Origin of the sequence: Rhodanobacter spathiphylli B39, assembly GCF_000264295.1 — a bacterium.
Classification (GTDB): domain Bacteria; phylum Pseudomonadota; class Gammaproteobacteria; order Xanthomonadales; family Rhodanobacteraceae; genus Rhodanobacter; species Rhodanobacter spathiphylli.
Genome location: NZ_AJXT01000005.1, coordinates 1 through 57,671 on the forward strand (window position 1 = coordinate 1; position 57,671 = coordinate 57,671).

Annotated in this window: 42 protein-coding genes (1 of these 42 running past the window's edge); 27 read left to right on the forward strand and 15 right to left on the reverse strand. The window is 67.5% G+C overall.

Features of this window, described 5'->3' with window-relative positions; all coding sequences use genetic code 11:
• Positions 1 to 213, reverse strand: a 213-nt coding sequence (locus UU7_RS18905; RefSeq protein ID WP_238530881.1) for a hypothetical protein, incomplete at its 3' end; no start/stop codon positions are given.
• Positions 214 to 392: 179 nt separating this feature from the next.
• Between UU7_RS18905 and UU7_RS03980 the strand changes: the two genes are divergently transcribed.
• The 3 genes from UU7_RS03980 (at position 393) to UU7_RS03990 (ending at position 1,605) form a co-directional block, all read left to right on the forward strand.
• The gene (locus tag UU7_RS03980) at positions 393 to 836 is read left to right on the forward strand and encodes a DUF2628 domain-containing protein (protein WP_007805585.1); all 444 of its coding nucleotides are present in this window, start codon (positions 393 to 395) and stop codon (positions 834 to 836) included.
• 71 nt (positions 837 to 907) lie between these two features.
• Positions 908 to 1,216, forward strand: coding sequence for a hypothetical protein (locus UU7_RS03985; RefSeq protein WP_007805588.1), 309 nt, complete (start codon positions 908 to 910; stop codon positions 1,214 to 1,216).
• A 140-nt stretch (positions 1,217 to 1,356) separates the two neighbouring features.
• Positions 1,357 to 1,605 (forward strand): DUF1272 domain-containing protein, encoded by a 249-nt coding sequence (locus UU7_RS03990; RefSeq protein ID WP_007805590.1) that lies wholly within the window; start codon positions 1,357 to 1,359, stop codon positions 1,603 to 1,605.
• Positions 1,606 to 1,620: 15 nt separating this feature from the next.
• Here the strand turns inward: UU7_RS03990 and UU7_RS03995 are convergent, their stop codons facing one another.
• The 3 genes from UU7_RS03995 to UU7_RS04005 are packed head-to-tail and all read right to left on the reverse strand — an operon-like array spanning position 1,621 to position 5,786.
• Complete coding sequence (locus UU7_RS03995) at positions 1,621 to 3,873, reverse strand: xanthine dehydrogenase family protein molybdopterin-binding subunit (RefSeq protein WP_007805592.1); 2,253 nt, start codon at positions 3,871 to 3,873, stop codon at positions 1,621 to 1,623.
• Positions 3,870 to 4,406 carry a (2Fe-2S)-binding protein gene (locus UU7_RS04000; protein WP_007805594.1) on the reverse strand — a complete coding sequence of 179 codons (537 nt, stop codon included), beginning with the start codon at positions 4,404 to 4,406 and terminating at the stop codon, positions 3,870 to 3,872. The genes UU7_RS03995 and UU7_RS04000 overlap by 4 nt, the downstream gene beginning before the upstream one ends.
• 51 nt (positions 4,407 to 4,457) lie before the next feature.
• The gene (locus tag UU7_RS04005) at positions 4,458 to 5,786 is read right to left on the reverse strand and encodes an APC family permease (RefSeq protein WP_007805596.1); all 1,329 of its coding nucleotides are present in this window, start codon (positions 5,784 to 5,786) and stop codon (positions 4,458 to 4,460) included.
• A gap of 268 nt (positions 5,787 to 6,054) precedes the next feature.
• Here UU7_RS04005 and UU7_RS04010 point away from each other — a divergent pair, with 268 nt between their 5' ends.
• Positions 6,055 to 6,639 (forward strand): outer membrane beta-barrel protein, encoded by a 585-nt coding sequence (locus UU7_RS04010; protein ID WP_007805598.1) that lies wholly within the window; start codon positions 6,055 to 6,057, stop codon positions 6,637 to 6,639.
• 50 nt (positions 6,640 to 6,689) lie between these two features.
• Here the strand turns inward: UU7_RS04010 and UU7_RS04015 are convergent, their stop codons facing one another.
• Positions 6,690 to 7,589, reverse strand: coding sequence for a PhzF family phenazine biosynthesis protein (locus tag UU7_RS04015; protein ID WP_007805600.1), 900 nt, complete (start codon positions 7,587 to 7,589; stop codon positions 6,690 to 6,692).
• Positions 7,590 to 7,762: 173 nt separating this feature from the next.
• Between UU7_RS04015 and UU7_RS04020 the strand changes: the two genes are divergently transcribed.
• The 5 genes from UU7_RS04020 (at position 7,763) to UU7_RS04040 (ending at position 16,220) form a co-directional block, all read left to right on the forward strand.
• Positions 7,763 to 9,280: a fumarate hydratase gene (locus tag UU7_RS04020; RefSeq protein WP_007805602.1), complete on the forward strand. Its 1,518-nt coding sequence runs from the start codon at positions 7,763 to 7,765 to the stop codon at positions 9,278 to 9,280.
• Between the two features lie 419 nt (positions 9,281 to 9,699).
• Complete coding sequence (locus tag UU7_RS04025) at positions 9,700 to 12,309, forward strand: bifunctional aspartate kinase/diaminopimelate decarboxylase (protein WP_274378291.1); 2,610 nt, start codon at positions 9,700 to 9,702, stop codon at positions 12,307 to 12,309.
• A 70-nt stretch (positions 12,310 to 12,379) separates the two neighbouring features.
• Positions 12,380 to 13,753 (forward strand): UDP-N-acetyl-alpha-D-muramoyl-L-alanyl-L-glutamate epimerase, encoded by a 1,374-nt coding sequence (gene murL, locus UU7_RS04030; RefSeq protein ID WP_040672834.1) that lies wholly within the window; start codon positions 12,380 to 12,382, stop codon positions 13,751 to 13,753.
• Entirely contained in the window at positions 13,753 to 15,126 is a 1,374-nt protein-coding gene (gene murD / locus UU7_RS04035; RefSeq protein ID WP_007805608.1) for a UDP-N-acetylmuramoyl-L-alanine--D-glutamate ligase, read from the forward strand. The genes murL and murD overlap by 1 nt, the downstream gene beginning before the upstream one ends.
• A gap of 155 nt (positions 15,127 to 15,281) precedes the next feature.
• Entirely contained in the window at positions 15,282 to 16,220 is a 939-nt protein-coding gene (locus UU7_RS04040; protein ID WP_007805609.1) for an alpha/beta hydrolase, read from the forward strand.
• 46 nt (positions 16,221 to 16,266) lie between these two features.
• Here the strand turns inward: UU7_RS04040 and UU7_RS04045 are convergent, their stop codons facing one another.
• A complete protein-coding gene (locus UU7_RS04045; RefSeq protein ID WP_040672816.1) occupies positions 16,267 to 16,695 on the reverse strand; it encodes a type II toxin-antitoxin system death-on-curing family toxin in 429 nt (142 codons plus the stop codon).
• Positions 16,696 to 16,705: 10 nt separating this feature from the next.
• A complete protein-coding gene (locus UU7_RS04050) occupies positions 16,706 to 16,927 on the reverse strand; it encodes an AbrB/MazE/SpoVT family DNA-binding domain-containing protein (RefSeq protein WP_007805611.1) in 222 nt (73 codons plus the stop codon).
• Positions 16,928 to 17,053: 126 nt separating this feature from the next.
• On the opposite strand from UU7_RS04050, the gene UU7_RS04055 reads away from it, so the two are divergent.
• On the forward strand, positions 17,054 to 17,500 hold the full coding sequence (locus UU7_RS04055) for a DUF1801 domain-containing protein (protein ID WP_007805612.1): 447 nt from the start codon (positions 17,054 to 17,056) through the stop codon (positions 17,498 to 17,500).
• 33 nt (positions 17,501 to 17,533) lie between these two features.
• Here UU7_RS04055 and UU7_RS04060 read toward each other — a convergent pair whose 3' ends face one another.
• The 4 genes from UU7_RS04060 to UU7_RS04075 all read right to left on the reverse strand — a co-directional run bounded on the left by UU7_RS04060 (position 17,534) and on the right by UU7_RS04075 (position 25,151).
• On the reverse strand, positions 17,534 to 20,566 hold the full coding sequence (locus UU7_RS04060) for a ligand-binding sensor domain-containing diguanylate cyclase (protein ID WP_007805613.1): 3,033 nt from the start codon (positions 20,564 to 20,566) through the stop codon (positions 17,534 to 17,536).
• Positions 20,567 to 20,780: 214 nt separating this feature from the next.
• Positions 20,781 to 22,832 carry a M13 family metallopeptidase gene (locus UU7_RS04065; protein WP_007805619.1) on the reverse strand — a complete coding sequence of 684 codons (2,052 nt, stop codon included), beginning with the start codon at positions 22,830 to 22,832 and terminating at the stop codon, positions 20,781 to 20,783.
• Between the two features lie 116 nt (positions 22,833 to 22,948).
• On the reverse strand, positions 22,949 to 23,440 hold the full coding sequence (locus tag UU7_RS04070) for a DUF4019 domain-containing protein (RefSeq protein WP_007805620.1): 492 nt from the start codon (positions 23,438 to 23,440) through the stop codon (positions 22,949 to 22,951).
• A gap of 112 nt (positions 23,441 to 23,552) precedes the next feature.
• Entirely contained in the window at positions 23,553 to 25,151 is a 1,599-nt protein-coding gene (locus UU7_RS04075) for a DHA2 family efflux MFS transporter permease subunit (RefSeq protein ID WP_238530882.1), read from the reverse strand.
• 65 nt (positions 25,152 to 25,216) lie between these two features.
• Between UU7_RS04075 and UU7_RS04080 the strand changes: the two genes are divergently transcribed.
• The 3 genes from UU7_RS04080 to UU7_RS04090 all read left to right on the forward strand — a co-directional run bounded on the left by UU7_RS04080 (position 25,217) and on the right by UU7_RS04090 (position 27,756).
• Positions 25,217 to 25,813, forward strand: coding sequence for a TetR/AcrR family transcriptional regulator (locus tag UU7_RS04080; protein WP_007805622.1), 597 nt, complete (start codon positions 25,217 to 25,219; stop codon positions 25,811 to 25,813).
• Positions 25,810 to 26,955, forward strand: a complete 1,146-nt coding sequence (locus tag UU7_RS04085) for an HlyD family secretion protein (RefSeq protein ID WP_007805623.1) — start codon at positions 25,810 to 25,812, stop codon at positions 26,953 to 26,955. The genes UU7_RS04080 and UU7_RS04085 overlap by 4 nt, the downstream gene beginning before the upstream one ends.
• 93 nt (positions 26,956 to 27,048) lie before the next feature.
• Positions 27,049 to 27,756 carry an SDR family oxidoreductase gene (locus UU7_RS04090; RefSeq protein WP_007805625.1) on the forward strand — a complete coding sequence of 236 codons (708 nt, stop codon included), beginning with the start codon at positions 27,049 to 27,051 and terminating at the stop codon, positions 27,754 to 27,756.
• Here UU7_RS04090 and UU7_RS04095 read toward each other — a convergent pair whose 3' ends face one another.
• From UU7_RS04095 to UU7_RS04105, 3 genes are all read right to left on the reverse strand, one after another.
• A complete protein-coding gene (locus UU7_RS04095) occupies positions 27,757 to 31,506 on the reverse strand; it encodes a translocation/assembly module TamB domain-containing protein (RefSeq protein WP_007805627.1) in 3,750 nt (1,249 codons plus the stop codon). It abuts the gene before it with no gap.
• Positions 31,507 to 31,717: 211 nt separating this feature from the next.
• Positions 31,718 to 33,490 carry an autotransporter assembly complex protein TamA gene (locus UU7_RS04100; protein WP_007805629.1) on the reverse strand — a complete coding sequence of 591 codons (1,773 nt, stop codon included), beginning with the start codon at positions 33,488 to 33,490 and terminating at the stop codon, positions 31,718 to 31,720.
• A 152-nt stretch (positions 33,491 to 33,642) separates the two neighbouring features.
• Positions 33,643 to 36,243, reverse strand: a complete 2,601-nt coding sequence (locus tag UU7_RS04105) for a glycosyltransferase family 2 protein (RefSeq protein ID WP_007805630.1) — start codon at positions 36,241 to 36,243, stop codon at positions 33,643 to 33,645.
• Positions 36,244 to 36,747: 504 nt separating this feature from the next.
• Here UU7_RS04105 and UU7_RS04110 point away from each other — a divergent pair.
• The 9 genes from UU7_RS04110 to UU7_RS04140 all read left to right on the forward strand — a co-directional run bounded on the left by UU7_RS04110 (position 36,748) and on the right by UU7_RS04140 (position 45,826).
• Positions 36,748 to 38,034 carry an HlyD family secretion protein gene (locus UU7_RS04110; RefSeq protein ID WP_157581851.1) on the forward strand — a complete coding sequence of 429 codons (1,287 nt, stop codon included), beginning with the start codon at positions 36,748 to 36,750 and terminating at the stop codon, positions 38,032 to 38,034.
• A complete protein-coding gene (locus UU7_RS04115) occupies positions 38,027 to 40,177 on the forward strand; it encodes a peptidase domain-containing ABC transporter (RefSeq protein ID WP_007805632.1) in 2,151 nt (716 codons plus the stop codon). The genes UU7_RS04110 and UU7_RS04115 overlap by 8 nt, the downstream gene beginning before the upstream one ends.
• A 64-nt stretch (positions 40,178 to 40,241) precedes the next feature.
• Positions 40,242 to 40,433, forward strand: coding sequence for a hypothetical protein (locus tag UU7_RS18205; RefSeq protein ID WP_007805633.1), 192 nt, complete (start codon positions 40,242 to 40,244; stop codon positions 40,431 to 40,433).
• A 64-nt stretch (positions 40,434 to 40,497) separates the two neighbouring features.
• Complete coding sequence (locus UU7_RS18210; RefSeq protein WP_157581853.1) at positions 40,498 to 40,668, forward strand: hypothetical protein; 171 nt, start codon at positions 40,498 to 40,500, stop codon at positions 40,666 to 40,668.
• 21 nt (positions 40,669 to 40,689) lie between these two features.
• Positions 40,690 to 41,607 carry a MauE/DoxX family redox-associated membrane protein gene (locus UU7_RS04120; protein ID WP_157581855.1) on the forward strand — a complete coding sequence of 306 codons (918 nt, stop codon included), beginning with the start codon at positions 40,690 to 40,692 and terminating at the stop codon, positions 41,605 to 41,607.
• A gap of 14 nt (positions 41,608 to 41,621) precedes the next feature.
• Positions 41,622 to 41,927 carry a hypothetical protein gene (locus UU7_RS04125; RefSeq protein WP_157581857.1) on the forward strand — a complete coding sequence of 102 codons (306 nt, stop codon included), beginning with the start codon at positions 41,622 to 41,624 and terminating at the stop codon, positions 41,925 to 41,927.
• A gap of 611 nt (positions 41,928 to 42,538) precedes the next feature.
• Positions 42,539 to 43,282, forward strand: coding sequence for a hypothetical protein (locus UU7_RS17330; protein ID WP_007805642.1), 744 nt, complete (start codon positions 42,539 to 42,541; stop codon positions 43,280 to 43,282).
• 154 nt (positions 43,283 to 43,436) lie between these two features.
• Positions 43,437 to 43,697, forward strand: coding sequence for a hypothetical protein (locus tag UU7_RS04135; protein ID WP_007805643.1), 261 nt, complete (start codon positions 43,437 to 43,439; stop codon positions 43,695 to 43,697).
• A 158-nt stretch (positions 43,698 to 43,855) separates the two neighbouring features.
• A complete protein-coding gene (locus tag UU7_RS04140) occupies positions 43,856 to 45,826 on the forward strand; it encodes an LTA synthase family protein (protein ID WP_040672820.1) in 1,971 nt (656 codons plus the stop codon).
• 55 nt (positions 45,827 to 45,881) lie between these two features.
• Here UU7_RS04140 and UU7_RS04145 read toward each other — a convergent pair whose 3' ends face one another.
• Entirely contained in the window at positions 45,882 to 46,349 is a 468-nt protein-coding gene (locus UU7_RS04145; protein ID WP_007805646.1) for a Dps family protein, read from the reverse strand.
• 156 nt (positions 46,350 to 46,505) lie between these two features.
• On the opposite strand from UU7_RS04145, the gene hrpA reads away from it, so the two are divergent.
• The 5 genes from hrpA to mrcB all read left to right on the forward strand — a co-directional run.
• Positions 46,506 to 50,531, forward strand: coding sequence for an ATP-dependent RNA helicase HrpA (gene hrpA, locus UU7_RS04150; RefSeq protein ID WP_040672839.1), 4,026 nt, complete (start codon positions 46,506 to 46,508; stop codon positions 50,529 to 50,531).
• Positions 50,532 to 50,616: 85 nt separating this feature from the next.
• On the forward strand, positions 50,617 to 52,749 hold the full coding sequence (locus UU7_RS04155; RefSeq protein ID WP_007805650.1) for a RelA/SpoT family protein: 2,133 nt from the start codon (positions 50,617 to 50,619) through the stop codon (positions 52,747 to 52,749).
• A gap of 85 nt (positions 52,750 to 52,834) precedes the next feature.
• The gene (locus tag UU7_RS04160) at positions 52,835 to 54,544 is read left to right on the forward strand and encodes a tetratricopeptide repeat protein (protein WP_007805651.1); all 1,710 of its coding nucleotides are present in this window, start codon (positions 52,835 to 52,837) and stop codon (positions 54,542 to 54,544) included.
• 7 nt (positions 54,545 to 54,551) lie between these two features.
• Positions 54,552 to 55,394: an SDR family oxidoreductase gene (locus UU7_RS04165; protein WP_007805652.1), complete on the forward strand. Its 843-nt coding sequence runs from the start codon at positions 54,552 to 54,554 to the stop codon at positions 55,392 to 55,394.
• A 144-nt stretch (positions 55,395 to 55,538) separates the two neighbouring features.
• A protein-coding gene (gene mrcB, locus UU7_RS04170) for a penicillin-binding protein 1B (RefSeq protein WP_007805653.1) crosses the window boundary here: on the forward strand, positions 55,539 to 57,671 show its 5' portion. The gene runs 201 nt beyond the window's last position; the window shows 2,133 of its 2,334 coding nt (coding positions 1-2,133); the start codon lies at positions 55,539 to 55,541; its stop codon lies off the right edge, out of view.

Below are 57,671 nucleotides of genomic sequence, written 5' to 3' on the forward strand. Positions count from 1 at the left end.
GGTCTGGGGTTTGCGTAAACACTTCGTGCGCAGCGGGCAGTCTTTGCAGGCTGCTTCCTGTGCGCGGAACTTGATCGCGGCATAGCCGCCGATGGTGCAGTCCTTGCCGTTGCGATGCAGCCGCTGCCCGGCTGCATTTCCGTAACCGGTCTTGTTGAGTCGGTTTCGCTGGCTCGGACCTCGGTATAGACCGCACCCAAAGACTTCATTCATTCATCGACGGTCCGGGAGCGGTACGAGTTTCGTCCGAAATGCCGGTCAGGTTCGCATCGGGTTTTTTCCCATGGGGCGGGCGCGCCCGATCGTGTAGTCTTTCGGCCGTTGCTTGTCCTGGCGAGCCTGCTACGACGCGGTTTGCCACTCCGGTTTCGGCATCCAGGGAAGGGGGTTTCATGAGCGATCCGTACAATACCTACGTTGACCACGTGCAGCCGGCGCGTCCGGTGGCGGCGGTGGCCGCTCCGGCGGCGAAGCCGGTGGACCTTGTCTCACGGCTGGACGTGTCCGATGCGTGGAAGCGCAAGTTCAGGCTGATCGAGAAGGCGGGTGGACCGGACTTGTCCGATGCGCGGAAATTGCAGTCCGGCGAACGGCGGGCCATCGGTTTCAATTTCCTCGCGTTCTTCTTCGGGCCGTTGTATTTCCTGGCCAAGGGGTTGTGGCGGCCGGCACTGATGTATTCCATTTTGGCCATTGCACTGGGCGTGCTGCTGCAGATGCTCAGCAAGGGCAGGCTCTCGCACGGAGTCGGTTACGGTTTTGCGGCCGTCTACGCCTTGCGCGCCGATCTTCTTTACTACCGCAAGGTGGTGTTGGGCGAGATGAGCTGGTTCTGAGCACTCAAGGGACAGGGCCGATCGCATGAGTCGCCGGGTCGGGACAGGTTCGGCGTTGCCGGGAGTTGGCCATGCATGAGCGACCCGCGGATTTCCAGCACCCGCTGCTGGCGCTGGCACTGCTGGTCGGCAATTTCCCCGCGTACATCTTCCTGGGCCGCCTCTTCTTCGGGAGCTGGCAGGACCTGGTCGACTGCGTGCGCGGTGTCGTCATCGTCAATCGCAGCCTCCGCCTGTGGTATCGGCCCGCGCAGCGGCCGCCGCCGGATCGGGAAGTGGATGGCTTGTACGCGGCGTTGAGGCTGCTGCTGTTCGTGCTGTTGTCGCTGGCCTGCGTCGGCGCGGAGTATCACGTTCTGGCATGGCTGCTGTACCGTTGACGACCGTCGTCCGAGACCCGGGGCGACGCCGTGCCTCCGCTCGAGCCGGCGACGATGCAGGGCGTTGGCAGGATGGACGGGCTGGCCTCGCCAGGTGACGATGATGGCCGCGCAGGCGATGTGCGGCAGGGGAGATTCCGATGCTGCAGATGCGACCGAACTGCGAGTGCTGCGACCGCGACCTGCCGGCCGAGGCCGAGGGCGCGATGATCTGTTCGTTCGAGTGCACGTTCTGCGCGCACTGCGTGGAGCAGGTGTTGCACGGCACCTGCCCGAACTGCGGCGGCGGCTTCAGCCCGCGGCCAACGCGGGCGGCGGCGCTGCTGGCGAAGTACCCGCCATCGACGGAGCGGGTGACCAGGCCGGATGGCTGCGCCAGCGCCGGCTGATCGGGACAGGCACCACTACAGCAGCCGCAGCAGCTCCTTCATCAACGGCAATCGCCGCACGCGTACCGCGCTGGCGCGGAACACCGCATTGGCGAGCGCGGGGGCGACCGTGGGCATGGCCAGGAAACTGGCGCCGGCGGGGTCACGCTCGTCGTCGACGGTGATCACCTCCACCTCGTTGGGCAGCTGCGCCATGCTGGCCAGCGGGTAATCCCTGAGGTCGTGCTGCTGCACCTGGCCACCCTTGATGGTGATGGCGGCATTCATGGCGATGGACAGCGCATCCAGCGTGGCTCCGGCGACCTGGCCCTGCAGGCCGGTGGGGTTGATCACGCGGCCCACGTCGACGGCGCAGACCACGCGCTGGATGGTGAGCTTGTCGCCCTGCATCGCCGCCTCGATCGCGTGCGCGACGTAGGCGCCGTCGACGTGCCAGCAGGCGATGCCCAGGCCGTTGACGGTGCGCAGCCAGTTCTTCCACTCGATGCGATCGGCGACCAGGCGCAGCACGTTGGCCAGGCGGCCGACGTCCAGCGTGCGACCGTTGTCCAGCGGCAGCTGGCGCGCTTCGCCGAGGATGCGCAGGCGCGTCTTCAGCGGGTCCTCGCGCATCTGGTGGGCGATTTCGTCGATGAAGCTTTCCACCGCGAACGCATTGCTCAGGTGCGGCATGCCGCGCATCGGGCCGCGGGGAGTGGCCGATTCCAGCGCGTACCAGTCGCTGCGATAGTTCGGCACCAGCGGGGCGGGGAACTGGTCGGCCTGCAGTTCGGACGTCCACAGGTGATCCTGCGGCACGCCGCGTCCGGTCAGTGCGGAGGCGCTGGCCATGCGCTGGTTCCACGCCAGCAGCTGGCGCTTGCGATCGATGATGGCGCCCAGCTGGTGCACGCTGCCGCTGCGGTAGTAGTCGTTGCGCAGGTCCTGTTCGCGCGACCACAGCAGGCGCACCGGCTTGTTGATCGCCTTGGCCAGCATCACCGCCTCGGCCACGTAGTCGTGATCGAGCCGGCGGCCATAGCCGCCGCCCACGCGCGGCACGCGGATGTCGATCTTGTCCGCGGCCAGGCCGGTCAGGCGCTGCACCACGGCCGAGGCTGCCTGCGGCGCCTGGGTGGGCACCACCAGGCTGGCGCGATCCTTGTCCAGCCGCACCAGGCAGTTCGTCGTCTCGGCGGTGGCGTGCGCCAGCCACGGCTGGAAGTAGGTCGCCTCCAGGCGGCGCGCGGCCTTCTTGCCGGCGGCGTCGACATCACCGATGTTGCGCACGCGGGTGGTGGGCGCGCTCTTGCCGCCGAGCAGGGCGAGCGCCTGCTGTTCCAGCGCACTGCTGCTGGCGTCGCCGCTGGCACCGGGCTTCCATTCGAGCTTGAGCCGGGCCTGGCCTTGCAGCGCGGCCCAGGTGTTTTCGGCGAGCACGGCCACGGCCGGGGCGATCACGGTGCTGCCCGCCGGTTGTCCGCGCTCGGGGCGCAGCTGCACCACTTTCAGCACGCCGTCGACGGCCAGCGCGTCGGTGGTGTCGATCCGTGCCAGCTTGCCGTCGGGCCAGGGGCAATGCGAGAGCACGGCGACCACGGCGTCGCCGTAGAAGTGGTCGATCGCGTAGCGGGTCTGCCCGGTGACGATGGCGCGCGCGTCGACGTCGCCGACGCCGTGGCCGATCAGCCGGTAATCGGCGGGGTTCTTCAGCGGCGGCAAGGTGGTGGGCAGGGCGATCTTGCTGGCGTCGGCAGCCAGGCTGCCGTAGCTGAAGCGGCGACCGTCCGGCGCGATGACCATGCCGTTCTCGCTGCGCAGGCGGCTGGCGGCCAGGCCCAGCCGGCGTGCGGCGGCCTGCAGCAGCAGCCAGCGCGCCACCGCACCGGCCTGGCGCAGGTCGCGCCAAGCGGCAGGGATCGAGGTGCCGGTGCCGCCGACCTGGTGGCCGTAGCTCCACACCGGCTTGCCGTTCCGGCTGTCGACGCCGAGGCCGAGCGCGACCACCCGCACGTTGTTCCAGTCGACGTCGAGTTCGTCGGCGATGATGCGCGGCAGCGAGGTGGCCACGCCGGTGCCGGTGTCCGGATCGCGCGCGCCGATCAGCACGCTGCCGTCCTCGTCGATGCGCACGTACGGTCCGAGCCCGTGGATGTTGTCGCCCAGCAGTGCCGGCGGCAGCGGTGCGTCGGCCGCTTCGGCGAAGCGGATGCCGACCAGCAGCGAGCCCGCGGTGCCGGCGAGCACCTGCAGGAAGCGGCGGCGCGAAAGTCGGATGCCCTGGCTCATCGCGGGCCCGCCTTGCCGGCGGCGGCTCGCTTGATCGCGCGGCGCACGCGGGTCTGGCAGCCGCAGCGGCACAGGTTGGGCAACTGGTCGATGTCGTCGTCGCCCGGATGCGGCTTGCGGCGCAGCAGATCGACGCCGGCGATCAGCCAGCCCGGCGTGCAGTAGCCGCAGCCGATCGCGTCCTCGTCGATGAAGGCCTGTTGCAGCGGATGCAGGCTGCCATCATTGGCGGCCAGCCCTTCCACGGTGACCACCGCCTTGCCGGCCAGCCTGGCCAGTGGCTGGGCGATCGCGGAGACGGCCTTGCCGTCCAGCAGCACCAGGTCGGCGCCGCTGCCGCCGTGCCCGCCGGCGTACTTGGTGCCGGTCAGCCGCAACACGTCGCGCAAGTACCACAGCAGCGGCATCTGCGGATCACCGGTGTGGCGGTAGTGCTCGCCATTGATCAGCAGGTCGATGCCGTCGCGAATCTTTTCCGGAACGATGCCGCTTTCCGGAGGGGGCGGCAGGACCTGGGCTTGCACGGGCGCCATCCATCATCTCCTTGAGGTCGATTCGCACATTGTGGCATTGCCGCCGCCCGCTTAGGGCAGTGGATGGCTGAACAGGCGCCGCCAGACGAAGTAGACCGGCACGCCCGCCAGCATGACCAGCAGCACGATGGCCGAGCTGCGCGGGTTGTCGAGCAGGGTGGCGACGACCACCGCCACCACTGCGGCGACGAACAGCAGCGGCAGCCACGGATAGCCCGGCACGCGGAAGCCGCCTGCCGCATCGTCATGGCGGCGATACCAGAACAGGGTGGCCACGCCCAGCGCGCAGGCCAGCCAGTCGCCGAAGGTGGCGTAGTCGAGCAGCTGGCCGTAGCTGAACGCCAGCGCCAGCAAGACCGCCCAGCCCGACAGCAGCAGCAGCGCGGTGTTCGGCGTGCGCCAGCGAGGATGCAGGCGGGCCACGGCGCGGAAGAACAGGCCGTCCTCGCCCATCACCTGCAGCACGCGCGCGCCGGCGACCAGGGTGATGTTGCAGAAGCCGAGGGTGGAGATCGCCACGCCCAGCGCGATCAGCCTGGCGCCGATCGGCCCGGCCACCTGCTGCATCACGTCGGCGGCGGGCGCGTTGCTGGCCGCCAGGCCGGCGTGGCCGAGCACAGCGAGATAGGCCACGTTGACCAGCACGTAGGCGACGATCACCAGGCCCATGCCCAGCGCCAGCGCACGCGGCAAGGTGCGCTGCGGCTCGCGCACTTCGCCCGCGAGGTTGTTGAGATAGGTGAAGCCCGAGTACGCGAACAGCACCGGCAGCGCCGCACCGATGAAGCCCACGCCGCGACGCGCAGGGTCCGCGGCCAGCACCTGCTGGTGGCCGGCGCCGGCGAAGAACAGCCCGCAAGCCACCAGCACCGCCACCGCCAGCAGCTTGAGCAGGGCGAACAGGTTCTGGATCTGCGCGCCAAGGCGGATACCGAACAGGTTGATGCCGGTGACGAAGACCAGCGCGCCGATCGTCAACGGCAGCGACCACGCCGCCGACAGGCCGAACAGCGGGGCGGCATAGCTGGCGAAGATCGTCGCCACCGCGGCGGAGGAGCCGGAGTAGATCACCAGCAGCATGGTCCAGCCGAACAGGAAACCGGCCAGCGGCCCGAACGCCTCGCGCAGGTAGACATAGGTGCCGCCGGCATGCGGCCGGCGGGCGCCCAGTTCGGCGTAGCACAGCGCACCCAGCAGGGTGAGCAAGCCCGCGGCCACCCACATCAGCAACAGCCACAAGCCGGACTCGGTGCGCTGCGCCACCACGCCGGGGGTAAGGAAGATGCCGCCGCCGATGACGCCGCCGACCACGATCAGGGCGGCGTCCCAGGGACGCAGGCTGCGCAGGTAGGAGCCCGTGGACGGCGGAGGAGATGACATTCGATGGACTCGGCAGGGCTGACGCGACAGCATGGCGTCGCGCCGGCGATCGGGCAAGCCGGGCCCGGTTTGCAGCTCGCCGTGCACACCGCAACGGTGGTGGTGCGTCGGAATCTCGTGGCGTGTGAGGGAGCCGCGCGTCGACGCAAAAACTGCGTTGTCTCGCAATTTCATGCGGCTCTTGGTTCCGTCTCCCGCTTCACGCAGAATGCCGCGCCCGCATGCATGTGGCAGCGGGCATGGCAGCAGTATCCAAACAGGGAATCGTATGAACAAAGTCATCAGGATGGCCGCCTTCGCGTTGGCGTTGGGCACCGTGTCGACCGGCGCGTTTGCCGCCGATACGGGCGCGTTCTTCATCAACGCCAATGTCGGCCAGTCGCACTTCCACGACAGCGGCTTCGACGACCGTACCGACACCACCACCGCGGCGCGCGTCGGATATGCGTGGCATATGGGCGACGCCAGCGATCTTGGCGTCGAAGCTGGCTACGTCAACCTGGGCCAGGCGAGCGGGTCGTTGATCGTCAACTTCAACACCGTCAACCTCAAGACCAAGCTGACCGGGCCGTTGCTTGGCGCCAACTTCAAGTACACCTTCAACAACAAGATCTACCTGTCCGCACGCGCGGGCTGGTTCCGTTCGAAGTTCGACGCGAACGTGACCACTCTCGGCTCGGACAGTTTCAGTGGCGATGGGGCCTACAGTGGCGTCGGCGTCGGTTACGACGTCACGCCGCACTTCAGTCTGGGCGTGAACTTCGACGAGTACCACAGCCGTGCCACGGTGTATGGCACCAAGGCCAAGGAAGCCGTCAGCTCGCTGTCGGGATTTGCCGAATATCGTTTCTGAGTCTCGCGCAACCGGTGCAGGAGAACGGCCGCCCCGGGCGGCCGTTTTCTTCATGCGTGACCGGTCGGCTCATCAAGCCTCAGTTCACCGCGTACGCCGATCACGCAGGCGCCACCGATGGTGACCGCGCCGCTGGCTGCGTCGCGGGCCACCTCGACGATGCCGTCGCGACCCACTTCGCGGCCCTGGCTGGCGCGATAGTCCAGGCCGTAGCCGTCGCGATCGCCGCGCGCGGCCAGCCAGGCCATGATCGCCGCGTTGGCGCTGCCGGTGACCGGGTCTTCCGGAATGCCGTCGGCCGGGCAGAACGCGCGCACGGCCATCGCCGCATCGCCGGAACGCTCGCGGCCGAACACACCGACGCCGACGGCGTGCTGCCGCGTGCAGATTTCCGCCAGGGCGCCCATGTCCGGCTTCAGTGCCCGGACGGTTGCCGCCTCGCCCAGCTGGCACAGCAGCCAGTGCGGACCGTTGTCGACGAGCACCACCTCATCCCCGGCAAGTTCCACCTGCAGCGCGGACGCCAGTTGCGCCCTCCGTGCATCGTCGAGCGCGTGCATCCGCGCCGGCGGCGCCTGCACGTGGATGATTCGCGTCGGCCCCTGGCCGATCACCTGCACCGGCAGCAGGCCGGCGGCGCACTCCTGGATCAGCGCCGTCTTGCCGGCGTCGACCAGGCCGGTCTCGATCGCCGCATACGCGCTGCCCACGCTGGGGTGGCCGGCAAACGGCAGCTCCTGCCGCGGGGTGAAGATGCGCACGCGGTAATCCGCCTGCGGCGTGCTCGGCGGCAGCAGGAAGGTGGTCTCCGAAAGATTGGTCCAGCGCGCGATGCGCTGCATGGCCTGGCCATCCAGCCCTTGTGCCCCGATCACCACGGCCAGCGGGTTGCCGTCGAACAGGCGGCTGGCGAAGACGTCCAGCTTCAGGAAGCGGAAGGTGTCGGGCATGGTCGGTGGCGACGGGTGACGGGGAGGGGTTCGATGATAGCGGCAAGCCGGGATGTCACCCTTCCGCTGCGGCGGACTGCGGGCGCCGCAGCGATTTGCGGCACAATAAGAGGGTTGTGCGCCCCGGACAGCAGTCTGCGGCGCCTCGCCCCCTCGACATCAAAGCTGCCGCCATGACCTCCATCAAGCAAGAAGACCTGATCCAGTCCGTCGCCGACGCGTTGCAGTACATCAGCTACTACCACCCGGTCGACTACATCAAGAGCCTCGCCGCCGCGTACGAGCGCGAGGAATCGCCCGCTGCGAAGGATGCGATGGCGCAGATCCTGATCAACTCGCGGATGGCCGCCGAAGGCCATCGCCCGCTGTGCCAGGACACCGGCATCGTCACCGTGTTCCTGAAAGTCGGCATGAACGTGCGCTGGGACGACGCCACCATGGCTCTGGAAGACATGGCCAACGAAGGCGTGCGCCGTGCGTACATGGACCCGGACAACAAGCTGCGCGCCAGCGTGCTGGCCGATCCGGCCGGCAAGCGCATCAACACCAAGGACAACACGCCGTCGGTGGTGAACATGTCGATCGTGCCGGGCGACACGGTCGAGGTGATCGTGGCGGCCAAGGGCGGCGGCTCGGAAGCGAAGTCGAAGTTCGCGATGCTCAACCCCTCCGACTCGATCGTCGACTGGGTGCTGAATACCGTGCCCACGATGGGCGCCGGCTGGTGCCCGCCGGGCATGCTCGGCATCGGCATCGGCGGCACCGCCGAGAAGGCGATGCTGATGGCGAAGGAATCGCTGATGGAGTCGATCGACATCCAGGAACTGATCGCCCGCGGCCCGGCCAACCGTTGCGAGGAATTGCGCATCGAGCTGTACGAGAAGGTCAATGCGCTGGGCATCGGCGCCCAGGGCCTGGGCGGCCTGACCACCGTGCTCGACGTCAAGGTGAAGGATTTCCCCACCCACGCGGCAAACCTGCCGGTGGCCATGATCCCGAACTGCGCCGCGACCCGCCACGCGCACTTCGTGCTGGACGGCAGCGGTCCGGTGATGCTCGATCCGCCGTCGCTGGAAGACTGGCCCAAGCTCACCTACGACACCTCGAAGGGCCGCCGGGTGAACCTCGACACCGTCACCCGCGAGGAAGTGGCCAGCTGGAAACCGGGCGAAACCCTGCTGCTCAACGGCAAGCTGCTCACCGGCCGCGATGCCGCGCACAAGCGCATGGTCGAGATGTTGAACAAGGGCGAGCCGCTGCCGGTCGATTTCAAGGGCCGCTTCATCTACTACGTGGGCCCGGTCGATCCCGTGCGCGAAGAAGTGGTCGGCCCCGCCGGCCCCACCACCGCCACGCGGATGGACAAGTTCACCGAACAGGTGCTGGCGCAGACGGGTTTGCTCGGCATGGTCGGCAAGGCCGAGCGCGGCCCGGCCGCGATCGAGGCGATCAAGAAGCACCAGTCGGTGTATCTGATGGCCGTCGGCGGCGCCGCGTACCTGGTGTCCAAGGCGATCAAGGCTTCGCGCGTGGTCGGCTTCGCCGATCTGGGCATGGAGGCGATCTATGAATTCACCGTCGAGGACATGCCGGTGACCGTGGCCGTCGATTCCGGCGGCACCTCGGTGCACCAGACCGGCCCGCGCGAGTGGCAGGCCAGGATCGGAAAAATCCCCGTCTTCGTTCAATAAACAAGTGCGCGAAGCGCACACCATCGCCTCCTCCCCTCCCAGGGGAGGATTGAGGTGGGGTAGCTCAGGGTCATCGAAAAGCTCAAAAGCACCCACCCCAGCCCTCCCCTGCAAAGCAGGGGAGGGAGCAAGAGCACCCCACCCCAGCCCTCCCCTGCGAGCAGGGGAGGGAGCAAGTGCGCCACGTTTCCGGCAACAGCCCCCAAAAAGCCCCGACCTCGCCCCATAAAAGCTTTCCGGACCATCCAGTCTTCATCCGGCCACCCCCTCCGGGCCGCCTGCCTCGCACACGCCAACCCCGACAAGTCATCATCATTCAGACGTCCAAACGTCCAAATGACCGCATCGAAAAACCATTTGCAATTCCGATGCGGCAGCGCAACACTGGCCGGATGTCCCACCGCCCATAGCGAACACCCGTGACCTCGCCAACTTCCGCGCCCCTGCCTGCCCACGCCCCCTGGATCGTGATGAAGTTCGGCGGCACCAGCGTGGCGAGCTTGCCGCGCTGGCAGAACATCCGCGAGCTGGTGGCCAGTCGGCGCACCGAGGGCGCTCGGGTACTGGTGGTGGTTTCCGCGCTGTCCGGCATCACCGATGCGCTGAAACAGTTGTGCCGGCACGCCGATCGCGCCGAGCGCAACGAGGCGGCGAAGGCCATCGTGCAGCGTCATTACGAACTGCTCGAACACATGCAGCTGGCCCTGCCGGGCACGCTCAACGAGCGCCTGGGCGACCTGGTCCGGCTGGCCGACGACAGCGGCAGCTTGGGCGAACTGGCCTGGCAGGCCCAGGTGCAGGCACACGGCGAGCTGATGTCCAGTGCATTGGGTGCCGCCTTCCTCAGTCATAGCGGCGTGACCACGCAATGGCTGGATGCGCGCGAATGCCTGTCGGCCGTGGCGCTGCCGAACCAGAACGAGCGCACCCGGCTGCTGTCGGCCATGGTCGAGGCGAAACCCGATCCCGCGCTGAACGCGCGGCTGGCCGCGCTGGGCGAGGTGTTCATCACCCAGGGCTTCATCGCCCGTGAAAGCCAGGGGCGCACGGTGCTGCTCGGTCGCGGCGGCTCGGATACTTCGGCCGCCTATTTCGGCGCGTTGCTGAAGGCGCAGCGGGTGGAGATCTGGACTGACGTGGCCGGCATGTTCACCGCCAACCCGCGCCAGGTGCCCGGGGCCCGCCTGCTGCAGCGGCTGGATTACGAGGAGGCCCAGGAAATCGCCTCGACCGGAGCCAAGGTGCTGCATCCGCGCTGCCTGTCGCCACTGCGCGAGCCGCGCGTGCCGCTGCTGATCAAGGACACCAACCGGCCCGAGCTCGAGGGCACCGTGATCGGTCCCGAGGTGCGCGCGCACGCGCCCAGCGTCAAGGCGATCAGCGCACGCAAGGGCATCACCCTGGTGTCGATGGAATCGGTCGGGATGTGGCAACAGGTCGGTTTCCTTGCCGACGTGTTCGCCCACTTCAAGCAGCACGGTCTGTCGGTGGACCTGATCGGTTCGGCCGAAACCAATGTCACCGTGTCGCTGGACCCCACCGAGAACCTGCTCGATTCCGACGCGATCGCGGCGCTGGCCTCGGACCTGGCCAAGGTGTGCCGGGTCAAGGTGATTGCGCCGTGCGCCGCGATCACCCTGGTCGGCCGCGGCATGCGCTCGCTGCTGCATACCTTGTCCGGCGTGCTGGCGGAGTTCGGCCAGCTGCGCGTGCACATGATTTCGCAGTCGTCGAACAACCTGAATCTCACCTTCGTGGTGGACGAGGAGGTGGTGGATCTGTTGCTGCCGCACCTGCACGACCTGTTGATCGGCGCCGGGGCCTTGCGCACCGACGACAGCGCGTTGTTCGGTCCCAGCTGGCAGGCGCTGTACGGCAGCGGCGAAGTGCCGGACGTGGCCGCCGCGTGGTGGCACGAGGCCGAGCGCGATCGCCTGCTGCAGATCGCCGCCGAAGCCACGCCCCGTTACGTCTACCACCTGCCCACCGTGCGCCATCAGGCGCGCGAGCTGAAGTCGCTGGCTGCGGTCGATCGCCTGCATTACGCGGTGAAGGCGAATACCCATCCTGCCATCCTCGCTGCGCTGGCCGAGGAAGGTTTCGGTTTCGAATGCGTGTCGCCGGGCGAGCTGAAGTTCGTGCTGGCCCATGTGCCCGAATCCGCGCCGCTGCTGTTCACGCCGAACTTCGCGCCGCGCGAAGACTACGCCTGGGCGCTGACCACGCGCGCCACGGTGTCGCTCGACGCGCTGTATCCGCTGGAGCACTGGGGCGAACTGTTCCGTGGCCGCGAGATCGTGCTGCGGGTGGATCTGGGTCGCGGCCTGGGCCACCACGAAAAAGTGCGCACCGGTGGCAGCGGCAGCAAGTTCGGCCTGCCGGTCGATCAGCTGGACGACTTCCTGCATCTGGCCGACGCGCACGGCGTCACGGTGCGCGGCCTGCATGCGCACCTGGGCTCGGGCATCCTCGACGACACGCACTGGGGCGAGGTCTATGCCCAGCTGGCCAGCCTGGCCGAACGCATCGGCAGCGTCAGCTTCATCGACATCGGCGGCGGACTTGGCGTGCCGTCGCATCCGGGCGAGGCGCGGCTGGACATCGCCGCGCTCGATCGCGTGCTGCGCGAGGTCAAGGCCGCGTATCCGCATTACCAGCTGTGGATGGAGCCGGGCCGTTATCTGGTGGCCGACGCCGGCGTGCTGCTGGCGAAGGTCACCCAGCAGAAGGGCAAGGGCGCGTTGCGTTACCTGGGCCTGGACACCGGCATGAATAGCCTGATACGCCCTGCGCTGTACGACGCCTGGCACGAGATCGTCAACCTGACCCGCCTGCACGAACCGGCCACCGCGCTGTACCAAATCGTCGGCCCGATCTGCGAAAGCGGCGACGTGCTGGGCAGCGACCGTCGCCTGCCCGAAGCAGCCGAGGGCGACGTGATGCTGATCGCCCAGGCCGGCGCCTACGGCAAGGTGATGTCCAGCCCGTACAACATGCGCGACGAGGCCGAGGAAATCATCCTCGAATGATGCTTCTGCCTGCGCGGATGAAACTGCGGCGATAATGGGCGACCGCTTGGAGAACGATGTGCAACCAACCATGCAGCCCCGCCTGACCCAGGTGTTCCGGTTCACCCGTGCCAGCTACGCCGATGGCGTGGCCGAGCTGGGCTATGCGTTCGATGATGGTCAGGAACTGGTCGAGACGATCCGCTTTCCGCAGGCGCCGGCGCTGCCGGCGGAGCGGCGCGCGGCATTCGCTGCGGCGCTGAAACTGCTGCACCTGATCGCCGGGGTCAGCTATTACAAGGCCGGCGTGCCGCCGAAGATCGAGCTGGCCGATGGTCCGCTGGATGACGCCACCGCCGACCTGCTCGACGCGCTGTACCTGCACGGCCTGGCCGAGTTCGCCTATCGCAACGGGCTGGACCTGCGCGGGCGCATAAGTTTTCCGCGAAGCGCAACATCTCCCTCTCCCCCGGGGGGAGAGGGGCGGAGTGAGGGGGCGGGTCTACCCAAGGCTCCATCACTCAACCTGCCCCGGCGCACCCTGGTGCCGATCGGCGGCGGCAAGGATTCGCTGGTCGCGGTGGAGGCGATCAAGTCCATCGGCGGCGAGGCGACCGCCGTGTGGGTCGGCAATTCGGCATTGATCGCGGCCTGCGCCGAGCGCACCGGCCTGCCCACGCTGAACATCCAGCGCGAACTGGCGCCGGGGCTGTTCGAGATGAACCGGCTGGGCGCGTGGAACGGACATATCCCGGTGACCGCGGTGAACTCGGCGATCCTCGCCGTCGCCGCGATCCTGTATGGCTACGACTCCATCGCCTTCGCCAACGAACGTTCCGCCTCGGCCGCCACGCTGGAATATGACGGCCAGCAGGTGAACCACCAGTGGAGCAAGGGCTACGCCTTCGAGCAGCTGCTGGGCAGCTGGCTGCACACGCACGTGGCCAGCGATCTCGATTACTGCTCGCTGCTGCGGCCGTATTCGGAGTTGGCGATCACCCGCGCGTTCGCGAAACTGACGCCGTACTTCGACGCGTTCTCCAGCTGCAATCGCAACTTCAGGTTGCTCGGGCCCAAGCCCGTCGACCGCTGGTGCGGGCAGTGCCCGAAGTGTCACTTCGTGTTCCTGGCGCTGGCGCCGTTCCTGCCCAAGCCGCGGCTGCTTTCCATCTTCGGCCGCAACCTGCTGGACGATGAAAACCAGGCCGCCGGGTTCGACGCGCTGCTGGAATACCAGGACCACAAGCCGTTCGAATGCGTGGGCGAGGGCGCCGAGGCGCGCGCCGCGATGTTCGCGCTGAGCCAGCGGCCGGAGTGGCAGGAAGATGCGCTGGTGACGCGCTTCCGCAGCGAGATCCTGCCGCAGCTGGATGGCTCGCAGCTGGCGCTGGAGCCGTGGCTGGAACCGTCGCCGGAGCACCGCGTGCCGGCACGCCTGCGGCCGGCACTGAAGACGATCGGCTGATGCGTTTCGCCGATCTGGAAGGCCGCCGCGTGGCGGTATGGGGTTTCGGCCGCGAAGGCCGTGCCGCGATCCACGCCCTGCGCCAGCGTTGTCCGCAGCTGTCGCTGGTGCTGTTTTGCAGTGCCGGCGAGGTCGACGCGGCGCGCGCTTTCGATGGCGCGCTCGAGGTGGTTGCCGGCGAACCGGATGCCGCGACACTGGCGCAGTTCGACGTGGTGGTGAAGTCGCCCGGCGTGTCGGCGTACAAGCCCGCGTTGCTCGCGGCGCAGGCGCGGGGCACGGCGGTCGCTTCGGGCACCGCGCTGTGGTTCGGCGAGAACCCCGACGCCCGCGTGATCGCCGTCACCGGCACCAAGGGCAAGAGCACCACCAGCGCGATGATCGCGCACCTGGCGCGGAGCTTGAGCGTGCGCACCGCGCTGGCCGGCAATATCGGCCTGCCGCTGCTGGAACTGCTCGACCAGCGCGCGGAGTTGTGGGTGATCGAGTTGTCCAGCTTCCAGACCGGCGAAGCCGGGCCCGTGGAGCTGGGCGTGGTCACCAGCCTGTACGAAGAACACCTGGACTGGCACGGCTCGCGCGAGCGCTACGTGGCGGACAAGCTGAAGCTGGGGGACGTGTCCGGCCAGCTGCTGGTGAATGCCTTGCAGCCGAACCTGCTGGCGCTCACCGGCACGCATCCGCAGCGCCTGCAGTTCGGCCAGGCCGACGGCTGGCACGTTGCAGGCGAGGTCATCTGCCGCGGTACGCAGCAGGTTTTCCCGGTGGCGCAGCTGGCCGCGCCCGGCCTGCACAACGCCTTGAATGCCTGCGCCGCGCTGGCCGCGCTGGAGGCGATCGGCTTGGACGCGCTGGCTGCCGCGCCGTCACTGGCACGCTTCCGACCGCTGCCGCATCGCCTGCAGCCGCTGGGCGAACACGATGGCTGGCACTGGGTCAACGACTCGATCAGCACCACGCCGCTGGCCACGCTGGCCGCGTTGGAAAGCCTGCACGGCCGCACGGTGACCGTGCTGGTCGGCGGTCACGACCGCGGGCTGGACTGGACGCCGTTCGTCGAGGCGATGCGCAACGCACCGGCGCACGCGATCGTCTGCATGGGCAGCAACGGCGCGCGCATCGCCGAAGCCTTGCGCGCGGCAGGCGTCGCCTGCCCGCTGGCCCTGGTCGACAACCTGGCCGCGGCGGTCGCCGAGGCCCGGGCCTGCACTCCCGCCGCGGGCGTGATCCTGCTTTCACCGGGTGCGCCCAGCTTCGATCAGTTCAAGGATTATGCGGAGCGCGGGCGGCGGTTCAGCGCGTTGGCCGGTTTCGATTCGGCCGGGATCGCCAGCATCGACGGGCTGGGTATCGAGGGAATGCAGCGCGGCTGAATCCCTGCACGGGTTGTGTCGCGACGCGTCCCGGGAAAGTCATGAAACCTGCCGCCGCCGGGCCGATGACTCGCCCAGAATAGGCACGCTGCGCTCCCGCAGATTTCCCGCCCTGTAGATCCCGCCTGGCCATGCGCCAGCAAGGAAGACTCGCCATGAAAGCTTTCATCGCCGCGCTCGGGTTGCTGGCGCTTTGCGCCAGCGTGCAGGCGAAGACACCGGTGTGGCAGCCTGCTGCCGGACACACGCAGGTTCCGATATGGCCGGGCGCGGCGCCGGATCTGCAGCCGGTGCCCGGGCCGGAAACGGCGAAGGTCAGCGAGAAGCTGCTGGCGGGCAAGCCGGCGACGGCGGTCACCAATGTCACGCAGCCCACCATGACGGTGTACGCGCCCACGGGGAAGAACACCGGCGCGGCGGTGATCGTGATTCCCGGCGGCGGCTTCCAGATCCTTGCCATCGACCTTGAAGGCACCGAGACCTGCGACTGGCTGACATCGCGAGGCATCACCTGCGTGCTGCTGAAGTATCGCGTGCCGAGCCTGCCTTACGACTGGAAGTGCGACTGCCGTCCGCACAATTTCGCCTTGTCGGTGTCCTCCTTGCAGGACGTGCAGCGGACGATGCGGCTGGTGCGTTCGCAAGCCGCCGCACTGCACGTCGATCCGCACCGGATCGGCGTGCTGGGCTACTCGGCTGGCGGTTTCCTGGTGGCGGAGATCAGCACGAACTTCGATCGCCATCTGTATGCGCCGGTGGATGCGGCCGACCGGGAAAGCGCGCGACCGGATTTCGCCATGCCGATCTATCCCGGGCACCTGACCCGGGGTGACGGCAAGTTGAACCCGAACATTCCGGTTTCAGCCACGACGCCGCCGACGTTCCTGCTGCAGGCGGAGGACGACTACGTGGATGGGGTGGATCAGGCGCTGGTCTATTACACCGCACTGGCAAAGGCGAAGGTGCCGGCGGAAATGCACCTGTATGCGCATGGTGGCCATGCCTTCGGCTTGCGTCCCACCGCGAACCCGATCACCGGCTGGTCGAAGCTGGCCGAAGCATGGCTGCACACGATCGGCATGGTGCAGGACTGAGCATGGGTGAACGCAGATGCCCGGCCCTAGTGTGGTGCAGGCGGATTCAGCGCGCGTAGCGTGCCGGCGCCTCGTTGAGGCTTGAACCGGCGTCGAGCCTCATGTGCTGGCGCAACCATGCGGCGAACTCGGCTTCAGGCAGGCTGCCTTCGGCGAGGGCGACCATGTGGACGTATTTTTCCTCGTCGCTGGCGACAAGGTCGGCACCGTTGAGTGTGAGGAAGACGCGATAGCAGACGTGCGCCGTGCGTTTGTTGCCATCGACGAAGGGGTGGTTGCGCGCCAGGCCGAAGGCGAGGCTGGCGGCCAGGTCGGCAAGATCAGGCGGCGGATCGCCGTAGGCGTGCGCTTGTTGCGGGCGGGCCAGCGCCGAGTCCAGCAGGTGATCGTCGCGCACGCCGATGCCGCCGCCATGTTCGGCCAACTGCCGCTCGTGGATAGCGATGGCGAGCGGTCGTTCGATCCAGATGATCATGTTCATCCGCCTATTGCGCCAGTTTGCGCAGGACGTTTCGGTCCTTGCGCATCACTTCCTCGGCCACTTCCATCTGCCTGGCCAGGTTCGGATCGTAGGTGGTTAGGCGGATGCCGTCGGGGGTTTCCAGGGCGAACAGCTCGTCGCCCTTTTCCAGGCGCAGACGGGCCAGCAGTTCACGCGGCAGGATGACGCCGGCGGAGTTGCCGATGGTGGTGATCTTGAGCTTCATGGCGGGTTCCACTGATTGTTATAACGCATGTTATACCGCCTGCAGCGGCCTCATGCAATGCGGGGCCGAAGGCCGGTTATGCTCCGCTTTCCCTGGCCGCCAGGCCGTCAGCAGACAGGAGCCGGCATGACAACGAAAGCCGCGGCAGATGACGCTTCCGCCAGGATCACCGCGCGGATCGAGGCGCTGGACGACTGGCGCGGCGAGATGCTCGCGCAGGTGCGCCAGCTGATCCGCGAGGCCGATCCGGAGATCACCGAAGAGTGGAAGTGGGCCAAGCCCACCTCGGGCGGAACGCCGGTGTGGTCGCACGCGGGCATCGTCTGTACCGGCGAGTCGTACAAGGACAAGGTGAAGCTCACCTTCGCCCGCGGCGCATCGGTCAGTGATCCGAAGAAGCTCTTCAATGCCAGCCTCGACGGCGGCACCCGGCGGGCCATCGACCTGCACGAGAACGCCAGGATTCCCGCCTCCGCCTTCAGGCAGCTGATACGCGCCGCGGTGGCGCTCAACGTGGCCACGCAGGCGGAGCATGCGGCAAAGCGGAAGCAGGGTTCGCGCCGAGGCGGGTGATGCCTGGCGGGCTCGCTCCGGCGAGGTTTGCGGTCAGGCCCCCGGCGAGGCGTCGCGCACGCAATTGCGGCCGGCGCGCTTGGCTTCGTATTGCGCCTCATCGGCCTTGCGCAGCAGGATTTCCACGTCGGCTTCCGATTCCAGGCGCCGACAGGCCACGCCGACGCTGATGGTGATCTGGCGCGTGGTCCTGGCTGGGTCGTGCGCCGCATGCCGCGCCACCTCGGTGCGGATCTTCTCGGCCAGCTCGTGCGCCGCCGGCAATTCCGTGTCGGACAACAGACAGGCGAACTCCTCGCCGCCGTAGCGGGCCAGCACGGCGTTTGCCGGCAGGCATCGGCCGATGGTTTCGGCCACGCTGCGCAGCGCCTGGTCGCCGACCAGATGCCCGAAGCTGTCGTTGAAGTGCTTGAAGTGGTCCACGTCGATGAAGATCATCGACGCCACCGCGCCGCGCCGCTCGTCATGCATGGCCTGCAGGGATTCCATCAGCCAGCGACGGTTGAATACGCCGGTCAGCGCATCGCGGCGGGACAGCTCCAGCAGTTGCCGGTTGGCGTCGTTCAAGGCCTTGGTGCGGGCATCGATGCGGCGCTCCAGGGCGTGCTGCCGTCGGCGCAGCGCCAGCGTGCGCCAGGCCCACAAGGCGCAGATCGCGATGAGGCCCGCGGCAGCGAACAGCAGCCGCGCCCACAGCTGCTGCCACCAGTACGGCTCGACGGTGAACGGCAACAGCAAGGGCTCGCTGAGGTTGCCGGCATGATCCCGGCCTTCGACATGCAGGACATAGTCGCCGGCCGGCAGCGCGCCAATCTCGCGGAAGTTGTCGGCCGTCCACGCGCCCGGCGCCTTGCTGAAGCCCTCGATCCAGGTGCGGAAGCGTGATTCGTCCTCGTGCTGCCAGGTCAGCAGGGCGAAATCCACGCGCAGCTCATGGTGGCCGGGTGGAATGGTGTAGCGCTCGCCGTTCATGGGCTGGTCGTCCAGCTTCACCTGGACCAGCCTGAGCGGCTTGGGGTCGTGGTCCGGCTTCTGCTCGTCCGGGTCGTGCACCATCAGTCCGCCCAGCGTGCCGGTCCAGAAGCGCCCATGCGTGTCGATGAACTGCGCGTTGGGATTGCATTCGTTGTTGACCATGCCATCGCGGACGGTGAACACCTGCGAGCGGTACCGACCCGCCTCCGGGCTGAGCACCTGCACGCCCGAATCGGTGCAGACGTAGATGCGGCCGCCAGTGTCGGCCAGCGCGCCATCGGTGGTCAGGTCCGGCGAAGGCGGCAGGTCGGCGGGCAGGGTGCGCGGCTTCAGTGGATCGCTGATGTCGACGCGGATCAAGCCGTGACGGGTGCTGCCCAGCCACAGGATCGGGCGTCCACGGGCATCGGGAATCAGCTGCACGCCGAGCAGGTCGGTGCCGGGCAGGCCGATGTCGCGGCCCAGCAGCGTCCACTTCTTTCCGTCGAATCGGGCCAGCCCCTGGTTGCTGGTGGCCCATAACCAGGCGTGGCCGTAGGCGGTGGTCTGCGCCAGCAACTTCACCACCGACCAGGTGCCGACGGCGCCGTCCGGACGGAAAGACGTCCAGACGCCGCCGCGCAGCCGGTACACGCCGGAGGCGTCGGTGGCGAACCATTGCTCGACCGTGCCGTCGATGCGGCGGCTGAGCATGTCGTTCAGGCGTTGCCCGGGCTGGCGTGGCCAGGGCGTGGCCACCGGTTCGAAGGTGGCGTCGTCGCGCACGCGCAACAGGCGCCCCGAGCCCGTTCCCAGCCAGACGGCGGCACGGCCTTGCGTGTCGTCGGTCCGCGCGATCATGTTCACGTCGGCATCGGCAAGTTGCCCGCCGGACTTGCTGAAGTAGCGCCAGTGGCCCCGCTCGTACAGGCCCAGGCCGTCGCCGTCCGACCCGGCCCACAGGCGTTCGTTGCCTTGCGGATCATGGTCCACCAGCACGGCCAGCACGCCGGTCTGCGCGGCGCCCAGCAGCGAAACCGTCTTCCAGTTGCCCTGGTCCACGGCGGCGCGCGCCACGCCGTCCTCGGTGGCGACCCACAACACGGCGGTGCCGTTGGGACTGCGCCAGGCGCTCACTCCGCGTACGGCATTCGACGGCAGGCCGTGGCGACGGTCGAACACCTGCACCTTGTCCTGGTAGATCCGGATCAGGCCATTGCGCGAGGATGCCCACAGCGCGTGCGCGCCATGGGCGACCGGCGTATCGACCATGTCATAGAGCACGTCGGTCGGCAGCTCGCCGGACTCCACGCTCCAGTGGCGCACGCCATGTTCGTCCAGTCGCCACAGGCCCGAGTTGTAGACGGAGACCCACAACGCGTCCCGCCCCTCGTGGCGGGTGGCCAGCAGGTAGGCCAGGCCGTTGCCCGCATCGAAGCCGGCCGTGCTGAAGTGTTGCCAGGGGCCGTCGTCCTCGCGATACCACAGGCCGCTGCTGACCGAACCGGCCCACAGCCGTGGGTGTCCGAAAAGGTCGCGGGTCTGCGCCAGCACCAGGAAGCCGGCGTCGGGCAGCTGGGCATTGCCCGGGTCGGCCCGCCAGCGGCCGTGATCGCGATAGAACAGGCCGTCACTCGGGCTCACCGCCCATAGCCGCCTGCCGCCCCGGTGATCCGTTTCGACCAGTCGCCGCACGTGGCTGGTGGCCAAGCCGTCGGCGGCACCCTCGACGTGCCAGTGCCTGCCGTCGTAACGGGCCAGGCCGAATGCGCTGCCACAGGCCCACAGCGTGCCTTCATCGTCGACGAACAACTGACTGACGTAGCCGTGCAGGGCGGGGTCGTCCAGTGGATGCCAGCGCTTGCCGTCATGCCAGGCCAGGCCGTGCGGGGTGCCCACCCAGACCATGCCTTGCCGATCGGTCGCGAGGGTGACCGCGACGGGGTCGGGCAGGCCGTCGCGCGTGGTGAAGGTCGTGAACGACGGTGCGCCGAGATCGAACAGGTCGAGCGGCTGGGTAGGCGGGGTCGTCGCGGCGTTCGGCGCTACCGGCGCCACCGCCACCACCGCCGCCATGGCCAGGCGTACAAGCCACCCCGATCGGATCACCATCAATTTCTTTCCAGACCTGCCCGACAAGAAAGCCGCCCCGCGGCGGCTCTCTCGCACAATAACATTGATGGTTTGCCGGGCAGCGCCGATGCGCTGCGCGCAGGTTGTCCGCTGCGACCACAGGAACAGGCCGGGGCGCGTGCACGCCGATGTGCCTCCGGAAAGCGGGCTGCACCTGGGTGCAGCCCGCGGGAGGTCGGTCCGGAAGCGCCGCTTACCAGATCCTGACCCGATCCTTCGGCGCCAGGTACAGCTTCTCGCCCGGCTTCACCTCGAAGGCGGGATACCACGGGTCGAGGTTGCGCACGGTTTCGGCACGGAAGTCGCCGGGCGCGTGCACGTCGGTGGCCAGACGCTGGCGCTGGGCCGCGTCGCGGATCTTGCCGCGCCAGGCCTGGCCGAAGGCGAGGAAGAAGCGCTGGTCGCCGGTAAGTCCGTCGATCACCGGCGCAGGCTTGCCCCCCAGGGACTTCTGGTAGGCGAGGTAGGCGATGGTGAGGCCGGAAACGTCGGCGATGTTTTCCCCCAGGGTCTGCTCGCCATCGACGTGCAGGCCGGGCAGCGGCTCGTACTGGTTGAACTGCTCGACCAGCTGCTGGCCGGCCGCCTTGAAGTGGGCCAGGTCTTCCGGCGTCCACCAGTTGGCCAGCTTGCCCTGGTCGTCGAATTCGGCGCCGAGGTTGTCGAAGCTGTGGCTGATCTCATGGCCGATGATCGAGCCGATGGCGCCGTAGTTTGCGGCCGCATCGGCCTTCGGGTCGAAGAACGGCGGCTGCAGGATCGCGGCGGGGAAGTTCAGTGCGTTCTGCAGCGGCAGGTTCACCGCGTTGACCGTCTGCGGGGTCATCCACCACTCGGCCTTGTCGACGCTCTGGCCGAGCTTGGCGCGCTGGTGCTCGTACTCGAACTTCTCCGCGCGAAGCTGGTTGCCCAGTGCGTCATCGGCACGGATGTCCAGCTTGCCGTAATCGCGCCAGGTTTCCGGATAGCCCACGCCCACGCGCAAGGTGGCGAGTTTCGCCTGGGCTTTCGCCCGCGTGGCGGGTGTCATCCAGCTCAGCGTGTCGATGCGGTCGTGGAACGCGGCGATCAGGTTCTTCACCAGCTGTTCGATTTCCGCCTTCGACGAGGCCGGGAAGTAGTGCTTCACATACAACTGGCCCACGGCATCGCCCAGCGCGTTGCTGGTGGCGCCCACGGCACGCTTCCAGCGCGGTTGCTGCACCGGCGTGCCCTGCAGGGTGCGCACGTAGAAATCGAAGTTGAGGTCGGCGTACGCCTTGGGCAGCAGGCCGGCTGCGTGGTTGATGGTGTGGAAGCTGAGCAGGTCCTTCCACGCCTGCAGCGGCTCGCTGGCGGTGAGCGCGGACAGGCCGGTGATCGCGCCGGGCTGCCACGCGTCGATCTGCGACTGGTCGTCGAGGCCGGCCGCCTTGAAGTAGGCAGGCCAGTCCAGTCCGGGCGCCTTGCTGGCGAAGTCGGCCGTGCGCCACAGGTTGTTGGCCTTGTGCACGTTCTCGCTGTCGAGCAGGCTGGCCTGCGCCTTGGCGATCTTCGTTTCCAGCGCGACGATGGCCTTTGCCCTGGCCTGCGCATCGGCGAAGCCGGCCTGCTGCAGCAAGGCGCCGACATAGCTCAGGTACTTGCCGCGGGCCGCGACCATGTGCGGATCATCGGACAGGTAATAGTCGCGGCTGGGCAGTGCGATGCCGCCCTGCAGCAGGTAGGCGACGTGGTGCGACGGGTCCTCCAGCCCCTGCGTGACGAACAGGCCGAACAGGTTCTGCGTGTGGTAGTTGGTGGCGTTGAGCGGATCGACATCGGCGCGCAGGCGGCTGCCCAGCACGCGGGCCAGGTCCGCGCGCGAGGCGATCGCGTCGATCTGCGCCAGCTCGGGCCTGATCGCGGACAGGCCATGCTTCTCGATCGTCGCGGTGTCCATCCAGGCGGCATAGTAATCGGCGATCCTGCGTGCATTGCTGCCGGCGGCGGGGTGGCTGGCGCCGGCGTTGCGGATCAGTTCGGCGGTGTCCTTTTCGGACTGCTCGAACACCTTGAGGAAGCTGCCGGTGCTGGAGCGGTCGGCGGGAATCTTCGCGGTCTTCAGCCAGTCGCCGTTGGCGTAGCGGAAGAAGTCGTCACCCGGCTTCACGCCGTGGTCGATGCCCTTCAGGTCGATCCCGATCGGGCTGGTGGCCGGCGTGGCCGCCCACGCCGGCGCGCCGCACAGGATCGCGGCACCGAGTATCCATCGCATGTGTTGCATGATCACGCCTCCACCGGGGAAAGTCCCACGATAGTGCGCCGGTGCCGCGTTGTGTGCATGACCTGTGGGCTATGGCCGGCCGGCGCTGCGCCACGCCGGCCGGTTGGCGGATGGCGTCAGCGCAGGGTGTAGCCGGCCACGCGCCAGACCTTGTCGCTGTCCAGGTGGAACGAGATCAGTTCGCGCACCGGCCGCTGCGCCTTGGCGAAGTGCGTGGCATAGCTGACGTTGACGTACATGCCGGCCGGCACCTTGCCGCCCTTCGAGGCGGTGCGGGTGATCGCCTGCAGCCTGCGTTCGCCTGCTGCGCCAAGCTTGCTGCGATCGGAACTCACGCCGCTCACGAAATCGCTCTTGCTGGTGGACTGCTTCGCCACGCTGGAGGACTGGTCCCAGATCTGGCCCAGCTGGTTCTGGTCGACCATCTGCGCGATGCGCAGCGCGGCCCGTGCCATCTGCACGTTCTGCTTTTCCAGCAAGGCCTTCTGCTGTGGCGTCAGCGTGCTGGTCGCCTGGGCCTTGGCCGGGGTTGCCGGCGCCGGCGATTGCGCGAACGCGCCGGCCGAGGCGCCGAGCAGCAGGGCGGTCAGCAAGGTCTTCTTGAACATGCGATGGGTCTCCATGAGGTGGCAGGTCGGTCGGTGCCGCACAGCTTGCACTGTCCGGGCGCGCGCGTCGACGTCCCGGTGGCCGGAAGGCGGCACGGGCGGACTGCCCTCCTCAATGCGCTTCCACGACAGCACCCTGGGCGGCATGCGGCGGGGTGCGGCAGAACGGCACCAGCAGCAGCGCGGCGGCGAACATCCACGCCATCAGCCGGAACACGTCGTCGAAGGCGAGCGTCAACGCCGTGCGCGACACCAGCCGGCCCAGCTCGCCCTGCGCCATCAGCAGGGCGTGGGCGGAATCGGTGGTGAGCTGGCCGATCCGCCCGGCCAGTTGCGTGACCACGTCGCCGGCATGGCGGCCGCTTTCGCCCAGGTTCTCGCCGAAGCGCGCGACGTGGATGCGGCTCTGATCCTGCAGCCAGGTGTTGACCACCGCGATGCCGATCGCGCCGCCGAGGTTGCGCATCAGGTTGAACAGGCCCGAGGCGTAGCGCAGCTCGGCCGCGGCAAAACCATTCAAGGCCATGTTCACGCTGGGCACGATGCACAGCATGATCGCGAAGCCGCGCAGCACCTGCGGCCAGAACAGCGCGGCGAAGCCCCATTCGGGCGTCATCGCGGAAAACATCCACAGGCTGGCGGCGAACAGCAGCAGGCCGGCGCTGATCGTCCAGCGCGCGTCGATGCGCTGCGACAGTCGCGCCGCCACCACCGTGCTGAGGATCTGCGCCAGGCCGGTGACGAATACCGTGGTGCCGATCTGCAGGCTGTTGTAGCCGCGCACGCGGCCCAGGAACACCGGCACCAGGTAGGTCGCCGCGTACAGCCCGAAACCGATCACCAGGCTGAGCACGCAGGCCAGCACGAAGGTGGACTGGCGGAACGGCGACAGCCGCACGATCGGCCCGGACGAGCGCAGCGAGCGTTCCAGGAACAGCGCGAACCCCACCAGCGACAGCCATGCCGCCGTGGCGATCGCGGGGTCGCCCAGCCACTCGTGGCGCGGACCTTCCTCCAGCACGTATTCGAGTCCGCCGAGGAACACCGCCATCGCAATCAGGTGCACGTAGTCGATCTGCTTCAGCATCGCGAGGTTCGGCCGGTCCACCCTCACCAGCAGCATCGACAGCACGGCGACGGCCACGCCCGGCACGATGTTGACGTAGAAGATCGAGCGCCAGCCGACCACCTCGGTGAGCCAGCCGCCCACGGTCGGCCCCAGCGTCGGCGCCAGCACCGAGACCATGCCGAGGATCGCCGGGATCAGCGCGCGCTGCCTGCCGCTGAACAGCGCGAAGCCGGTGGCGAACACGGTCGGCACCATCGCGCCGCCGACGAAGCCCTGGATCACCCGGAACACGGTCATCGACTGGATGTCCCAGGCCATTCCGCACAGCGCGCTGGCGAGCGTGAACAGCGCGGCCGACAGCGCGAACAGCCAGCGCGTCGACAGCGCCTGCGCCAGGAAGGCGGAGAACGGGATCATCACCAGTTCGGCCATCAGGTAGCCGGTCTGCACCCAGCTGATCTCGTCCGGTCCGGCGGAGAGTCCGGCCTGGATCTCGTTGAGCGAGGCGGCGACGATCTGGATGTCGATCAGCGCCATGAACATGCCGAACGCCATCACGCCGAAGATCAGGAATTTGCGTGGCAGCGGCAGGTCGGCGGGGGAGATGGCGGCCGGGGATGGCGGGGCGGTAAGGGCATTCACGGGCGGCTCTTGCATTGTCGTGGAATCATAGTATGATTCTCATCATATTAAAAAGCGAGGCCGTCATGCGCTACGACACCGAACACAAGCAGAAGACCCGCGAGCTGGTGCTGCAGGCCGCGGCGCGCGCGATCCGCAGCGACGGCCCGGATCGCGTCGGCGTGGCCGGCGTGATGGCCGAGGCCGGGCTGACCCACGGCGGCTTTTACGCCCACTTCAAGTCCAAGGACGAGCTGGTCGCCGCCGCGATCGGGCAGATGTTCGCGCAGGCAAGTGCGCGGCTGGAACACGAAACCGCCGAACGCGACCCGGCCGAAGGGCTGGCGGCCTATGTCGATTTCTATTTGTCGAAGAAACATCGCGACGCACGGGGCTTCGGCTGCCCGATGGCCGCGCTGGCCTCGGACGTGCCGCGGCTGTCCGGGCCGGCGCGCGAACAGTTCGCGCTCGGCGTGCAGCAATCCACTGCGAGGTTGGCTGACAAGTTGTCGGCGCTGGGCCATGCCGAACCGGAAGCCGCAGCACGTTCGATGATCGCCGAGCTGATCGGCGCGCTCTCATTGGCGCGCATCGAGCCGGATGCGAAACGCTCCGACGCGATCCTCGCCGCCTCGCGTGCGCAGCTCAAGCAGCGCTTCGGCATGAAGGCGTCGCAGCAATGAGTGCCGACGGTACCTCGGGCACGCCCGCGACCGCCGCCGCGGCGCTCCCCCGCACACCATGGGCGCGCAAGCCGCTGCTGGTCGGGGCCGTGGCCCTGGCGATCGCGCTCGCCGGCGCCTGGTGGATCGCCGCGCCCAAGCGCAGCGTGTCCACCGACAACGCCTACCTGCAGGCCGACAGCTCGGTGGTCGCGCCGAAGGTGCGCGGGCTGGTCGCCGCGGTGCTGGTGCAGCATGACCAGCGCGTGCACCGGGGCGATCCGTTGCTGCGCATCGACGCGGAGGAGTTCGATGCCCGCGTGGCATCGGCCACGGCGAACCTGCAGAGCGCGCAGGCTGCGGTCGCGGCGGCGAAGGCCGCACTGGTCGCGCTCGACGCGCAGGAACGCCTCGCGGGCTCGAACATGCGTGCGGCGCAGACTTCCATCCGCTCGTCCGATGCGCAGCAGAAACAGGCCGAGGCCGACCGTCGACGCTACGACGCACTGATCGCCAGCGGTGCGGTGTCGCGCAGTGCGGCCGAACAGTTCCGCACGGCGGCGATCACCGCCCAGGCCAATGCGGAACACAGCCGCGCCCAGTTTGCCGTCAGCCGCGACGCGGCGTCGGTGACCCACGCGAGCCGGCTCGCCCTGCAGGCCGGGCTTGCCCAGGCCGAGGCCGGCGTCGCCACCGCGAAGGCCGCGCTCGAGCTGGCCCGGCAGGACCAGGCGAACACCTTGATCCGCGCGCCGATCGACGGCGTGGTCGGTGATCGCCAGGTGGAACCGGGCGACTACGTGCAGCCGGGCTCGCGCCTGCTCACCGTGGTGCCGCTGGACGCGCTGTACGTGATCGCCAACTTCAAGGAAACCCAGACCACCCGCATGGTGGTCGGCCAGGATGTCAGGGTGGAGGTCGATGCCTTGCCCGGTCAGGCCCTGCACGGCCGCGTCGAGAGTTTCGCGCCAGGTTCCGGCGCGCAGTTCTCGTTGCTGCCGTTCGAGCCAGGCACCGGCAACTTCACCAAGATCGTGCAGCGGGTGCCGGTGCGCATCCGCTTCGATCCGGGCCAGGCGGCGCTGGCGCGGCTGCGGCCGGGCCTGTCCAGCACCGTCACCGTGAAGCTGGACGGCTCGCCCTCCATGCAGGCGGCGCGCTGAGCAGGCGCAACACCGTCATCGCCCGCAAGAAACGGATGGGCCGCGCGCATCGCGGCCAGCAAAGTCTCCTTCCCACACTCCGAGGTCCGATCCATGAAAATCCAGAACAGTACCGCTTTCGTCACGGGCGCCAATCGTGGCCTCGGGCTGGCTTATGCCAAGGCCCTGCTGGCCGCCGGCGCGCGCAAGGTCTACGCCGGCGCGCGCGATCCCTCGACCGTGCCTTCGCTGGAGGGCCTGGTGCCGGTGCGACTCGACGTCAACAACCCCGCCGACATCGCCGCGGCCGCCGCGCAGTGTGGCGACGTCGACCTGCTGATCAACAACGCCGGCGTCATCGGCGGCGACAGCCTGCTCGGCGACAACGGCGTGGAGGCATTGCGCGCCGTGATGGAAACCAACCTCTATGGCGTGTTTGCGGTGAGCCGCGCGTTCGCGCCGGTGCTGGGCCGCAACGGCGGTGGCGCGCTGGTCAACATGCTGTCCGCCCTGAGCTGGGCCAGCCTGCCGGGCACCGGGGACTACTCCGTCTCCAAGGCCGCCGCGTGGGCGCTCACCAACGGCTTGCGCAACGAGCTGCGCGGGCAGGGCACCCAGGTCGTCGCGGTGCATGCCGGCTACATCGACACCGACATGGTGAAGACCGTCGAGGCGCCGAAGTCGAAGCCGGAGGACATTGCGCAGGCAGTGCTGGCCGGCATCGAGGCAGGCGCTTCGGAAGTGCTGGCGGACGACACCGCGCGCTACGTCAAGGCCGGCTTCGGTGCGACGCCGTCGGCGTATCTGGGCAGCGCCGGCTGATCATCTCTCGATGCGGTAGTTGAGGCTGGCGCGGCTGAATTCGGTGGCCTGCTGGGCCTCGAAGTTCCAGCGCCGGCTGAGCCGGTAGCGCAGGGTGATCACTTCGCCGGGTTCGAACAGCCCCACGCCGTAGCTGAGGTACAGCCGCGGCGACAGGTACTTGCCCACGGTGAACGCGGAGCTGCCGCCCAGTGCCTCGTTGCTGGACACGCCGATGTCGTCGACGCCCAGTTTCGAGCCGATGCTCTTGGCCAGCAGGTCGCCGGTGGCCGAGCCCAGCGCCTGGGCGGCGGCGCCGACCATGTCGCCTTCGCCGCCCTTGACCTGCGACAGCGGCTTGCCGGTGACCAGGTAGGACAGCGCATCGGACTGCTCCATCACCGGGTTGGAGAACACGGTGAGGATCGGCCGCTGCGCGGTGCCCGACACCAGCAGGCCGACCTCCTGGCCTTCGTCGATGGTGGCGTTCGGGTTGAGCTTGCGCACCGCGCGGATGTTCAGGCCCGGATTGTCGATCGGCGTGCTGGCGAACAGCAGCTGGCCGTGCTGGATGGCGAGATCCTGGCCATAGGCGCGATAGGTGCCGTTCACCGCGATCTGGCCCTGGCCGGTGGTGGCCCGGCCGGGGCGATCGATCACCGTGAGCACGCCGGTCACGGTGCCGTTCAGTCCCATGCCTACCACGTGGGTCCTGCGGCCGAGGTCGACCTTGACCACCGCGCTGAGCGGCAGTTTGCTGGCGGCCTCCTGCTGTTGCTTCTCGTCGACCACGAGCACGTCGGGCGAGGCCTGGGTCGCGCCGGCGCCGGGCAATTTCTCTGCATTGATGTCGGCGCTGTCGATGGCCAGCGAACCACCGAGTTCGATGCCGCCGGCGTCCTGCTTCAGGGTGAGGTCGGGCGAAATCACGGCTCTGGCTGCGGGGATGTCGACCGCGGTGAACTGGCTGCCCTTGAGGCTCAACGAGGTTTGCGCCCCTTCGCCGAGCCCGGCGCTGCCGTTGATCGCCACGCTGCCCTTGCCCGACTTCACGCTGCCCCGGATCAGGAACTGGCGGGCGTCGCTGGTGCTGACCACCAGCTGGCCTTCGCTCAGCTTGAGTCCCGCCGACGGCAACTCCGCGGCGAGGTCCGTCACGTCGGCCTGGCCGAGGACGGCCGGCTGCTTCAGCGTGCCGCCGAAGCGGAAATTCCCGCTGGCGCTGCCCTTGACCCCGGCCACTTCGCTGCTGAACAACTCGATGAAGGCGAGGTTGTCGAGGCGCAGGTCGAGCTGGCCACCCAGCGCCTGCTGCGCGCCAGTGATGGTGAGCTGGCCGTCCAGACGGCCGCCGTCATCGAGTCCCGCGTGGGCCTCGATCCGTTGTCCGCCCGGTGCGAGTGCCGCGTCCAGACGCAACTGGCTGTAATGCAGCAACGGCTCGTCGGTGCGGTCGGTGTAGCTGATGGTGCCTTGCGCGGAATGGATCGACGCGTTGCCGCTGAGCGCGCCCGCCGCGCTGCGCCGCAGCTTGCCGCTGCCTTCCAGGACGCCATCGGCGCGCATCGGCAGGTCGGCGTTGCCGGTGGCATCCAGCAGCAGGGCTAGTGGCAGCGCCTGCAGCCGGTAACCGGCGTCGAGGTTGCCGGACTTGTCCTGTTCCGCGGTCAGGCACAGCTGCGGGTCGCCCGCGCCGAGGCACAGTTCGGACAGGCTCATCGCACCGTCGTCGTAGGCCAGCTGCGACGGCCGCAGCAGCCGCCATGGCGGCATGCCCTGCGGTGCCAGGTCCAGCGTGGACAACGTGCCCTTCCATTGCGGGCCTTTCAGCGAACCGCGCAGGTCGAGCCGGCCCGACAGCTGGCTGCCGCTGGCGTCCAGTTGCAGGCGATGGTCGGACTGGCTGCCCTCGGCCAGCAGGTGCACCTGCTGGAACAGCAGGCCCTGCAGGTAGACGCTGCGGGTCTGCAGGTCGATCTTGCCGGCGGGATGGCTGATGTCCGGCACGCCCACGATCAGCTGCAAGCTGTCGGCCTTCTGCTGCTGCCATGACAGGGCCTGCCCGTGCAGCTGGCCGTTGATGCTCAAGCCTGGTGGCCTGCCGGCGATGGTGAAATGGCCGTCCAGACGTCCGCCGGCATCCGGCAGCCAGTCGCCCAGCGAGGCGACCGCCAGATCCAGCGCGACATCGTTGCTGTTGCCGGGCTTGCCGACCAGGTGAATGCTGCTGCGGCCCGAGGCCAGCTCCAGCTGGCCGTCCACCACCTCGTCCGGCGAGAGGTGCAGCTTGCCGCGGCCATTGACGGCGCGCTGGCGCAGCTGGCCGCCCAGCCGGCGAATCTCCAGCGTGGCGTCCGGGCCGCTCGGCGGCAGGCTGCCGTGGCTGGCGATGTCGAAATCCAGCGCACCGTTCCAGCCGGCGAACAATTGGCCCGGGTCGAGCTGGTCGGCACTGGCTTCGGCCTGCCAGGCCAGCGTCGGCTGCAGGGTGAGCGTGCCGTTCGCCTGCAGTCCGCCCCGGGCCTGCTTCAACGCCAGCGTGTGCAGGTTGATCCATTGTGGTGTGCCGTCGAGGTCGAGCGTGAGCGCCGCCAGCTTGCCGGGCGGGCCGATGCGCACGTCGCCGCTGGCGCGGTAGCTGTCGACGCTGCCGCTGGCCTTGAGCTCGCCCTGGCTGGCCAGTTCCTGGCCGACCAGGGCAGCGGGCAGTTGCAGCTCGTTCCAGCGGATGTCCAGCTCGGCGCCGAGCGGCTTGGCGCCCAGCTGCACGTTGCCGCTGGCTTCCAGCTTGCCCTTGATCTGCGGCGAGCCCAGCGTGAGCTGATGCAGGGTGAGCACCTGGAAATCGCGGCTGAGCGACGCCCGCAGCGGCTGCAGCAGGAGCTGATAGTCATTGAGCTCCAGCCGGCCATCGAGCGTGCCGCTGTAGCGATCGCCATGGCCTTGCAGTGCGAGCGCCACGGTCTTCAGCGAGCTTTCGCCCAGCACGGGTTGCGGATCGAACCGCGGCGCGTCGAGCTTGCCCGTCCAGGCGTAGTCGCCGCCCTGGGTCAACGCCAGCTGCAACCGCAGCGGCGTCGGTGCGGTAAGCCTGACATCCAGCGTGGCCTGTTTGCCGTCGCTGCGCACATCGAGGCTGCCGGCGTATCCGGTGGTGCCGACCTTCCAGGCGAACGCGGCCTTGCCGTTGCCGTGGTAGGGCGTTCCCAGCACCAGCAGGCCATCCAGGTCGACGTGTCCATCGGGCGCCTGCAGCGCCAGCTGACGCACCTCGATGCCCTGGTTGCTCCAGCGGCCGGCAAGGTCGAGCCGGTCGGAGGCGAACACCGGCTTGCCGGCCTGGCTTACCTTGACGCTGCCCACGTGTGCGCGATCGAAGATGATTTCCAGCGGCGGCTGCAGCGAAAAGCTGCCGCTGCTTTCGGCCTTGTCGGCGGCAGGCGCGGGCAGGCTTGCCTCGACGCCATCGGCGTCCAGCGCCAGCACGTGGACGCGCTTGGCCAGCAGCGGCCACAGGCGCAGATCCAGATGCGCCTTGGCCAGCGAAACCACGGTGCCCTTGCCGTCGTCATAGCGCACGCCGGCGAGATCGAGCGGGCCGATCAGCCGACCCGTGGCCTGGCGCACCTGCAGCGCGCCGTCGGTGGCGCCTTGTGCCCGCGCCAGCGCGAAGCGCAGGCCCGCGCCGGTGCCGAGCAGCCACCACAACGTCGCCGCCACGACCAGCAGCAGCGCGGCGAATGCGATGGCGATGCGCTTGAACCACTTCATGAATACGATGCCTTCCGTTTCCTTCGGTTATTGCGTTTTTTACTTCTTGCGATGCCACCTTCTACCCAAAGTTGCAAAAGGGCAGTCCTGCCCTTTTGCAACTCGCCGGGTCCGTTGCACGAACCCGGCTCCGCCGCATCGACCACGGCGTGGTCGATGCGCGTGCGATCCATCCCTGGATCGCCTGTGAGCGGCCGCCTGCGCCAGCCACTCACAAATCCGGTCCGATCACCAGATGCAGCTGGATGCCGTGGGCGCGGTCGTCGTGGATCGGCGTGCCCAGGTCGACGCGGATCATGCCCACCGGCGAGCGCCAGCGCAGGCCCAGGCCGGCGCCGATCTTCGGGCGGTAGTCGGTGCCGCGGAACGCGTTGCCGGCGTCGACGAAGGCGGCCATGCCCCAGTTGCGGGTGAAGTAGTGTTCGACCTCGCTGCTGGCGACCAGCAGGCTGGTGCCGCCGATCACGCGGTCGTCGCTGTTGCGCGGCCCGATCGACTGGTAGCCGTAACCGCGCACCGAACGGTCGCCGCCGGCGAAGAAACGCAGCTGCGGCGGCAGCGCGGAAAAGTCGTCGGTGTGGGTGATGCCGAAGCTGCCCCGCAGGATCAGCCGGTTGCGCGATTTCGCGCCGAACGCGCGGATCCACTTCGCGTCGGCGGTGAACTGGCTGAAGCTGGCGTCGGAGAGCAGGCTGCCGGCGGTGCTGCGCACGGCCATGCCGAGCAGCCAGCCGCGGCGCACGAAGTCGGGGTTGTCGGCCTGCTTGCGGGTCAGCGAGGCCTCGCCGAATACCAGGGTGCTGCGGCCGTGCTCGATGCCGGGTGCGCTGTCGGGCTCGTTGCCACGCTTGCCCACGGTGAAGGTGCCGGACAGGGCATGCACGCCCACGGTGCGCGTCCAGCCATGCCACTGGCGGGTCTCGTTGCCGACCAGCTCCAGCGTGCGCGACTGCGAGGTGGCGGTGTTGGCGTCGCGGAAATTGGCGCCGACGTTGTAGCTGCGCTGGTTGTCGCCCGGCATCGGGATCGAGTACAGCGTGGAGAGTGTCTTCAGCTTCTGCGCCAGCACCAGTTCGTTCTTCCACTTGTGCCCGCGGCGGTTGACCCAGCGCCGCTCGAGGCCGCCGCGCACGCCGAAGCCGGTGTCGGTGCCGATGAACGGGCCTCCGGTGTAGATCGAGCGCTTTGCCGGCGCCAGCTGCACGGTGACGTCGACCACGCCATCCTTCGCCTCGTCGATGTCCGGCAACACGTTGACCACCGCGAAGTAGTCGGCCCCGTTCAGGGCCTGCTGCAAGACCAGCAACTGGTCCTGGGCGAAGTAGTCGCCGGGCTTGAACGGCACGTAGCGGTCGAGGAAGCCGTCGTTGAACTGCGAACCCTCGAAGTGCACCCGGCCGTAGCGGAAGCGCGGGCCCGCATCCCATGCCAGCCTGATCGCCGCGCTGTGGTTGGCGCGGTTCACCTCGACGCGATGGGTGACCAGGCGCGCGTCGAGGAAGCCGTTGGCGGTGAGCTGGGCGCTCAGCGCGTCGCGCGCGTGTTCGTAGGCGCCATGGTCGAGGGTCTGGCCCTTGAGTCGTTCGATCGCGCGCCGGGCCCGGCGCAGCGGGGCGATCTTCGACGCGGAATCGTCCAGCTGCAGTTCGACGTCGGTGACCTTCACCGGTTCGCCCGGCTTCACGTGCAGGGTCACGTGCCAGTCCCTGCCGACCTGCTGCAGCTCGTCGGTGACGGTGGCGTCGTAATAGCCGTAGGGTTGCAGCGCCGCCTTGACCTGGTCGGGCGCGCGTTCGACCAGGCGCCGGATCTGGGCGTCGCTCACCTCGCGTTTCGCGTATTGCGACAGCTCGACACCGGAAATCGCCGCGGCCTTCAACGGGTCCGCCACGCCATCCACCGTCAACTGCACGCCGGCGTGGGCTGCGGTAGCCCACAGCACCAGCGGCAGCAGCAGGCTCAGGCGTCGTGGGGATCGGCGCATGCGTGGGGTTCCGTCCTCGATGGCGTGTTCGCGGGGGTGAGGGCAGCTTACCCAAGGAGTTGTTGGCTTCGTATGAAGCATGACGGATTTCCTGAGCGCCAGGGCGTCATGCTTGATTTGTTGATATCGCCGAGGCGATATCAACGGGCGCATCAACCGGCCTTGTCGCCGGCCTTGTGCGCGATCCATGCACCGATCACCGCCGACACGTACGGAATCGATTGCGCGGCGAGGATGAACATCCACAAGGTGCCCTCGATGTAGCGCGTGCCGTAGCCCAGCGCCATGCCGATCACGCACAGCGCCAGCGCGATCGCCATCAGCAGCTCTTCGCGCACCGGGGCGAAGGCGGCGAAGTTGCTGCCGCCCAGGCGCCGGCTCTTGGCGGTCACCACGAACGAGGTCTTCTCGCGGGTGAGGCCGTGCAGGATGCCCCGGGCGATCGCGTGGGACAGGCCCATGCTGGCCAGCGACGCCATCAGCGTGTCGTACCAGCTGCACGGGACGCGGGCGCGATACAGCACGATGCCGAAGATCGCCTTGGCGAAGAAGAAGCCGATCACCGGGATCAGGAACAGCTGCATCGGCAGGCTGAAGTATTGCGGATACGCAATCATGCCCGCGGTCCAGAACAGCGCCATCAGGGTGAAGATCAGGTGCAGCGCGTCGGCGAACCAGCTGAACCAGCCGGTGAGGAAGTGGAAGCGCTGGCCGGCCGAAAGCGGCCCTCGCTGCGTCATCCAGTCCCAGCGCCCCTTGAGGATCTGCATCGCGCCGAAGGCCCAGCGGTAGCGCTGGCTCTTGTACGCCTTGAAGTCGGCCGGGGTCAGGCCCTTGCCCATCAGCTCGTCGACGTAGACCAGCTCGTAGCCCGCGTGCATCAGGCGCAGGCCCAGCTCGGCATCCTCGCAGATGGTCCACTCGGACCAGCCGCCGGTGCCTTCCAGCGCGGTGCGCCGGACCATGGTCATGGTGCCGTGCTGGATGATCGCGTTGCGCTCGTTGCGGTGGTGCATGCCGATGCGGAAGAAGCCGTCGTATTCCCACGCGGTCATTCGGCGGAACGCGTTGTGCTCGAACTCGCGATGCGCCTGCGGGCACTGCACCACGGCCACCTTCGGGTCGTGGAAGTAGCCGGTGAGCGTGGCCAGCCAGTCGGCGCGCACCTCGTAATCGGCGTCGATCACCGCCACCACGTCGGCGGCCGGATCGGTTTCCTTGAGGCCGAAGTTCAGCGCGCCAGCCTTGTAGCCCGGCCACGGTTCCAGGTGGAAGAAGCGGAAGCGCTTGCCCAGCTTCTCGCAGTAGGCCTGCACCGGCTGCCACACCGCCGGGTCCTTGGTGTTGTTGTCGATCACCAGGACTTCGAAGTTCGCGTAGTCCAGCGCGGCCAGCGAGTCGAGGGTGATGATCACCATCTCCGGCGGCTCGTTGTAGCAGGCCAGGTGGATCGACACGAACGGCTGCTTCTCCGGCGGATCGGGCGTGAGCATGCCGGCATGGCGCATCCATTTCGGCCGCCACAGCACCTCGGTGAACTCGAAGCCGTTGATCAGCAGGATCGCCAGGATCGCGATCTGCGCGGGGAACAACAAGGTGAGCATGGTCCAGTCGACCCAGCTCAGGTAGAAGTTGAACGGCAGCGTGGCCGACCAGGTCAGCAGGCCGCAGGCCAGCTGGATCAGCATGCAGAAGAACAACTTGCCCATCAGCCGGAAGCGGCTGAAGCGGCGGGCGAACAGGATCATCGGCAACAGCGCCAGCAGGCTGGCAGCCAGTGCCTTCCACGGCCAGCCGGTGTCCTCGGTGACCGGGCCAGTCAGCGGGAACTTCATCTGGCGGTCGGCGTTGAACATGCCCCAGTACGCGCCGGTGCGGCCTTCGCCCAGGTTTTCCTTCCACGGCTGGTCGAACGCTTCGAGCAGGTAGTAGTCGATGTGCTGCTGCTTGGCGACGTTCATCCAGTCGCGGATGAAGATCGCCTCGTTGGACACCGACGGGTCGGCGTACTCGTGCCGGTCACCGTTCGACGGCCAGCCGATTTCGCCGACCACCACGGGCTTGTCCGGGAAGTGCTGGCGGACCTGCTGGTAGGCGCCCAGCGCGGCCGGCACCGAATCCTTGCGCGCGACGCCGTTCCAGAACGGGAACAGATGGATGGTGATGAAATCGACATGCCGCGCCAGCTCGGGATACTTCAGCCAGATGTAGTCCGGCTCGGCGATCGACACCGGCTGGTGCACGGCCGCACGCACCCGGTCCAGATAGGTCATCATCTGTTCCGGCGTGAGGTCGTTGCGGAACAGCACCTCGTTGCCCACGATGACGCGGGTGATCGTGTCCGGATAGGCGCGCGCCTTGGCGATCAGCAGCTCGATCTCGCGCTCGTTGTTGTCCAGCCGCTTGTCGATCTCGGCACCGGCCATCACCTTCAGGCCTTCGGCCTGCGCCAGCCGGTACATCTGCGGGTTCTGCTGCATGGTGTACGTGCGCACGCGGTCGCTGTACTTGTGCAGCAGCTTCAGGTCGGCCGCGATGTCGTCGCTGCTGGGATAGTCCTGCTTGAACGGGCTCTGGTAGCGCTGGAACACCGACAGCGAGAAACCGCCGATCCTGCCGTGCCAGTCATCCGGACCATGCGGCAGGTTGCCGTACCACCACAGCCCGATGTTCATCGCCGCCACGACCAGCGCGAGCAGGATCGCAGTGAGCAGCGGATATCGGCTGTTGTGGTTTGCTGCGGTGATGCTCAAGAGATCCCCAGGGAGGCTTCGCCGGACTGGCGACCGAGCCGCAGAAGCTTAGCGAATTTGAGACCAACGGCCAATGAATCCCCGGGCGGGGGACAAATCCGTCCGCAAGCGATGGCTTTCGCGAGGCCGGACGCGGCTGCCTCCGCGGGAGCTTGTCGGCCGGTGGTTGCGGCGACCGGGTCGAGATTGTGACTGGCTCGGGCCGGGCCACCGCGTCTTGCACACCGGTAAGGCTTGAGCCAGCGCACAGTTTCGCCGCGTGTGCCGGTGGCCTGCGAAGCCGCGAGGCATCCCGGCGGCGCGGTGGAATGCGTCTGCAAGTCCTTGTTGCGGGAAAAGGTTGTGGCGGCGGGCGGGCACGCGCCGCGGCGGTCGGCGGGCCGGAACCTGCTCGTCAATTAGGAAACTGTCTTATGGCGTCGTGGGGACATGATCTGAACAATGCGCGCCTTTCATGCCGGGTGCAGCCTGCTCGGCTCATCGCGGATCGCTGGTCAGGGAAGGATGGCTTTGTCACAGGGACTGTTTCGCCAGGAAGTCATCGACGCCAGACGCGGCGAGTGGCTCGGTTCGATCATCGTGGCCGCGCCGTTGTCGCGCTGGCTGTTGACCATGCTGGCGCTGGCGCTGGCCGCGGCCATTCTGCTGTTCCTCTTTCTTGGTCACTACACCCGACGTGAGACGGTGGCGGGCCAACTGGTGCCCAGCGCAGGCCTGCTCAACGTCGTGGCTCCCGACGCCGGCACGATCACCCGATTGAATGTGCGCGATGGCCAGCAGGTCAGGAAGGGCGAGGTGTTGCTGCGCCTGTCCAGCGAACAGGACAGCGTGGCGCTGGGCGACACTCATGCGCTGGTCGGCAGGCAATTGGAGATCCAGCGCTCACGCCTGCAGGCCGACCTGGTCAATCAGCAGCAGCTGGGTGAGCAGCAGGGCGAAGCGTTGCGGTCGCGGATGGCCTTGCTGCAGGGGCAGCTCACCCAGATCGCCGGACAGCTGGCGATCCAGCAGCAACAGGTGACCAGCAACCAGCAGATGCTGGCGAAGATCAGGCCGCTGGCCGCCCGGGGTTTTGTCTCGGCCGTGCAGATCCAGCAGCAGGAGGCGGCGATGCTCGACGCGCAGGCGCAGTACAAGACGCTGCTGCGTCAGCAGCTCGATGCCCGCCAGCAATACGACGAGGCGCAGCAGCAGCTGGCACGTCTGCCGCTGGACGAGGCAGGCAAGCGCAACGATACCGAGAGGCAACTCGCCGCCCTGGCCCAGTCGACGGCGCAGAACGAAATGCAGCGCGCCGTGGTGTTGCGCGCGCCGCGCGATGGCGTGGTTTCCACCGTGCTGCTGAAGGAAGGGCAGATGGTCGCCGCCGGCCAGCCGCTGCTTTCCATCCTTCCGGCGGGCTCCTCGCTGCAGGCCCAGTTGCTGGTGCCCAGCCGGGCCATCGGCTTCATCGAACCGGGCAGCCGGGTGGTAATGCGCTACCAGGCTTTCGCGTACCAAAAGTTTGGCCAGCAATATGGCCACATTACCGATATATCCCGTAGTGCACTGAGCCCCGAAGAGCTGACAGCGTTGACCGATCGGCCACAGCAACAGATCGAACCGATGTATCGCGTATGGGTGAAGCTGGACAGGCAGGATGTACTGGCTTACGGCAAGCGGCAGCCCGTGAGGCCCGGCATGGCGCTCAACGCTGACATCCTCATGGATCGCCGTAGCCTGATTGAATGGGTGTTCGAGCCGTTGTACGGCATGGCCCATCAACTGGATGGAGACGCCGCTCATGGCTGACGGCAACCGACAAGCGCAGGTGTCCGCAGCGGGCCGCGGCTACCGCGCCGCATTGCAGTTTGGCTGGCGTCGCACGCTCCCGATGATGCTACAGACCGAGGTCACCGAATGCGGCGTGGCTTGCCTGGCGATGGTGGCGAACTTTCACGGTCACGACGTGGATCTGGCCGCCCTCCGCCGGCGATTTTCCACTTCGCTCAAGGGCGCATCGTTGGCGCGGCTGATGGTCATGGCAGGGCAATTGGGGTTCACCTGCCGCCCCCTGAAACTGGACATGGGCGACTTGGCCCAACTTAAAACACCTTGCGTGCTGCACTGGGACCTCAACCATTTCGTAGTGCTCAGGAGCGCCGGCAGGCGAGGTATCGTCATCCATGACCCGGCTCGCGGGATCCGAAGGCTGACCCTCAAGGAGGCCTCGGCGCACTTCACCGGTATAGCCCTGGAGCTCAGTCCCGCGGTCGACTTTTCGCCGGTGCATGAGCGCCAGGCGGTTTCGCTCCGCGGCCTGACTGGCCGGGTGCATGGGCTGATATCGGCACTGACACAGATTCTCCTGTTGGCGCTTGCGCTCGAGGTGTTTGGTCTGGCTGCACCCTTCTATCTGCAATGGGTGATGGATCAGGTGCTGGTATCGGCGGATCACGACCTGCTCGCCATGCTCGGGCTTGGCTTCATGGGGGTTGCGATCTTCTCGGCGGCGATCACCGCCGCCCGTTCGTGGGCGGTCACCTGGCTCGGCGCAACGCTGAATGTGCAGTGGTCCAGCAATTTGTTCGGTCACCTCATGCGGCTGCCGATGGACTGGTTCGAGAAACGCCATGTGGGCGACGTCGTATCACGTTTCAGTTCGATACAGAGCATACAGCGCACCTTGACCACGCAATTTGTCGGATCGTTGCTGGATGGCGTGATGTCACTGGCGACGCTGTTTGTGATGACCCTCTACAGCGCCGGGCTCACGGCGCTGGTGGTGGGCCTGTTCGCCAGCTACGGCTTGATACGGTGGGCCTTCTTCGGTCCTTTGCGCCGTGCCAACGAAGAGCAGATCGCACGTACCGCGCGCCAGCAGAGTGAGCTGCTCGAGTCCATTCGTGGTGCCTTGCCGATCAAGCTGGGCAACAAGCAAAGCGAAAGATTGTCGCGGTATGCCAACGCCACGGTGTCTACGGCAAATCGCGAGGTCCAGATCCAACGCTTGGGCATCGCCTTCACCCTGAGCAACCAGCTGGTGTTCGGCATCGGTCGGGTCGGGATGATCTGGATTGCTGCGACGCTGGCGCTCAGGAACGAGTTCTCCGCAGGCATGTTGATAGCCTTCATTGCATACGCCGACCAGTTCATCAGCCGAGCCTCGGCGCTGATCGACAAGTGGGTCGATTTCAGCATGTTGAAACTGCATGCGGAGCGCGTGGCGGACATCGCGTTGACCGCTCCTGAAAAGGTGGCTGATACGGCGTGGGCGGGGCCAATTCCCGAAGCCAGCATCGAATTGTGCGATGTCAGTTTCCGCTATGCGGAAGACGAGCCGTGGATACTCCGGAACTGCAACTTGCGCATCGAGGTAGGCGAATCAGTGGCCATCGTCGGTCCCAGCGGATGCGGGAAGAGCACGCTCGCCAAAATAGTGCTTGGGTTGCTTGAGCCGACGAAGGGTGAGGTGCGCTTCGGCGGAATCGACATCCGCACGCTGGGGTTGGATGAGTATCGCGGCTGGAGTGGCGCGGTAATGCAAGATGACCAGCTTTTTGCGGGCTCGATTGCAGACAACATCAGCTTCTTCGATCCGGACGCCTCCTCGGCACGCATCGAGGAAGCCGCCCGGCAGGCCGCCGTGCATGAAGACATCATTTCGATGCAGATGGGTTATCAGAGCCTCGTGGGGGACATGGGCTCCAGCCTGTCCGGGGGGCAGAAGCAGAGGGTAATCCTTGCTCGGGCGCTGTACCGGCAGCCGCGCCTGCTGATTCTGGATGAGGCGACAAGCCACCTGGATCCTGCGCGCGAGCGCGCAGTGAATGCATCAGTGAAGGCGCTCGGAGTCACCCGGTTGCTGGTCGCGCACCGCGCGGAGACGGTGGCCTGTGCCGATCGGGCGGTCCTATTGACCATGGGTCAAGCGAAGTCGGTGGTGGCGGCATAAAGCCGCTTCCCGTCATGGCTGGGCAATATCGCTCCAGCCGTTAAATCAGGAGAGGGAGATAAGCATGCAGACGTTGAGTTTTGAAGATATCGAGAAGGTGTCCGGCGGCATGATCAATGTGTGTCAGGGAATTCTGGTGGGATCCTTTGCTCTGGAAGGTTTTCTCCTTTCCGGCGGTAACCCTGCCGGTGCCTGGGTCGGCGCCGCCGCAGGCCATTGGATCGGGGATGCGATCGGTGGCGGCTGCGCCAGCTGATTGCACTGCGTAATCCGGACTCGGCAGTTTTTTGCCGAGTCCATTTAACTTGAGAAGGATATTTATGCGCGAAATAACTCTGGAAGAGATTGAGAGCGTTTCTGGGGCAGTGCTCTCGTGCGCCGACAAGTGGGAGATCGGCGGCGCCATCGTTGGCGGCATCCTCGGCGGTTGGGGCGGCGCCGCTGTCGGCATCGGGGCGGGTGACATAGCCGCCAATATCATCGGTTGCTGATTGATCGGGGCGGCGTGCTCGATGAGCACGCCGCCACTGCAAGATTCGGAGGTGGGTATGTATTCATGGGCGGATGCCGTGTCCGCGGGGTGTTTGTCGACGTTATTCTTCATTTCGGCCTACAAGAAAATATCTGACCGCAGGTCGATTGTTTTGTGGATGACCGGCAAGACCCGGGTTTCGCAGAAGGGCTCCACGGGACTTCTGGCCGCCCTGATTGCCTTGGATCTTTCGCTGGGCGGGGCTGCTCTTTTGTGGGGCCCGCTGAGCCGGTGGGTGCTTTTGGCGTTGGGAGTGACCCTTTTTGCGATGCTGTTGGCTGGCCGGCTACTGTTTTCCCGCACCGGATGCCCCTGCTTCGGAGTGGCGTCCATGGTGGATGAGCGCACTAACGTATCGATGGTTGCCACATTTCTTGGCATGTCCGGGCTGGTTGCCGGGATTGGGGAAATGGGCTTCACTACCTCATGCCTGACGCTGGTTTCCGCAGTCCTGATTCTGTGCGGCTTCGGTGCAGGCATGAATCTTTCCAAGTCGGCTTACGTGGGCGTGCGGGCGAGCGACGTAACTGACATGTTGCCCAACATCGACGATCTGGATACTGAAGGCAAGGGCGTCGTACTGGTTTTCGTTTCACTCAAATGCCCGATATGCATGGTTTTCTTGAGGTACCTCGAGAAGGTTTCGGCGCTTTTGCCTGGTACGTTCAATATATTCGTATTCGCCGACGGGATGGAGCTGGATGAGCCCCGCAGGTTCGGTGGTGGTTTCATATGCAATGGGCGACCCGACCTGCGGCATGTGCTCAACATAAGGCTTTCACCTGCACTGGTGGTCGCGTCGAAAGGGCACTCGATCAGGTATTCCGGAATCGATGGATGCAACCTGGGAATCGGCAAGATGCTTGTCCAGACCTTTGCTGGGAGCGCCAAGCGGTGAGGGGCGAGCTTTTCGTGAAGGACATGGCCGAGTTGCAGGGCCTGAACCGGGTTCAAAGGGTACGGGTGGGGAAGCTGCTTTTCTGGCTGGCGCTTGGCCACTGGCTGACCTGGATCGGCGTCGTAAGCATGGCTGTGCTTGTATCGATCATCTACCAAGCGTCCCATTACAGCTACGTGGCGTTGCTGGTGGCTGGCGCTGTACTTGGAATCGGTTGCAACAAACTTGTTATATTTGTCTTGCGCAGGAAATACAGCGACGACGTGCATAAAATGTGTCGTCTGTACGACGACGAGAAGCATGGGAAAACAGGTGCGTAAAAGCCGAATGTCGACGGTGATCCCAGTCCGCTTGGCTTGGGGAAGTCAGTACGGCGGCGCTGACGTGGAAGTCACTTCGGGGTTGATTGCGCCCCTGTCCGACTGATTGAACCGCATCTCTCTCGGCGTGGTCGGTCAAGGCGCGGCGGGTCTTTCCTCGTTCCCTGGACACGATGGTGCCCGCCGCATAGCTGTCCATGGTTTCGCCGTTGTCCATACTGAATGGAACCGCCGCAATCAGCGACGTGTGAATCATCTTTCTGCTGCTTCGCCAGGTGCAGCGCAGCGTGTTTCTGCAGGGATCCATGGGCTTCGCCATGGATAGTACTCATCGGGTGGTTTGGTGGCGGCTCCGTTTCGAGTGACCCGGCGTAAGCCCGCCGATTTTGCAAGACCGGCCCGGACCTGGCCGTTCATCCACGCCGGCGACGTAGCCGCGTGGGAAGGTCGATCCGTTCGGGCACCGAACGGCCGGTGTGTTCCGCCAGGGAAGTCAACGGTTTTCCCATGGCGACCGCATCGCAGGGGAGCGATATCCGGAGTTCGCAAGCGGGTACGTCGACATTATTGCTGAGGTGCGGCTCCGGCAACGGATCTGCTCGGGACGACGCATGAAAAAGCATGGCTTCATCGCCGGAACATTGATCACCATCGCGCTGTTCAGTCAGTGCGTGTGGGCCGGCTGGACCCGGTCTTCCGGCTCGACCATACGGTTCGAGGGGGATATCGAAAAAGGTTCGTACGAACAATATCTGACGGTCGCCAGGGGTGGCTTTACCAGAGTGCTGCTCAACAGCAGCGGTGGTTACCCTTCGGTGGCGTTGAAGATTGCCAGGGACATCCAGGCGCATCCGGATGTCGAAGTCGACGTGAAAGGGGTGTGCGTTTCCGCGTGTGCAAGCTATCTGGCCATCGCCGGACAGCATCTGAAGATCGAGTGCGATTCGGTGGTCGCGTGGCATGGCGGCCTCGGGACCCCGGAAGACGAGGCGCGATCCATGCGCGCCGAACACATCCCGGAGGGGCTGGTGGTTGCATATGCGGCCTGGCTCACGGCACTTCATGCCGACGAGTCGGACTTCTACGCCCGTGCCGGCGTGGATATCGCCCTGCTCGCCGATTCGGAGAAGGCCGTCAGCACTCTCGATCTGGATGAAAGCTACACGCTGGACGCCGTGACTGGCGAGTACTCGTATTCGACATCCGCCGGCGTCTGGGTACCGTCGATGCGTTCGTTGAAAAAGTACGGCGTGAAGGACCTGAAGTATTGCCGCGATGACGGCGCGACCGAAATCGGCAAGGCGCTGAAGAAAAATGGCTATTCGGTGAAATTCTCCACCGCCACGTTCCGTTGAATGGCCGGTGTGAGCCGCTACCCGTACAGGGCTGCAAGGAAGAGATGCGCCGCTTCTGCGGCTTCCTGTGTTGGCGTACCTGCCGGCTCATGCCCACGGGTATGCCGACGGTTACGCTGCGGAGGTGAGCCCTGACGGGTTTGAAATGGTCGTCATGATCACCCTCGCGGTGGGCTTCCAGATCGTCTGCATGCGGCTGGGCGAACTGCATTCGCAACTGCGCAAGCTGGAAAGGCGCCTGCTCGGCGACAGCGAAGCCGACCTGGCGAAGCTGGCCGAGATCCGGTCGCTGGCCGTGTCCGACAAGCAGGGGCGCGCCGTGGCTGCCCATCGCCGGTATTTCGGAACCAGCCTGGCCGAGGCCGCCGATGCGGTGCGGAAACTTGATGGTGACGCTGCGGCGCGTGGCGCCTGAGCCGACCTGACGCCGGCCTGTCTGCGAGGCGAATGAGTCGGCACGGCGAAGTCCGGGCATGAGTTTTGGGTTAGAGTCCGCGCTGTAGCCGCTTCTCTGGCGGCGTTCGCAGTGGTCGTCCTTCGCGGCGCAAGGCGCTGCCTGTCTCGGGGGATCACGTGCGACAACTTAGCTGGCGTTTCTTTTTGCTCGCCCTGGTCTTTCTGGGCCTGAGCCGGCTCGGTCTTGCGCTGTGGCTGTGGCCGCGGGCGGAGCCGGCGGGCGGATTGTGGCCGGTGCTGCTGGGCGGGCTGCGCATCGATCTGAGCCTGCTGGCGATGGTCTGTGCGCTGCCGGCCCTGCTCTCGCCGTGGCTGGGGCATCGGCCCTGGGCCGCGCGCATCACCGCGTGGTGGTATCGGCTGTGGTGGATGCTGTTCGTGCTGCTGGAGCTGTCCACGCCGCAGTTCATCCTGGAATACGACACCCGGCCGAACCGGCTGTACGTGGAGTACCTCGACAGTCCGCACGAGGTGTCGGCGATGTTGTGGCATGGCTACAAGGGCGTGCTGCTGTTCGCCCTGGCGGGCCTGCTGCTGCTCGGCTGGGTCGGCTTTCGCGTATTGCGCACGTCACTGGTCGATGCGCGCCTGCGCCTGCGCTGGCGGCCGCTGCTGACGGCGGCGATGTTTCCGCTGCTGTTCCTGGGCGCGCGCGGCACGCTGGAGCATCGCCCGCTGAATGCGTCGATGGTGGCGTTCAGCGATGACGCGATGATCAACACGTTGCCGCTGAATTCGCTGTACAGCGTGATCAATGCGATCCGCGGCATGCACAACGAGCGCTCGTCGGCGGCCCTGTACGGCCCGATGCCCGAAGCGGAAATGCAGCAGCTGGTGCGCGAGGCGTCGGGGTTCGAGGGTGCGATGCTCGATCCGCAGCATCCCGGCTGGCATGTGCAGCACGCCTCGAAGCGGCCGGCCGAGCCACTCAACCTGGTCATCATCGTCGAGGAAAGCCTGGGGGCGCAGTACATCGGCACGCTGGGCGGCGAGCAGCTGTCGCCGCAGTTCGATGCGCTGGCGAAGGACGGCTGGCTGCTGGCGCGGACCTACGCCACCGGCACGCGCTCGGTGCGCGGTCTGGAGGCGATCACCACCGGGTTCCTGCCCACGCCGGCCGAGGCCGTGCTGAAGCAGCCGCGCAGCCAGCGGGGCTTCTTCACCCTGGCCGGCCTGCTCGGCGAGTTCGGCTACCACTCGCGCTTCATCTACGGCGGCGAGGCGCACTTCGACAACATGAAGTCGTTCTTCCTCGGCAACGGCTTCGACGAAGTGATCGACCAGCCGAAGTTCGAGGTGAAGCCCGCCTTTGTCGGCTCGTGGGGCGCGTCCGACGAGGACATGTTCAACGAGCTGCACCATCGCCTGATGCAGGGCGGCACGCAGCCGCAGTTCACGCTGGCCTTCAGCGTCTCCAACCACACGCCGTGGGAATACCCGGGCGGACGGATCGAGGCGAGCGAGCCGGCGGCGAGCGTGCAGAACACGGTGCGCTACGCCGATTGGGCGATCGGTCGGTTCTTTGCGAAGGCGAAGCTGTCGCCGTACTGGAAGAACACCGTGTTCCTGCTCGTGGCCGACCACGATTCGCGGGTGTTCGGCGCCAGCCTGGTGCCGGTGCGGCACTTCCACATTCCCGCGCTGATCCTCGGTGCGGGCGTGCCGGCCCAGCGTGACGAACACCTCGTCAGCCAGATCGACCTGGCGCCCACCCTGCTGTCGCTGATCGGCATCAGCAGCGTCCAGCCGATGCTCGGTGCCGATCTCACCGTGCATTACCCGGGGCGGGCCATCATGCAGTACGGCGACAACTACGGTTATCTGAAAGGTGACCAGTTGCTGGTGCTGCAGCCGGGCCAGCCCGCGGCGCAGTTCCACTATGACGTGGCCGACCACCAGCTGGCGCCGGTGGCGGTCGATCCGGCGCTGTCGAGGCTGGCGCTGGCGCACGCGTTGTGGCCCAGCTGGGCCTACTTCAATCAGCGCTACGGCTTGCCGCCGAAATCCCTCCAGCCCGCGCCCGCTCCGCCGGCGACGGTGCTGAAGCCGATGGAGCCCGACAAGTGCTGCGCCACGCGCGAGCTGTAGGAAAAAGAAACCCGGCGCAAGGCCGGGTTTCTGCTTGTACGCAGGAAGCTCGCGCTCAACGCAGCAGCGAGCGCAGCATCCACGCGGTCTTTTCGTGCGCCTGCAGGCGGCCGGTGACCATGTCGGCGGTGCCGTCATCGCCGGCGCCGTTGGCGGCCTTGAGCGTATCGCGGGCAGTGGCGGCGGCGATCTCGTGGCCCTCGACCAGCTGGTTCACCATCTCCTTCCAATCCGGCACGCCCGATTCTTCCTTGATCGAGCTGAGCTTGCCGAACTGGCTGTACGAGCCCGGGGCGAACACGTCCAGCGTGCGGATGCGCTCGGCCACTTCGTCGGCGGCCAGCCACAGCTCGTTGTACTGGGTCTCGAACATCAGGTGCAGGCTGTTGAACTGCGGGCCGGTGACGTTCCAGTGGAAGCTGTGCGTCTTCAGGTACAGCGAATAGGTGTCGGCCAGCAGCTTGGACAGATGCTTGGCGACCGCTTCGCGGTCCTTCTTGGCAATGCCGATGGAAATGGCCATGTGCTGCTCCTCGATGGTGGAAGAAGACGGGTGGGTGAATGCAATGGGTCCACAGTAGCGGGTGCCAGCCCGCCGGTGAAATGAAACCTTCGTATGCCTGCGATAGCTGGCGGCTATCGGGCTGACGCGCTTGCAACAGGTATCATGCGCGGTTCGATGAATGACCGTCCGCCACCACCGCCTGATTCCGCCGCCGACCCCGGCCTGCGCGACCTGCGCCGCCAACTGGATGGAGTGTCCAGTCGCGACTTCGGTCGCCTGCTGGGGCGTTGGCGCACGCTGTCGCGCCGGCCCGACGAAGGCAAGCTGGAGGCGCTGCGCGCCGATATCCAGCGTTCCGCGGCCAAACGCCGCGCCCGCGCCGCGGCCAAGCCCGAGATCCGGCTGGACGATGCGCTGCCGATCAGCGCCCGCGGCGAGGACATCGTCAAGCTGATCCGCGAGCACCAGGTGGTGGTGATCGCCGGCGAGACCGGTTCGGGCAAGACCACCCAGCTGCCCAAACTCTGCCTGGCCGCCGGTCGCGGCGAGGCCGGCATGATCGGCTGCACCCAGCCGCGCCGGCTCGCCGCGCGCTCGGTGGCGCGTCGGGTGGCCGAGGAACTGGGCACGCCGCTGGGCGAGGTGGTGGGTTTCCAGGTGCGCTTCAACGACCAGGTGTCGGATCGCACGCTGGTCAAGTTCATGACCGACGGCATCCTGCTCGCCGAGACCCAGGGCGATCCGTGGCTCAGTGCGTACGACACCCTGATCATCGACGAGGCGCACGAGCGCAGCCTCAACATCGACTTCCTGCTGGGCTATCTGAAGCGGCTGGCGATCAGGCGGCCGGAGCTGAAGATCATCGTCACCTCGGCCACGATCGATACCGCACGCTTTGCCGAGCACTTCGGCGGCGCGCCGGTGGTCGAGGTGGAAGGGCGGGCGTATCCGGTGGAAACGCGCTGGCGGCCGGTGGAGGCTGTGGCCAAAAACATGCAGCAAGGCAGCGCCGAACACATCGCTGCCGTGCTCGACGAGATCAGCCACGACGACCCGCGCGGCGACGTGCTGGTGTTCCTGCCCGGCGAGCGCGAGATTCGCGACGTGCACCAGCTGCTGTCGCGCCGGCAATATCGTGAAACCGAAATCCTGCCGCTGTACGCGCGGCTCTCCGCCGGCGACCAGGACCGCGTGTTCAAGCCCGGCGTGAAGCGTCGCGTGGTGCTGGCCACCAACGTGGCCGAGACCTCGCTGACCGTGCCGCGCATCCGCTACGTGATCGACACCGGCACCGCGCGGGTGAAGCGCTACAGCCAGCGCAGCCAGCTGGAACGGCTGCATGTCGAACCGGTCTCGCAGGCCGCCGCCGACCAGCGCAAGGGCCGCTGCGGCCGCGTGGGGCCGGGCATCTGCTATCGCCTGTACGACGAGGCGGACTTCGCCGGCCGCGCCGCGTTCACCGATCCCGAACTGCTGCGCTCGTCGCTGGCCAACGTGATCCTGCGCATGCTGGCGCTGAAACTGGGCGAGGTCGACGACTTCCCGTTCCTGGAAGCACCCGACCCGCGCGTGATCGCCGACGGCTTCCGCCGGCTCACCGAGATTTCCGCGATCGACGAGGCGCGCAAGCTCACCGCGATCGGCCGCACCCTGGCACGCCTGCCGATCGATGTGCAGCTGGCGCGCATGCTGGTCGAGGGCGAGCAACTGCATGCCCTGCGCGAACTGCTCGTCATCGTCAGCTTCCTCAGCATCCAGGACCCTCGCGAGCGGCCGGGCGATGCACGACAGCAGGCCGATACGGCGCACGCCGTGTTCGCCGATCCGAAATCCGACTTCGCCGGCGTGCTGAACCTGTGGCGGGCCTATCACGACGCGCACGAGGAACTGACCCAGTCGAAGCTGCGCGACTGGTGCTCGCGGCATTTCCTCAGCTTCATGCGCATGCGCGAATGGCGCGAGCTGCATCGGCAGTTGTTGCTGGTGGTGGGGGAGCTGGGCTGGAAGCTGGAAGGACAGCCGCAAGCCGCACGCTCTGCTCCTCCCCCTGCTGGCAGGGGGAGGTCGGGAGGGGGTAGAGCTCTTGACGTCGCTGCACAAAGTCAAAAGCGGACCCCACCCCAACCCTCCCCTGCTAGCGGGGGAGGGAGTGACGGCGGCGACTCCGCCGATCGTCTTTACGAATCCGTGCATCGCTCCCTGCTGGCCGGCCTGCCGACCCAGGTCGGCCGCAAGGACGAGAAGGGCATCTACCTGAGCACCCGCGAGCGCAAGTTCCAGGTCTTTCCGGGCTCGGTCTTGTCGAAGGCGCCGCCGAACTGGATCTTCTCCGCGCAGATCCTCGACGTGGGTGGACGCGTTTGGGGCATGGCGAATGCGCGGGTGGAGCCGCTGTGGATCGAGCAGCAGGCAGCGCACCTGCTGCGCACGAGTTGCCGCGAGGCGCACTGGTCGAAGAAGCGCGGCTGCGTGGTGGCGTACGAGCAGGTCAGCCTGTTCGGTCTGGTGCTGGTGGAAAAGCGGCCGGTCACGTTCCAGCAGCAGGACCCGGCGCTGGCTCACGCGATCTTCGTGCGCGAAGCGCTGGTGCGTGGTGACATCGAGAGCAAGGCCGATTTCGTGCGCGCCAACCTGCGCGTGCTGGAAGAGGCGCAGGGCATCGAGGCGAAGCAGCGCCGCGAAGGGCTGATCCGCCACGAAGACGAGCTGGTCGCGTTCTTCGAGGGCAAGTTGCCGGAAGACATCGCCAGCAGCCGCGCGCTGGATGCGTGGCATCGCAAGGCGCGGCCGGCCGAGCAGGCCGCGTTGCGCTGGTCGCTGGACGACGTGATGGCCGGCGGCGCCGGGCTCGATGCGAAGGCCTTTCCCGCCGCGCTCGAAATGCCGCCGCAGAAATACAGGCTGGAATACCGCTTCGTCCCCGGCGACGAGGCCGACGGCGTGACCCTGCAGCTGCCGCTGGCGATGTTGAACGCGCTGCCCGCCGCGCGTTGCCAATGGCTGGTGCCGGGCCTGCTGGCGGACAAGGTGGCCGAACTGATCCGGGGCCTGCCGAAGGCGCTGCGCCGCAACTTCGTGCCCGCGCCGGATTTCGCGCGCGCCTTCGTCGAGGCGGAATCGCCCCGCGACGAGTCGCTGGTCAAGGTGCTGGCCGCGTTCCTGAAACGCACCACCGGCGTGGACATCGGCGCCGGCGAATTTGCCGGCATCGAACTGCCGCCGCACTTCCTGATGCGTTATCGCCTGCACGACGAGCGCGGCAGGATGCTGGCCAGCGGCCGCGACCTGGCCGCGCTGCGAGGGCAGTGGGAAGGCCAGGCGCGTGAGGCGTTCTCGCGCAAGACCGACATCGAGCTGACCCGCGAAGACGTGGCCAGCTGGGACTTCGAGGCGATCCCGGCGCAGGTGCGTTCCGATGGCGGGCTCACCGCGTTCCCGGCCCTGGTCGACCTGGGCGAGACGGTGGCGCTGCGCGTGTTCGAGCGCAGCGACGAGGCTCGCGCCGCCCATCGGCAGGGCGTGGTGCGGCTGTTGCGCAATGCGCTGGCCAGCGAGGCGAAGCAGGCGCGCCGTCGCTTGCCGATCGGCAATGCGCTGGCGCTGAAATACGCGCCGCTCGGTGGCGTCGACGGCCTGCGCGAGGATTTGCTCGAAGGCGGTTTTCGGGATCTGCTGGAACGCCATGAGCTGGACGTGCGCAGCGCTGGCGCATTCGAGATGTTGCGCACGCAGTTCTCGCGCGAGCTGTTCGGCGCCGGCGTCGAGCGGCTGAAACTGGCCGAACCGATCATCGAGGCCCAGGCCGAGATGAAGCCGTGGCTGGCGCCGCCGCTGCTGGGTTTCGCCCGCGCCAGCTACGACGACCTGGGTGAACAGTTCGACGCGCTGTTGACGCCGGGCTTCCTGCGCGAGTTGCCGACCGCGCGGCTGGCGCACTACCCGCGCTACCTCAAGGCGATGCGCCTGCGTGGCGAACGCCTGCGCCAGGACCCGGCGAAGGACCAGCAACGCATGCTGCAGGTGCTGCCGTACTGGCGCGCCTACCTGCAGCATCGCGCCGCCGGGGGAGATCCGGCCGACCTGGCCGAACTGCGCTGGCTGATCGAGGAATGGCGCGTGTCGCTGTTCGCCCAGGAGCTGAAGACCGCCGAGCCGGTCTCGGCCAAGCGGCTGGCGAAGGCGCTGGCGGCGCTGGGCTGATTCCCCCGAGCGGCATTGGGTCGCCGGTCAGTGAACGGCCCGACCCTGCAGTTAAGATGAAGCATCCAGCGGATACCCGAAGATCATGCCTCCCATCGCCAACACCGGCAGCCTGCAGTCCTGGCGCGAGCGCGTCGGCACGCTGCCGCCGGTGCTGGGCGAGGCGCTCGACGCCTGTGTCTCGCGCAAGCTGCATGAAGCCGAGTGCACCGACGTGCTGGATCTGCTGGGCATGCTCGGCTGCGATGCGCAGACCCAGGCTGCCGCGTTGTGGTTCGAACTGGCGCGCGCCGATCCGGCGCTGTGGCAGGAGCGTCGCGCGAAACTGCCGGCGGAACTGCAGCGGCTGGTGGACGGGCAGCAGGCGGCCGAACAGGTGTGGGCGCTGCACGCGCAGCGACCGCCGCAAGGTGCCGCCGAAGGCTTGCGCCGCCTGCTGCTGGCGATCGTGCGCGACCTGCGCGTGGTGTTCGTGCTGCTGGCGCGCCAGCTGGCGCGCATGCGGGCGGCGGCGAACCTGGCCGACGACGAGCGCCAGGCGCTGGCACGGCTGACCCGCGACATCCACGCGCCGCTGGCGAACCGGCTCGGCATCTGGCAGCTGAAATGGGAACTGGAGGACCTCGCCTTCCGCTACCTGCAGCCCGACACCTATCGCCGCATCGCCAGGCTGCTCGACGAGCGCCGCGCCGATCGCGAGGCGTTCATCCGCGAATCGCTGGACGAACTGCAGCGGGCGCTGGCCGCCGCCGACATCCGCGCCGACCTGGCCGGCCGGCCGAAGCACATCTATTCGATCTGGAAGAAGATGCAGCGCAAGTCGCTGGACTTCTCCGACCTGTACGACATCCGCGCCGTGCGCATCCTGGTCGACAACATCACCGACTGCTACGCCGCGCTGGGCGTGGTGCACGGGCGCTGGCCGCATCTGCCGAACGAGTTCGACGACTACATCGCGCGGCCCAAGGCGAACGGCTACCAGTCACTGCACACCGCGGTGATCGGTCCGGCCGGCAAGACCCTGGAAGTGCAGATCCGCACCCACGAGATGCATCGCGCCAACGAGCTGGGCGTGGCGGCGCATTGGCGCTACAAGGAAGGCGGCAGCGGCGATGCCGAGTTCGAGGCGAAGATCGCCTGGATGCGCAAGCTGCTGGAACCGCGCGGCGACGACGACAGCACGCTGGCCGCCGACTTGCATACCGAGCTGCTGGAAGACCGCGTCTACCTGCTGACGCCCAAGGGCGAGGTGTTCGACCTGGCCCGCGGCGCCACCGTGCTGGACTTCGCCTACCTGGTGCACACCGAAGTCGGTCATCGCTGTCGCGGCGCCAAGGTCAACGGCCGCATCGTGCCGCTGACCTTCCAGCCGCAGAGCGGCGACCGGGTGGAGATCCTCACCGGCAAGGTGGCCGATCCCAGCCGCGACTGGCTGTCGCCCCATCACGGCTATCTCAACACCTCGCGGGCCAGGGACAAGCTGCGCAACTGGTTCCGCAGGATCGCCCACGACACCAACCTCGCGGTCGGCCGCAGCATGTTCGAGCGCGAGCTGCGGCGCCTGGCGCTGAGCAGTGCCGACGTGGGCAAGCTGCCGGCGCATTTCCATCTGAAGAACCAGGACGAGTTGCTGATCGCGCTGGCGCTGGGCGAGATCACGCCCGGCCAGATCGCCCGCGTGGTGCAGGAAGCGGCGCAACCGGCGCAGCCGGCGGTGACGCAATCCAGCACGCCGGTCGCCTCGCGCCACAGCACGCTCGACCACAGCGCGCTCAGCATCGAGGGCATCGGCAACCTGCTGACCACGCTGGCGCGCTGCTGCCAGCCGCTGCCGGGCGATCCGGTGCGCGGCTTCATCACCCGGGGTCGCGGCGTGTCGGTGCATCGCGCCGATTGCGCCAGCCTGGCGCGGCTGGCCCGGCGCGACCCGGACCGGGTGATCGAGGTGAGCTGGGGCAGCGCGGCGGCGCAGGCGTACGAGGTCGACATCGAATTGCGCGGCTACGACCGCAAGGGCCTGCAGAAGGACGTCACCAGCGTGATCAGCAACGCGGCCACCCACATCATCGCCTCGTCCAGCCGGCAGTTCGTGCGCACCGGCGAGGTGGAGATGCGCTTCACCCTGCGCGTGCGCGACTTCGAACAGCTGTCGGCCCTGCTTGGCAAGCTGTTGGCGCTGCCCAACGTGATCGACGTGCGCCGCGTCGGCGTCGGCTGAATGCCCACGCAATGCCTGCCCCCGTGCGGGGCAGGGGCTGCTGGCCCGATGGTAAGCTGGGCCGACATTTTCAAAGCCACGAACCATGAGCGGACGCCGCGACCAGTACGACGCACACCCCCCGATGCGCACCGAGCCCACGCTTGGTGATCTCGATCGGCTGGAAGCGCCGCGCGCGCCGGCGCCGGATGGCCTGCCGCGGGTCGCGGTGGAAGCACGCCGGCCACATGGCCGGGCGTCCTCGTCGGCGCGACCGAGGGCACGCCGCGGCTGGCTGGTGCCGGTCCTGCTGCTGCTGGTGATTGCCTTGCTGGCGGCGCTGTGGATCAACCAGAACCGCCTGCGCGGCATGGTGCCGCGCACCGACTTCAACACCTTGCTCACCCAGGCGCAGCAGGCCTTGCAGGATGGACGTCTGGACGGCCAGGACGGCAGCAGTGCGCGCGAACTGTTCCAGGCCGCCGCAGCGCTGGAGCCGGACAACGATCGCGCCCGTGACGGCCTGCGCCAGGTCGGCCAGGCGATGCTGTCCCGGGCCGACGCCTCGCTGCAGGCGGGCAACCTGAGCCAGGCCGCGCAGCAGGCGACGGTGGCCCGCGAACTGCTCGGTGGCGGCAGCGACATCGATCGGCTGGATCACGCGATCAGCAGCGCGCGTGCCGGACAGGTGCACGCCGTGGACCTGGTCGACCAGGCCCAGCAGGCCTTCGCCGCCGGCAAGCTGGCCGGACCCGATGGTGCCGGCGCGCTGTATCGGCGCGTGCTGCAGGCCGACCCCGACAACGCAGTGGCCAGGCACGGCCTGGACCAGGTCGGCTACGCGCTGGCAGTCGATGCGCGCCAGGCGCTGGATGCGAAGGACAACGCGAAGGCCGATGCCAGCATCGAGCAGCTCGCCGCGCTGCAGCCGAACAACGGGGCGCTGCCGGCACTGCGTGCGCTGCAGGCGCAGACGCGCAAGCAGGACAACAGCGCGCTGGCGGCGGAACTCAAGGCCGGCCAGGATGCGCTGCGCGCCGGCCGCATCGCCGGCAGCGGCGACGACACCGCCCTGGCGCACTTCCAGGCCGCGCTCAAGCTGGACCCCGACAACGCCCAGGCCCACGCCGGCCTCGGCAACGTGGCGCAGGCGCTGACCGTGCAGGCCAGCGCGGCGATCGATGCGGGCGACAACCTGCAGGCGGAGAAACTGCTGGACCAGGCCGCGCAGCTGGCGCCCAAGTCGGCCGACCTTGCAGCGACGCGGGCACGCCTGGGCAGTGCGGCGGCCTCCGCCGTTTCCGATGGCGGCAAGACCGCGCCTGCAGCCGATGCGAGCAGCGAGTCGCCGATGCCGCAAGCGGTGTTGACGCCCCAGCAGAGCGCGGCCGTGGCGCAACTGGTGCAGCGTGCCGAACAGGCGACCAGCCACGGCGACATCATGATGCCGCCCGGCGACAGCGCCTACGATCTGTACCGCAGCGCGTTGGCGATCGATGGCAACAACGAGGCATCGGTGCGCGGATTGCAGGCGTTGCCGGACAAGGTTCGCCAGCAGTTCGAGCAGGCGCTCGCCGCGGGCAAGCTGGCACAGGCCAGCGACATGCTGGCCAATCTCGCCGAACTGGCCCCTGGCGACGCTGCGCAAGGCGCGCTCGGCAGCCGCCTCGCCGGTGCCTGGCTGGACCAGGCCGAACAGCAACTCGGTCGCGGCGACCGCATCGGTGCCAGCCAGTCGCTGCTGCGCGCACGCAAACTGGCGCCGGCGAGTCCTCGCGTACAGGACCTGGATGCCCGTCTGCAGGGTGGCGGGTGAGTCGCGCATGACGGTTCTGGTGATCGGCGCCAGCAGCCAGATCGGCCGATTCCTGCTGCCACGACTGATCGCCAATGGCGAGCCGGTGGTCGCGTTGAGCCGGCAGCCGCGAACCGCATCCGCCGGCATCACCTGGTTGCATGGCTGGCTGCCCGACCGGCCACCGGGCCTGCCGCCGCTGTCGGCGATCATCAGCTTCGGTCCGCTGACCGGCCTGGCCGACTGGCTGGCGAACGCCGACGTGGTCGACGCGCCAAGGGTGATTGCCACCAGTTCGATGAGCGCTGAGAGCAAGCGCGATTCGCTGGTGTCCGGCGAGCGCGACATCTCGCGTCAGTTGCGCGAAAGCGAGGCGCAACTGGCGGCTGCATGCGAGCGTCACGGCAGCGCATGGACCGTGCTGCGTCCCACCCTGGTCTACGGCGCCGGGCTGGACAAGAGTCTCACTCCGCTGGCGCGTCGGGCGATGCGCCTGCGCGTCTTCCCGCTGCCTTGCGGCCGCGGCCTGCGCCAGCCGGTGCATGCGGAAGACATCGCGCTGGCCGCGCTGGCGGCGTTGGAGTGTCCGGCATCGGGCGGGCGCGTGCTGCAGATCGGCGGCGGCGAACGTCTGCCTGCGGCGGAGATGTTCGCGCGGGTGCGTCGCAGCCTGCCGGTCGCCACCATGCCGCTGCCGCTGCCCGCGTGGCTGCTGCGCGCGGCGAAGCTGGCGCTGCCACGTCTCCGCGGCGCGCTGGATCGACTGGACAACGACCTGGTCGCCGACAACGGCGAGCTGCAGCGCCTGCTCGGCATCCGACCGCGACCGTTCCGCCCCGACGCCGCGATGTGGCAACCGCCCCACGCGTAACCGTTCCCTGTTCCCTGTTCCCTGTTCCCTGTTCCCCGTTCCCTGCATTGCCCTCGTTTTGCCCTGAAACGCGCCGCCGCGTTCATATGCCCGCCGGGTGGCAGGCCCTATCATCGAACCACTTGATTGCCGGAATTCCCCACGTTGGCCTTTCTGACCCGCATTCGCCTGTTCGCCCGACGCTGCTGGCCGTGGCTGCGCATCCCGTTCTGGATCGGCACGGGTTTGCTGGTCGGCTTCGTGCTGCCGTACACCCTGGTGTTGAACAAGCGCGTCCAGGACCGCTTCAACGAACTGGTGTTCGCGGTACCGACCCGCGTCTACGCCCGTCCGTTGCCGCTGGCGGCCGGCGAGCCGATGACGTCTTCCGCGCTGGAACTGGAACTCACCTTCGCCGGCTACAGCCATGACGGCAAGGGCCAGGTCGCCGGCAGCTGGCAGAAGGAAGGTCTGCGCTACACGATTTCCTCGCGCGGCTACGCCGGCCCCGACGGCGGCGAACTGCCCAAGCGCATCCGCGTCAGCCTGGGTGGCGGCTCGATCAGGTCGGTGCAGGACGCGGCCAGCGGCAAGCCGATCGAGCTGGCCCACCTGGACCCGGCGCGCATCGCCACGCTGTACGGCGCCAGCCAGGAAGAGCGCCGCTTCGTGCGCCTTGCCGACGTGCCGCCGCTGCTGGTCAGCGGCCTGCAGGCAGTCGAGGACCGCGACTTCAACCACCACATCGGCATCGATTTCAGCGCGATCGCGCGGGCGGCGTTCGCCAACCTGCGCGCGGGGCATACCGTGCAGGGCGGCTCCACGCTGACCCAGCAGCTGGTGCGCAACCTGTTCCTCAGCCGCGACCAGAACTTCACCCGCAAGATCAACGAAGCGCTGATGTCGCTGCTGCTGGAGGCGCATTACAGCAAGGGGCGGATTCTCGAGGCCTACGTCAACGACGTCTTCCTCGGCCAGCAGGGCAGCCAGGCCGTGCACGGCTTCGCGGCCGCGTCGGAGTTCTACTTCGGCCGGCGACTCGAAGACCTGCGCCCGCAGGAAATCGCCTTGCTGGTGGGCATGGTCAAGGGCCCGAGCTTCTACGATCCGCGCCGATCGCCGCAGCGCGCGCTGACCCGCCGCAACCTGGTGCTGAAGGAATTCTTCGAGACCAACCTGATCACCGCGGTCCAGCTCAACGCGGCCCAGGCCGCGCCGCTGGACATCGTCAGCAACGGCCAGTTGCCGCACAACCGCTTCCCGGCGTTCATGGACCTGGTGCGCAAGCAGATCACCGCCGACTTCGACGAGGACGCGCTGCGCGAAGGCAACCTGTCGATCTTCACCACGCTCGATCCGGCGGCGCAGATCTACACCGAGCAGGCGATCACCAGCACGCTCAAGGGCCTGGGCAAGCGTGGCGACGGCGTGCAGGCGGCGGCGGTGGTGACCAATGCGCACAGCGGCAGCGTGCTGGCCGTGGTCGGCAGCAAGATCCCCGGTGATCCGGGTTTCAACCGGGCACTCGATGCGCGCCGGCCGATCGGCTCGACGATCAAGCCGTTCGTCTACCTGGTGGCGCTGACCCAGCCCGAGCGCTGGAACCTGGCCAGCCTGGTGGACGACAGCCCGGTCAGCATGCGCCAGCCCGACGGCAGCCAGTGGACACCGCAGAACGACGACCATCGCAGCCACGACCCGCTGATCATGGTCGATGCGCTGGCGCACTCGTGGAACCTGGCCACGATCCACCTGGGCATGGACGTGGGCCTGCCGCGCATCCAGGCGTTCCTGAAGTCGTTCGGCATCGGCGACATCAATCCCAGCCCGTCGCTGCTGATCGGCGCGCTGGACCTGGCGCCGCTGCAACTGACCCAGCTCTACCAGTACCTCGCTGCCGACGGGCACGCGCTGCCGCTGGTGGCGGTGCGCGGCGTGCTCGACGGCAACGGCCGCACGATCAAGCGCTACCAGGTGCAGGGTGGCGCGGGCGAATACCAGGAAGCCGTGCGGCTGACCACCTGGGCGATGCAGCAGGTGGCCGAATACGGCACCGCCAGCGCGCTGGGCAATTCCGCGCTGGCTTCGCTGCATGCCGCGGGCAAGACCGGCACCAGCAACGACATGCGCGACAGCTGGTTTGCCGGCTTCACCGGCGAGCACCTGGCGGTGTTCTGGATGGGCCGCGACGACAACAAGCCGACCACGCTGTTCGGCGCCAGCGGCGGCCTGCGCGCGTGGCGCGACCTGTTCGCCAAGCTCCCCACGCAGCCGCTGCCGGCGGCACCGGGCACCGGC

What these genes read in the sequence shown, in the direction of transcription:
- UU7_RS03980 (WP_007805585.1), top strand. Translation starts at nt 393, where the DNA reads ATGAGCGATCCGTACAATACCTACGTTGACCACGTGCAGCCGGCGCGT.
- UU7_RS03985 (WP_007805588.1), top strand. Translation starts at nt 908, where the DNA reads ATGCATGAGCGACCCGCGGATTTCCAGCACCCGCTGCTGGCGCTGGCA.
- UU7_RS03990 (WP_007805590.1), top strand. Translation starts at nt 1,357, where the DNA reads ATGCTGCAGATGCGACCGAACTGCGAGTGCTGCGACCGCGACCTGCCG.
- UU7_RS03995 (WP_007805592.1), bottom strand. Translation starts at nt 3,873, where the DNA reads ATGAGCCAGGGCATCCGACTTTCGCGCCGCCGCTTCCTGCAGGTGCTC.
- UU7_RS04000 (WP_007805594.1), bottom strand. Translation starts at nt 4,406, where the DNA reads ATGGCGCCCGTGCAAGCCCAGGTCCTGCCGCCCCCTCCGGAAAGCGGC.
- UU7_RS04005 (WP_007805596.1), bottom strand. Translation starts at nt 5,786, where the DNA reads ATGTCATCTCCTCCGCCGTCCACGGGCTCCTACCTGCGCAGCCTGCGT.
- UU7_RS04010 (WP_007805598.1), top strand. Translation starts at nt 6,055, where the DNA reads ATGAACAAAGTCATCAGGATGGCCGCCTTCGCGTTGGCGTTGGGCACC.
- UU7_RS04015 (WP_007805600.1), bottom strand. Translation starts at nt 7,589, where the DNA reads ATGCCCGACACCTTCCGCTTCCTGAAGCTGGACGTCTTCGCCAGCCGC.
- UU7_RS04020 (WP_007805602.1), top strand. Translation starts at nt 7,763, where the DNA reads ATGACCTCCATCAAGCAAGAAGACCTGATCCAGTCCGTCGCCGACGCG.
- murL (WP_040672834.1), top strand. Translation starts at nt 12,380, where the DNA reads ATGCAGCCCCGCCTGACCCAGGTGTTCCGGTTCACCCGTGCCAGCTAC.
- murD (WP_007805608.1), top strand. Translation starts at nt 13,753, where the DNA reads ATGCGTTTCGCCGATCTGGAAGGCCGCCGCGTGGCGGTATGGGGTTTC.
- UU7_RS04040 (WP_007805609.1), top strand. Translation starts at nt 15,282, where the DNA reads ATGAAAGCTTTCATCGCCGCGCTCGGGTTGCTGGCGCTTTGCGCCAGC.
- UU7_RS04045 (WP_040672816.1), bottom strand. Translation starts at nt 16,695, where the DNA reads ATGATCATCTGGATCGAACGACCGCTCGCCATCGCTATCCACGAGCGG.
- UU7_RS04050 (WP_007805611.1), bottom strand. Translation starts at nt 16,927, where the DNA reads ATGAAGCTCAAGATCACCACCATCGGCAACTCCGCCGGCGTCATCCTG.
- UU7_RS04055 (WP_007805612.1), top strand. Translation starts at nt 17,054, where the DNA reads ATGACAACGAAAGCCGCGGCAGATGACGCTTCCGCCAGGATCACCGCG.
- UU7_RS04060 (WP_007805613.1), bottom strand. Translation starts at nt 20,566, where the DNA reads ATGGTGATCCGATCGGGGTGGCTTGTACGCCTGGCCATGGCGGCGGTG.
- UU7_RS04065 (WP_007805619.1), bottom strand. Translation starts at nt 22,832, where the DNA reads ATGCAACACATGCGATGGATACTCGGTGCCGCGATCCTGTGCGGCGCG.
- UU7_RS04070 (WP_007805620.1), bottom strand. Translation starts at nt 23,440, where the DNA reads ATGTTCAAGAAGACCTTGCTGACCGCCCTGCTGCTCGGCGCCTCGGCC.
- UU7_RS04080 (WP_007805622.1), top strand. Translation starts at nt 25,217, where the DNA reads ATGCGCTACGACACCGAACACAAGCAGAAGACCCGCGAGCTGGTGCTG.
- UU7_RS04085 (WP_007805623.1), top strand. Translation starts at nt 25,810, where the DNA reads ATGAGTGCCGACGGTACCTCGGGCACGCCCGCGACCGCCGCCGCGGCG.
- UU7_RS04090 (WP_007805625.1), top strand. Translation starts at nt 27,049, where the DNA reads ATGAAAATCCAGAACAGTACCGCTTTCGTCACGGGCGCCAATCGTGGC.
- UU7_RS04095 (WP_007805627.1), bottom strand. Translation starts at nt 31,506, where the DNA reads ATGAAGTGGTTCAAGCGCATCGCCATCGCATTCGCCGCGCTGCTGCTG.
- UU7_RS04100 (WP_007805629.1), bottom strand. Translation starts at nt 33,490, where the DNA reads ATGCGCCGATCCCCACGACGCCTGAGCCTGCTGCTGCCGCTGGTGCTG.
- UU7_RS04110 (WP_157581851.1), top strand. Translation starts at nt 36,748, where the DNA reads ATGGCTTTGTCACAGGGACTGTTTCGCCAGGAAGTCATCGACGCCAGA.
- UU7_RS04115 (WP_007805632.1), top strand. Translation starts at nt 38,027, where the DNA reads ATGGCTGACGGCAACCGACAAGCGCAGGTGTCCGCAGCGGGCCGCGGC.
- UU7_RS18205 (WP_007805633.1), top strand. Translation starts at nt 40,242, where the DNA reads ATGCAGACGTTGAGTTTTGAAGATATCGAGAAGGTGTCCGGCGGCATG.
- UU7_RS18210 (WP_157581853.1), top strand. Translation starts at nt 40,498, where the DNA reads ATGCGCGAAATAACTCTGGAAGAGATTGAGAGCGTTTCTGGGGCAGTG.
- UU7_RS04120 (WP_157581855.1), top strand. Translation starts at nt 40,690, where the DNA reads ATGAGCACGCCGCCACTGCAAGATTCGGAGGTGGGTATGTATTCATGG.
- UU7_RS17330 (WP_007805642.1), top strand. Translation starts at nt 42,539, where the DNA reads ATGAAAAAGCATGGCTTCATCGCCGGAACATTGATCACCATCGCGCTG.
- UU7_RS04135 (WP_007805643.1), top strand. Translation starts at nt 43,437, where the DNA reads ATGATCACCCTCGCGGTGGGCTTCCAGATCGTCTGCATGCGGCTGGGC.
- UU7_RS04145 (WP_007805646.1), bottom strand. Translation starts at nt 46,349, where the DNA reads ATGGCCATTTCCATCGGCATTGCCAAGAAGGACCGCGAAGCGGTCGCC.
- hrpA (WP_040672839.1), top strand. Translation starts at nt 46,506, where the DNA reads ATGAATGACCGTCCGCCACCACCGCCTGATTCCGCCGCCGACCCCGGC.
- UU7_RS04155 (WP_007805650.1), top strand. Translation starts at nt 50,617, where the DNA reads ATGCCTCCCATCGCCAACACCGGCAGCCTGCAGTCCTGGCGCGAGCGC.
- UU7_RS04160 (WP_007805651.1), top strand. Translation starts at nt 52,835, where the DNA reads ATGAGCGGACGCCGCGACCAGTACGACGCACACCCCCCGATGCGCACC.
- UU7_RS04165 (WP_007805652.1), top strand. Translation starts at nt 54,552, where the DNA reads ATGACGGTTCTGGTGATCGGCGCCAGCAGCCAGATCGGCCGATTCCTG.